Source organism: Streptosporangium sp. NPDC049644, from assembly GCF_040675205.1.
GTDB lineage: Bacteria > Actinomycetota > Actinomycetes > Streptosporangiales > Streptosporangiaceae > Streptosporangium > Streptosporangium fukuiense.
This window is the reverse complement of the sequence record NZ_JBFAOJ010000087.1, coordinates 1-40,623: the sequence shown is the minus strand read 5'-3', so window position 1 is coordinate 40,623 and position 40,623 is coordinate 1. Positions and strand designations below refer to the sequence as shown.

Genomic DNA, 40,623 nt, shown 5'->3' with positions numbered 1-40,623 from the left:
GGGAATGCCCGGTCTGTGAAGCGTCAACCCCCGCGCGCCGCCTGACCGCGACGCGACGGGAGAGTCTCCGGCCCTCAGGCCGGGGAGGAGTTCAACCATTTCGCCGCAGTGTGACGGGGACCAGTCTCATCGGAGCGCTCCACAGCCACTCCTCGGTGATGTAGGTGGAGGTCAGCAGCGTCATCAGGCCCAGGGTGCGCTCGGTCGCGGTGGAGGGGTGGGCGCCGCAGTCGCCGAAACGGCACATCCACAGTTCGACCATGCTGCTGTCGGAGAGCTGCTCGTGCACCGAGGGCCGTCCGGCGGGGAGGCCGTCCCGCCAGATGTCGACGGACGCGCTGGCGAACGGGAAGGCCCCGGCCAGCACCCCGCCACCCGAGGTGACGGCACGGCCGACCCCGTCGCGCACCGGCAGGATGCCGTCGGACTGGAAGAGCACCACCCCGCCTCCCGGCGGGCTGGCCACCCGCAGGACCTCCATGGGGGAGGCGTGCTCGGCGCTCCACAGCTCGCCGGTCGAAAGCGGCGGGCACGACTCCGGTACGGCGCCCAGGCGGCGGATGACCTCGTCCTCGGTCACCTCGCCGACGAAGGCGACGCACAGCCCCTCGTTGTAGTCCTCGTACGAGAACATCATCGCGTCGACGGTGTCCTGGAGCTCGCGGAGCCTGGGGCTGACGGTGGGGGCTCCGGGCAGTTGGTCGAACAGGTCGGCCAGCTCGGTGAAGAGCGCCTGGGAACCGGGGGAGCGGCCCGCGATGCACGGCCGCCAGGGGTCCGCGCCCGCGGCGAGCAGGACCCGCACGGCGTCGTCCCAGCCGTGGCGCACGGCCTCCCAGAGCGGGGTGGCACCGTCGGCGTCGACGGGGTCGACCTCCGCGCCCGAGGCCAGCAGCAGCTCCATCACCTGGACGGCCCCCTCCTGGGCGGCCCGGTGCAGGGGCGTCGTGCGCAGCCACGGTAGCCACTGCCCGGGATCGAACCCGCTCGCCAGCCGCCGGCGGATCCGTGCCAGGTTGGTGTCGCGCCACGCGTCGACATCCTCGGCCCACTCGTTGTCGCTCACTTCATCCCATTTCGTCGTACTGAGCGGATCCAACCAGGTCCGGACGACAGTTTTCGATCAGCGCCTCGCGGGAGAGCCGGTCGGCGGCGCGGGTCGTCTCGGGAAGGCGGTAGCGGGGTGTCAGGTTCAGCACGTTGTGGCAGGCCGTGGCGAGGTCGACACGGTGTCCCACGGAGACGAAGACGGGCTTGACGCCGTGCCGGGTGCGCAGCACGCGGCCGACGACGTCGCCGTCCAGCGTCAGGTCGGTCCACGAGCCCCGCTCGGGCGCGGGCGTGGGATAGGTGCCGACGAAGGCGGTCTTGCCGACTCCGATCGTGGGCAGTCCCGTGAGCACGCCGAGATGGCAGGCCAGGCCGAAGCGGCGCGGGTGCGCCAGGCCGTATCCGTCGCAGACGATCAGGTCGGGGGTTGCGGAGAGCCGCTCAAGGGCGTCCAGCAGGGCGGGAACCTCCCGGAAGGCGAGCAGCCCGGGGACGTAGTCGAAGGCCACCCTCCCGCTGACGGCGACCTTTTCCACGATCTCCAGCGTCGTCCCGTCCAGCACGGTCACCGCCGCCGCCAGCCGGTCCCTGTCGTAGGCGACGTCCACCCCGGCGACCCTGGCCGGACTGCGGGGGCCGGGACCGGTCAGGTCGAGCAGCGTTCTGAGCTCGTCCTGGATGGCTTCGGCCTCCATGACAGTGCGCGGCATTTGTACCTTCATAACTCCATGATCGCTACTTTTACATTATGACGTTATATTTTGGGGCTGTTCGTCTTCTTTGGTGACCGGTGAAGCCGCCGCGCGGGTCTGCCCGTGGTGGGACGGGAGGGGCGGCGAAGCCGGGCCCTCCGGCCTCTGTTCATCGCGACGCCGGGCGCGGCGGAGCCGAGGTCGGTTCTCGCGACGCCGGGCGGGTGCTGCCCGAGGCATGCCGGGAACAGCCGCGAAGCCGAGATCGTTCTGCAGGCACTGGCGACTTCAGGAGCGTGGGCCGCATGGCGGGCAGCAGATCGATCGGGCGTCTCCTCGTGGGCGGGCTGGCACTGGCCGCCGCCGGGTGGGCGTTGAAGGACATCCCCGCGGAACTCGGGGGCAGGGCCAGGGGGGAGCGGCTGGAGCGGATGCGCCGCTCGCCGCAGTTCCACGACGGCCTCTTTCGCAACTCCACGCCCGGCGTCTTCGTACCCTCGCCGCAGAGCGCGCGGGAGATCGCCTGGAACATGCTGCACAACCGCGAGGAGCGCCGCCCGGCCACGCCGGTCCCGGTGGTGACCGCGCCGGCGGGCGGGCCGTCCCCGACCGGGCTGAGTGTCATCTGGTACGGTCACGCCACCGCGCTGCTGGAGATCGAGGGTCGCCGCGTGCTCGTCGACCCGGTGTGGAGCAGGCGCGCCTCGCCCTCCCAGCTGGTCGGCCCGCGGCGCCTGCACCCGATGCCGGGGCCGCTGGCAGGTCTTCCGCCGCTCGACGCGATCGTGATCTCGCACGATCACTACGACCACCTCGACCGCGCGACGGTACGCGGCCTGCTCGCGCTGCAGACCGCGCCGTTCCTGGTGCCGCTGGGAATCGGCGCCCATCTGGAGCGCTGGGGCGTGCCCGCCTCGCGGATCGTCGAACTCGACTGGGACGAGGAGGCGAGCGTCGCGGGCCTGCGGTTCGTCGCGACCGCCGCCCGTCACTTCTCCGGTCGCACCCTCAACCGCAACGTCACCCTGTGGGGCTCCTGGGTCATCGCCGGCCGGGAGAGGAAGGTCTTCTACGCCGGCGACTCCGGATACTTCGACGGCTACGCCGGGATCGGCGCCGCGCACGGCCCGTTCGACCTCACGCTCATGCCGATCGGCGCCTACAACGTCGCCTGGCCCGACATCCACATGAACCCGGAGGAGGCGGTAAACGCCCACCTCGACCTGGGCGGCAGGCTGCTCCTCCCGGTCCACTGGGCGACCTTCACCCTGGCCACGCACCCCTGGGCCGAACCGGTCGACCGCCTCTGGCGCGAGGCCAAGGCCCGGGACGTCCGCCTCGCCGTCCCCCGCCCGGGCGAGCGCGTCGACACCGCCGACGCCCCGCTTCTGGAGAGCTGGTGGGAACTGCTGCGCGGCGGCGAGACGGGCCGCCGGCCGCGGCAGCCGCCGCTCCCGCCCTCCCCGAGACTCTGAGCGACGCGCGCGTGACGACCCCGGCGGGATTGCAGGCCCTCGCGGCTCTCATCGACAGACGGGCGCGAACGACGCCGGTAAGGGTTTTCCCGGACCCTCGTCCACCGCGCGTGGAGTGCCCTCCGAGCGGAACCGGCGCTCGGTGCGCGCCGTCAGTACAGGTTCTCGCGGGCGTCGATGCTCAGGTCGTCGTCGATGAGCTTGGCCGACCATTCCAGGTCCAGCTGCTCCTTGAAGATCCGGCCGAGCGTGGGCCGCGCCCCGCGGTCCGGCCACCGCTCCGGCTGCCAGAGCGCCGACCGCCGGAAGGCCTTGGCGCAGTGGAAGAAGCACTCCCGCACCTCGACGCTGACCGCCAGCGTGGGAACCTTCCCCCTCACGCGCAGGCGTTCCAGGTACGGGGCCTGGCTGACCACCCGAGCCCGCCCGTTGACGCGCAGGGTCTCCTCGGTGCCCGGCACCACGAACAGCAGGCCGACCTGCGGGTTGGCGACGATGTTGCGCAGGCTGTCGAGCCGGCGGTTGCCGGGCCGCTCGGGGATCACCAGCGTGTGGTCGTCGAGGACCAGCACGCCGCCGGGTTCCTCGCCGCGTGGGGAGACGTCGCAGGTGCCGTCGGATCCCGAGGTGGCCAGCAGCAGGAAGGGCGAGGTGGCGATGAAGTCCCGGGCGTGCCCGTCGAGACGGCCGATGTCCTTGCGCAGGACGACCTCGCCGACCTCGCCGACGATCCGGCGGAGTTCTTCTTCCGAGTTGACCGTGACGATCGAGCCGGTTTCACCGGTATCGAGGGAAGGCATGAAGTAAGGCTAGCCTTCCTTGAATCCCGCCTCAACGGCACCCTTCCCGCCCGGTGGGCGCATGGGGGCCGGTGAGCGGCGGGAGGAGCGGAACGGGGCTTCGCGCCCGCCGTCCGACGGGCACAGGTGTCCCGTGAGCGGCGGAACGGGGCTACACCCCGGAACTCTCGCTTAACGCGAGATAGTCGCCCATTCGTTATATCTTTGATCTTGCAGGTCAAGATTGCTTCGCAGGAGATTGACCGGAGTTGTCAGGTTTTATGCGACCCTCTGGGAGTTCTTCTCCGATGAACAGATGGAAGACGATCATCGTCGCGCTGGCGGTCATCCTGCCGGCCGGTGTGCCGCCGGCCGCCGCGTCACCCGTGCCGGCCGCCCGATCCGCGGCCCCCCTGATAGAGAACGGCGAGACCCAGCCGGTCTACTCGCGCGCCGACGCGCTGACCGAGACCGTGTTCGTCGAGGTCGCCGGGGTCGACAGCGACGCCGACGGGCTCCCCGACCGGGTCGCCGTCGACATCATGCGCCCCAAGGAGACCGACTCCGGGACGAAGGTCCCGGTCATCATGGAGGCCAGCCCCTACTACGCGGGCGGCAACGACGTGCCCAACCACGTCGTCGACCTCGACGGCTCCGACCCCGCGGGCATGGAGTACCGGCGCAACAAGTTCAACGACCTGCACGACGAGATGTTCGGCGACGGCTCCGACGTGGCCCGCGCGGTCGCTCCGCCCTTCCGCGGCTACTACGACAACTACTTCGTGCCGCGCGGCTACGCGATCGCGCTGGTGGAGAACCTCGGCTCGGGCCGGGCGACCGGCTGTCCCACCACCGGCCTGGACAACGAGACCGCGGGCCCCAAGGCCGCGATCGACTGGCTCAACGGCCGCGCCCGCGGATTCGACGCGGCCGGCAACGAGGTCAAGGCCGGCTGGTCCACCGGGAACGTCGGCATGATCGGAGTCTCCTACAACGGCACACTGCCCAACGCCGTCGCCGCGACCGGGGTCAAGGGCCTCAAGGCGATCGTGCCGATCGCGGCCATTTCCTCCTGGTACGACTACTACCGGGCCAACGGCGGCGTGCTGGCCCCCGGCGGCTACCAGGGTGAGGACGCCGACGTGCTCGCCCGCTACGTGCTGACCCGTCAGAACGCCCAGCAGGCCTGCGGCGCGCTGATGGACCGGATAGAGAAGGACCAGGACCGGGTCACCGGCGACTACTCCGGCTTCTGGGACCGGCGCAACTACCTCAACGACGTGCGCAAGGTCCGCGCGGCGGTCTTCCTGGTGCACGGCCTCAACGACTGGAACGTCAAGACCAAGCAGGCCGTCCAGTGGTGGGACGCCCTCGCGAAGCGGAACGTGCCCCGCAAGATCTGGCTCCACCAGGGCGCGCACTTCAACCCGTTCTCCTTCGCCGGGCGCAACGCCGAGTGGCTGCGCCAGCTCCACCGCTGGTTCGACTTCCACCTGTACGGCCTGCGCAACGGCATCATGGACGAGCCGCAGGCGGACGTGGAGTCGGGTCCGGGGCAGTGGGCGCAGCACGCCTCGTGGCCGCTGCCGGGCACCCGCGACGTACGGCTCCAGCTGGCCGCCGGGCAGGACGGCCGCAACGGCACCCTGGGCGCCGACCGCCCCCGAGGCCGCGCCGTCGTCGAGTCCTTCGTCGACCAGAGCGCCCGAGGTGCCGACCAGCTCGTCGAGAACACCGAGAGCACCGATCCCAACCGCCTGGCCTACCTGTCGAGCCCGCTGGCCCGCGACGCGCGTCTGTCCGGCACCCCGGAGGTCTCGGTGCGGGCCGCGTTCAAGGGCGGGCGCTCGCCGTACCTGACGGCGCTGCTCGTCGACTACGGCACCGACGCCCGCGCCTACGGTGACGTCGCCTACGGTGCCACCCAGGTCTGCTACGGACAGGGCGTGCCCGGCGACACCGGATGCGCCCGGCTGGCCGAGCACGTCACGGTGACCGCCCCCTACAAGATCATCACAAGGGGCTGGCTGGACGTCCGCAACCGCGACTCCGCGGCCAGGACCGAACTGCTGCGCGAGGACCGCTTCTACGACTTCCGCTTCGACCTCCAGCCCGGCGACTACGTCGTCAAGGCCGGTCACCGGATCGGCGTCGTGCTCATCTCCACGGACCGCGACTTCACACTGCGCCTGCCCCCGGGCACCGCCGTCTCGGTCGACCCCCGCGCCAGCTCGGTCACCCTCCCTCTCGTCGGCGGCCGCTCCGCCCTCTAGGATCACGACCCTCGATCCGGGGGAGCGGGCGCGTTCCCGGCGTGCCCGCTTCCCCGATCGGGGAAGCCGTCGAGTACCCCGAGTGGGGGACGGGGCCGGGGTCCTTCTGGGGGATGACCCTGGCCTGTCCCTGACATCGGCCCGCGGGTCTGCCGCCGGGCCCGGCCAGGGCCTAGCGTTGAGGACATGGGACGAATTCTTCTGATCGTGGCGGCCGTGGTGATCGCCTTCATCTTGCTGGGCTCGGTTCTGGGCTTCCTGTTCACGCTCCTCAAGTGGGCTCTGATCATCGGTCTGGTGGGCGTGGTGGTCATGTTCGCGAGCAGGCTCTTCCGCTCCTCGAACGTACGCGACTGACCCGATGCCCGGTGAGCCCGGCCGCCGTCGGCGGAGTACGGGTGGCCCGATGCCGAGGTTCCGCCGCCGGCACCCCCGTGTCGGCGGCGGACGGGCAGAGGTTCCCGGTCAGTCCCGGGACACCTGCTTCAGCTGGAGCTCGTTGAGCAGGGTCCGGGTCGCGGCGGTCACCGCGTCCACGGCCCTCTCGAAGGCCTCGGCGTTGCGCGCCGAGGGGGAGCGGAAACCCGACACCTTGCGGACGTACTGGAGCGCGGCGGCTCTTACGTCGTCGTCGGTCACGTCGCTGGCGTAGGGCTCACGAAGAGTCTTGATGCTGCGGCACATGACAGGACGGTACTCCGTCCCGTGGCTCTCCCGGCCCCGGCCGAGTAGATCATCGCCGCCGGGCGGCTCCGCGACCCGTGCCGGTCGAACCGGGACGCCCGCGAGCCAGGTTCCGCCGGCAGGGATACGCGTGGGTGGGGTGGTCAGGGGGATTTGACGGACCGGCCCGCCAGGGGGCGCACCCCCGGGGGTCGAGCGGGCCGGTCCGGGATCATGGGATGGCGCGGCGCAGGGCCAGTGCGTCCTGACGAACCTTCGCGGGGGTCTGGCCGTCGATGAGCAGGCGGCGCATCAGGGCCGCGACCTCGCCCATGGTGTCCGGGCCGAAGCCGCGGCGGGTCACCTCCTGGGTGCCGATCCGCAGGCCCCGCCTGGGCTCCCCGGCCGGCCGGCCGGGCAGGCCGACGCCGCTGAGGTAGACGCCCCCCTCGGCCAGCAGCCGGGCGGCCTCGTCCCCGCCGCCGAACGCGCCCGCGTCCACCGCCACATGATGCGAGACGGTCCAGCCCCGATGGGCGGCGACCACGGTGAAGCCCTCGCGGTCCAGCGCAGCGGCCAGCGCCCCGGCGTTGGCGATGCAGCGGTCGGCGTACCCGGAACCTCCCGCGGCGTGCTCCGCGGCGACGACGGCCAGCGGGGCCAGGCGGGAGGCGTCGTAGTTGGCGGTCAGGCCGGGATAGGCCGCCGCCGCCACCTGTCGGGCGAGATCCGCGTCGCGGGTCACGACGGCCCCGCCGGGTGGCCCGCCGAAGGACTTGTAGGTGGACATGGTCATCAAGTGCGCGCCCTCGTCCAGTGGCCGCTGGAACCGGCCGCCCGCGATCAGTCCCGCCACGTGCGAGGCGTCATAGAGCAGCAGGGCGCCCACCTCGTCGCAGGCCGCCCGCACCCGCGCCACGTCGTGGGGGAACAGCATCAGGCTCGCTCCGAGCACCACCAGCGCGGGCCGCCGCTCGCGCAGGAACGCCGGGAGGGCCGCGTGGTCGACATCGAGCCGTCCGGCGTCGTAGGGCAGGTCGGCGACCCGCAGGCCGCGGATCCCGGCGGCGCCCTGGGCGTGGTGGCTGGTGTGGCCGCCGGCGGCCTGGGGCAGCACCGCGATCGTGTCGCCGGGGCCGGCGAACGCGCTGTAGCAGGCGAGGTTGGCCAGTGTGGCGCTCTGCAGCCGCACCTCGGCGAACTCACCGCCCATCAGCGCCGCGATCTGGAGTGGGACCAGCACCTCCAGCACGTCCAGCTCCTCCAGGCCGGTCTGGCGTTTGTCGCCCGGCCAGCCCATCGAAGGCCGGCAGCCCAGGGAGATCTCATGGGCGGCCCTGGCACGCTCGCTCATCGTGTTGGTGCCGGCGTACAGGACCACGCCGTCCTCGTCGAGGCGGCCGCGGTGCTCGGCCAGCACCGCGTCGACCAGCCTGGTCACCGCGTCCAGGCTCAGCCCCGACACCTCGGCCTCGAGCTCGGCCAGGCGCGGCTGCGCCTGGGGCGGTGCCCACGGGGCGACGCGGCTGCGCTCCTGCACGAAGCTCCTTTCACGGGGCTGTCAGGCGGCTCTCACGAGGTGGACCCCTCCGGAACGAATACTGTGACGCTACGGCCAGTGCCGGGGGGAGTCATCGTTCCGCCAGCGGAGATCCTTCCTACATCTGTAGGATTGGAACGTGATCGCGGATGATGTTCAGGACCTGTTGGAGGCGCTGGCCGCGAGCGTGGGCAGGGGCATGTCCGTCGACGACCTGGAGGGTCGGGTCGTCGCGCACAGCGCCCATCACGGGGAGGTCGACCAGGTCAGGGCCCACGCCATTCTGTCACGGTCGGTTCCTGCGGCGGTGGGGGCCTGGCAGGAGAAGCACGGTGTGGCCTCGACCCGGGAGCCGGTCAGGGTTCCGGAGAATCCCTCGCTGGGCATGGCGGCCCGGCTCTGCGTTCCCCTGCTCCACCAGGGCCGCCGGGTCGGCTACCTGTGGATCATCGAGGGCCCGGGGCCGTTGAACCCGCAGGAGCAGGGCAGGGCCGTGCGCGACGCCGCCGCGATCGCGGCCCTGCTCGACGACGGCGGCAGCTCCCACACCCTGAGCCTCCTGCTCACCGGTGAGATCGGTGTGCGGCGTGCGGCCGGAGTGCTCGGGGAGGGGCCGCTGCGCGTCCTGGCGCTGCGGGGCGACCCGGCCTTCCTGCGTGAGGCGGTCGGCGCGGAGCTGGCCAGGACGCGCCGGCCACCGGCCTTCACGATCCTGGACCGGCACGCCGTGCTGCTGCTCAACCGTGGTGAGGACGTGACGGCGCTGGGGGAGCGGCTGGCCGCGCGGACCCGCACGGGCGCCGGGGTCAGCGCACCGCACCCGGGGCTCGAGTCGGCCGTACGGGCGCATGAGGAGGCGCTCACCGCGGCCAGGGCGGCGGCGGCGGAACCGGCGCTGCGGCCGGTCGCCCACTGGCCGGATCTGGGCGTCTACCGGCTGCTCGCCGAGCCGGTCGCCGGTACTCCCGGTACTCCCGGCACGTTCGGCGGTCCGCTTGACGCGCTGCGGGAGCATCCGGCGCTCCTGGTCACCCTGGAGACCTACCTGGACAGCGGGGGAGACGCCCAGGAGACCGCCCGGCTGCTCCACCTGCACCGCACCAGCCTCTATTACCGCCTCACCAGAATCGAGCAGCTGGCCGACCGCAACCTCAAGAACGGAACCCACAGGTTAGAACTTCATCTCGCGCTGAAGCTCGGTCGCTGGAATGCGGTGTAACGGCCGGGCAATCCGGGCACAGCTCTGCGATGTCGCAGTTGATCAGCGAGATCATGACCGTCGTCATCGTGCTCATGCTCATCCCGCTGTCGTTGGTCATCGTGTCGGTCTTCGTCCTCGTCGCACTCGCGACGTTGGCTCTGGTGACACCACGGGAGCAGGATGGAAGAACGACTTCCCGGAGGTAGACGATGCGACAGCTCAGCGCGGTGGACACGCAGTTCCTGAATTTCGAGACCTCGACGAACGTCGCGAACGTCGGGGGGCTCGCCATCCTGTCGGGCAGGCTGTCGCGGAGCGACCTGGTGTCGCTGCTGGCCCGGCGGCTCCACCTGGCCGCGCCCTTCCGCATGCGACTCGTCTCCGTCCCGTTCGGCCTGGACCATCCGTACTGGACCGAGGATTCCAGGATCGACCTCGACTACCACGTGCGCGAGATCGCGCTGCCCGGCCCGGGCAGCGACGAGCAGCTGGGTGAGCAGGTGGCCAGGCTGCACGCCCGCTGCCTCGACCGGCGGCGGCCGCTCTGGGAGATGTATCTGATCCACGGTCTGGCCGGAGACCGTACGGCCCTCTACACGAAGGTCCACCACGCCGCGGTCGACGGCGTCACCGGCGCCGACGTGCTGGCCAGCCTGCTGGACACCTCCCCCGAGCCCGCCGAGGTCGAGATGGCGCCCGCGGCCGAGCCCGAGGAGCGGATCGACACGCGCGAGATGGTCGCCAGGGGAATCGTCAAGGCGGTGGTCAACCCGGCCAACACGGTACGGTTCCTGATCAACGCCGTCCCGCACCTGGACGAGATCCCCCTGATCTCCCAGGTACCCGGGGCCGGGCTGGTCTCGCGGCTCACCCGGCAACTGGCCAACCGCCTGTCGGGTACCGCGGAGGTGCCCGACATGCCGCGGATGACGGTCCCCCGTACCCCCTTCAGCGGCAGGATCAGCGCGCACCGCAGGTTCGCCTACGCGGCCCTGCCGCTGGAGGACGTCAAGCTGGTCAAGAACGCCCTCGGCGTCACGGTGAACGACGTGGTGATGGCCCTGTGCGCCGGGGCGTTGCGCCAGTGGCTGATCAAGCACGACGCGCTGCCCGAGCAGCCTCTCGTCGCGGGGGTGCCGTTCTCGCTCCGTGTCCCCGGTGACCGGCGCGCGGGCAACCAGGTCACCATCATGATCACGACGCTGGCGACGCAGGTGGCCGACCCGATGGAACGGCTGCTGGCGGTACGTGACGCGATGCGGCTGATCAAGGATCGCTCGTCGCTGGCCCCGGCCAGCTGGATTCAGGAGCTCAGCGACATCATGCCCTCCGCGCTGACCGGCCTGGCCTCCCGGGCGGCCTTCGACCTCTTCGCTGACAGCGCGGGTCCGATCAACGTGATGATCTCCAACGTGCCCGGCCCGCAACTCCCCCTCTACGTGAGCGGTGCCCGGCTGCTGTCGTACTACCCGGTCTCGGTGGTGACCGACGCCAGTGGCGGCCTCAACATCACGGTCTTCTCCTACGACGGCTCACTTGACGTCGGCGTGATCGCCTGCCGGGAGATGGTTCCCGACGTCTGGGCCGTCACGGACTATCTCAGGGACGCCCTGCTGGAGCTGAAGCTCCTCGCTGAGCAGCAGTGACAGGCCGGGCGCGCCCTTGACGAAGCGCAGGGTCTTCTCCAGGCAGACGATCGAGCCCTTTTCCTTCCTGCTGACGAAACGGATGTCGTCGGCCAGGGCGCGCATGATCAGCAGGCCCCGGCCGTGTTCGGAGGTGGGGGGCGGGGAGGCGGGGCCCGAGAAGTCGAAGCCGTCGCCCGCGTCCACCACCTTGATCACGCAACGGTCCCTGGAGAGCTCGGTGCTGACCATGTAGTCGTCGCTGGGTGTGGCATGCTGGATGACGTTGGAACACGCCTCCGAGAGCATGAGCTGGATGTCCTCGCGGATCTGGGACACCACGCCAAGGGCGCGGAGCGAGGCGTCGAGAAGTTGCCTGATCACGGGAACGCTGGCGGCGTCACGCGGCAGCCGCAACGCGATCGTGGCCTCCACGGTGTCCTCCTTTCGCAGCCGGTTCTCCTGAGAACTTGCCCGGCACGCTCCGTCCTAACCTGAGATGGGTGATCGTGACTTTGGATATCGGAAAGGTGCGGCAAAGTTCGGTGAATGGAAGAAACGCGGCACAGCGGCAGAGAACAGCCGGCCCCCTCGGGGGACCGGCTGTTCTCGTGACTCCTCGCCTCAGCCGGAGAACGCGTCGATCGCGGCCTGGCAGAAGGCCTTGAGGTCGTCGGGCTTGCGGCTGGTGATCAGCGTGTTCGGGCCCGAGGTGCAGATCACGACCTCGTGGTCCTCCCAGTTCGCGCCGGCGTTGCGCAGGTCGGTCGCGAGGCTCGGCCAGGACGTGACCATGCGCCCGCGCACCACGTCCGCCTCGATCAGCGTCCAGGGCGCGTGACAGATGGCCGCGACGGGCTTGCCCGCGTCGAAGAAGCCCTTCGCGAAGCCGACCGCCTCGGGCACGGTACGCAGCAGGTCGGGATTGGCGACGCCGCCCGGCAGCACCAGCCCGTCGAAGTCGGCGGCGGAGACCTCCTCGACCGTCGCGTCCACGGGGAACCGGTCGGCCTTGTCGAGGTGGTTGAACGCCTGGACCTGACCCCGCTCGGTGGAGACGAGTCTGGGGGTGGCCCCGGCCCGCTTGACGGCGTTCCACGGCTCGGTGAGCTCGACCTGCTCGATGCCCTCGGGGGCCACGAGGAAAGCGATCGTTTTGGCGTTCAGCATGTCATCCCCTTTGTGACGTGCGGTGATGTCTTCAGGGGGGCGTCATGCCCGGGGTTTTGGAATCTATGCGAGAGCCACTGATTCCAGGACGAACCTTGCGGCGGCGGAGGCCGGAACCGATGAGCCGGGTGATGAGCTCGCGCGAGGAGACGGCCTCCGCGCCCAGCGCGACGGCCCGCTCGTAGAAGGTCTCGGGAACGTCGTAGTGGTCGCGGTCGAAGGCGCGGGGCGGTACGCCCAGTGCCTCCGCGAAGGCGTGCAGCTCCTCGGTCGAGCTGTCGCTGACCAGGTGCGACCAGAACAGACCGTGCGGACCCGGCCAGTTGGGCGGGTCGATGAGCACGCTCACCGCCGGACGAGGTCGAGCGCGACCTCCAGGGCGGCGGCCCGCCGCTCCTCGTCGGAGATCGTCTCGTCCCCGAGGACGATCCACGCGGCGTGCAGCGCGAACAGGGCCATCGAGTTCCTCAGCCGGGTGGCGGTGGGGTCGTCCGGTTCGACGAGGAAGGTGAGCAGGTCCAGCATCCGGTGCCGGGTCTTCTCCATCGTCGGATGGTTCTTGAGCGAGGTCTGGTTGCGCTCGAAGAACCGCATGATCTCGTGGTGCCGGTCCCGGTGCAGGTCGTCGGAGTAACGGCGGAGCAGTTCGCGGCGCGTCTCCTCGGTGCGCGGCTGGGACGAGGCCCAGGCGATCAGCTTCTCGACCGCGCGTACCCGGTCCTCGGCCAGGCTGGCGACGATGTCGTCCTTGGTCTTGAAGTGGTAGTAGAGGGCCGCCTTGGTCACGCCGAGGGCCTCGGCTATCTCGCGGAGCGAGGTGGCCTCATAGCCCTGCTCGACGAAAAGAGTCAGGGCGACGTCCTGAATGCGTGTCCGGGTGTCGACGTGTTCCCTCATGGTTCCCTTTACCGAGAAATCAACTTGACGGCCGGCAAGTAAGCGGCCTACATTCCCAGCATATCCGACACTAGCCGGTCGGCAAGTAAGCAAGATCTCTTTAGGGGGAAAAGTGAACGAGGTCGCGGCCGCACCGGGGCGGCGCCGCGAGGTCATGGTAGTGCTACCGGGCCTGATGCTCGCGATGGTCTTGGCCATGCTCGACAACATGATCGTCGGCACCGCGATGCCCCGCATCGTCGGCGAACTCGGCGGGCTCACCCACCTGTCCTGGGTGGTGACCGCCTACGTGCTCGGCACCACCGTCTCGACCCCCATCTGGGGCAAGATCGGTGACCTGTACGGCAGGAAGAACATCTTCCTCGCCTCCATCGGCATCTTCATGATCGGCTCGGTGCTCTGCGGCATGGCGGGCTCGGAGATGCTCGGCGGCCCGTCCGACGGGATGATGCAGCTCATCGCGTTCCGGGCGTTCCAGGGCCTCGGCGCGGGCGGCCTGCTGGTCAACGCCATGGCGATCATCGGTGACCTCGTCCCGCCCCGCGAGCGCGGCCAGTACCAGGGCATCATGGCCGCCGTGATGTCGCTGGCCATGATCGCCGGTCCGCTCGTCGGCGGGTTCATCACCGACCACCTCGACTGGCGCTGGGCCTTCTACGTGAACCTGCCCATCGGGTTCATCGCGCTGGCCCTGCTGGCGATCAAGCTGAAGCTGCCCAGGCATCGCACCGAGCACCGCATCGACTGGCTCGGCGCGGCCCTGCTCTCGGTCGGCATCACCGCGCTGGTCCTCATCACCACCTGGGGCGGCAACGACTACGCGTGGAACTCGCCGCAGATCCTCGGCCTGGCGGCACTCGCCGTCGTCACGCTGGCGCTGTTCGTCCCGGTGGAGCAGCGCGCCGCCGAGCCCATCATGCCGCTCAACGTCTTCCGTGACCGCAACTTCAGCCTGATCTCGGGTGTGGGTTTCCTGCTCGGCTTCGCCATGTTCGGTGTCATCAACTTCCTGCCGCTGTTCCAGCAGACGGTCCAGGGGGCCACGGCCACCAACTCCGGCCTGCTGCTGCTCCCGATGATGGGCGCCTCTATGGTGGTCTCGCTCTTCGTCGGCCGCGCCATCACCCGGACGGGCAAATACAAGATCTACCCGGTCCTCGGTGGCGTGATCATGGCGATCGGCATGTGGCTGCTCTCCCTGATGGACGTGCACACACCCGCCTGGCAGACCGGCGTGTTCATCGCGGTGCTCGGCCTCGGCATGGGGTTCCTGATGCAGACCACCATGCTGATCGCCCAGAACAGCGTCGAGCAGAAGGACCTCGGCGTCGCCAGCAGCGCCTCGACCTTCTTCCGCTCCATCGGCGGCTCGTTCGGCGTCTCGCTGTTCGGTGCGATCTTCAACAACCGCCTCAGCTCCAACCTGGAGAGCAAGCTGGGCGCCGCGGGCGAGCAGCTCGCCTCCGGCGGTGCCCAGTTCAACCCGGCGGCCCTGCACGAGCTGCCCTCGGGAGTACGGATCGGCTTCCTGGAGTCGCTGGCCGACTCCATCTCCGGCGTCTTCTGGTGGGCGATCCTGTTCGCCGTCCTGGTTCCGCTGCTGGCGGCCTTCATCAAGGAGATCCCGTTGCGCGGCGGCCCCGAGAGCGCCCAGGAGGCCGAGGCCCAGGTGCCGGTGCTCGACTGATCAACCGATCCCAAGTTCCGACCCAGCGATTCCCAACCGGCCCCCGCCACGATGGGGGGCATGAAGACGACCATCCCCGCCGCCGGGTACCTCACCCGGCGGCCTTCCGCCGCCGACGCCCCCGAGATCCACGAGCTGATCTCGCTCTGCGACACCCAGGTGATCGGCAAGGCCGACATGACCCTCGACGACGTCGCCGACCAGCTGAACGACTCGTCCTTCGACAACGAGTCCGACGGCTGGCTCGTCCACGACGAGAGCGGGCGCCTGGTGGCCTGGGCCTGGGCCTGCCGCAAGGGCGTCAGTGACAACGTCGACGTCGACGTGGTCGTGCACCCCGGCGCGCCGGAGCTGACCGGCCCGCTCTGGGACACCGTGACCGAGCGGGCCGGGCAGATCGCCGCCGAACTGGGCCACGACCGGGCCGTGGTGGACATCGGTCTCTACCGCGAGGACAGCGGCAAGCGCGCCGTCGCCGCCGCCCGTGGTTTCAGCGCCGCCACCAGTTTCATCCGGCTCCGCGCCGACCACACCGGGCCGGTCGGCCGCCCCGGCCCGCCGGCCGGGGTGACCGTGCACGACGGGCTCACCGAGGAGGTGCGCCGCCAGGGCCACGCCGTGGAGCAGGCCGGCTTCGCCGACCACTTCGGGTTCGCCCCGAAGGACTACGACGAGTGGCACGACGAGCTGAACTCCTCGGTCAACACCGACTGGTCGCAACTGGCGGTCGCCCGCCTCGACGGTGAGCCCGTGGCGATGCTGCTGGGGACCAACGCCTTTCTCGGGGACGAGAACTGCGGCTATGTGCGCAGGCTGGCGGTGCTCCCCGCCTTCAGGGGCCGTGGCCTGGGCCGCTTCATGCTGCGCGGGGCTTTCGCCGACGACGCCCGTCGCGGACGGGTCGGCACCTACCTGCACGTCGACGCCAACAACAGCACACCCGCCCTCGACCTCTACCTCTCGGTGGGCATGCGCCAGGTGCTGGCCATCGACGTCTGGCGGCGCACGATCTGACCCGCGCCGTACGGCGCCGTCGAGCGGGAAATGGTCGCCCTCGCTGACGGCGCCCCGGCCAGTGGGGATCCAGGCCGGTTTGCGATCCGCCCTACCGGTAGGTAGGTTGACCGTCATGCTCAAGAACACCTCGGTTGGCGTGACCGACCTCGTGAAGTCCTACGAGGAGCGAACGGTTCTCAACGGTGTCTCGCTCCATGTCCGGCGCGGTGGCCGCACGGTCGTTCTAGGTCCGAACGGTGCGGGAAAATCCACGTTGCTGGAGATCATCTCGACGCTGCGTTCGCCGACATCGGGAACGGTCGTGGTGGAAGGGCACGATGTCGTGACAGATACCCGGGCCGTGCGGCGCCTGATCGGGTTGGCACCCCAGTCCAACGCGCTCGATCCGCTGGCGACTCCACTGGAGGTGCTCGGCTTTCAGGGGTCGGCTCTGGGCCTCGACACCCGGACCGCGCGTCGCCGCTCGCGCGACTTGGTGGAACTGTTCAGACTCGGAGACCACCAGAACACGCGCATCGCGAAGCTGTCGGGCGGGACACGCCGAAAGGTCGATCTCGCTGTCGCACTGGTGGGCTCGCCGTCACTTATCGTGCTCGACGAGCCCACAACCGGTCTCGACCCTCTCGCCCGGATGGACTTCTGGGATGAATTGAAACGACTGAGCTCCGATGCCGGGCCGCGTACGCTCCTGATCTCCACGCAGGACCTCCACGAGGCAGAGGTGCTGGCGACCGACATCGTCGTTCTCCGAGACGGCAAGGTCATCGCGCACGACTCGCCTGACGCACTCAAGAGCCTCGTCGGCGACCGCACCCTGACACTGACCTTGGACACCCTCGAATCGACTGACAAGCTGATCGAGGCCACCCTCGCCGGGTTCCGGCCGGAACCCGGCGAACCGACCACGGTCCGCCTCGCGCTTCCCCGCGACCCCGCCGTGCTCCGTGCGGCGCTCGATGACATCGGCACCGTCGCGGCGTCGGTCGAACAGATGCGGCTGGCCGGCCCATCCCTCGACGACGTTTTCGCCGTCCTCGCCACGGGCTGACCAACGACACGTACTCTCCCCGGAAGGACCCGGCATGACCGCAACCGCCATCCCTGTCATGAGTACCCACCGCGCCGGCACGATTCGAGTGACCGCGGCGGCCACCCGCCGCTCCTTGCGCGCCGTACTCCGTTCGCCCGCGCTGCTGATCAGCCCGCTCGCCCAATCACTGTTCTTCCTCCTGATCTACTCAGGGCAACTCAGCAACGTCGGGGCCGGCTATCTCGGCGACCAGACCTTCATCGCGTTCCTCCTACCGCTGATCCTGCTCACCGGCGTCGCAACCGGCGCCGGTATCGCCGGGACGCTGATCTTGGGCGACATCACGAGCGGATACCTCGACCGGCTCCGCGTCGCTCACGGAACGGTGACCCCGTTCCTCGCCGGCACGCTCATCGCCACTCTCGTCGCCGTCACGGTGCAGGCCCTCCTCACGACCGGCGGAGCGATGATCGCTGGATATCGCCCCACGGAGTGGACCGGGACTTTCGGGATGCTCGCGCTCATGCTGATCCTCGGTGCCGCGGTTTCCCTGTTGAGTGTCGCCGTCGCGGTCCGCACCGCCTCGTCGTCGACCACCAACCTCGTCACACTGGTCTTCTTCGGGTCGTCGTTCTTCACGGGCGTGTTCGCCCCCGTCGACGAGCTCTCCGGCTGGATGCGGGCGATCGCCACGGTGAACCCCCTCACGTACATCATCGACACCGCCCGGCAACTCGAGAGCGAAAGCGACCTCACCGTTGTTCCGCTCACCTCGGTCATCATGATTACGCTTGTCGTCATGGGGTTCATCGCCTGCGGCCTCGCGCTCAACCACGCACGGAGGAACCGATGACCACCGCGACCGACACCCGCGCGCAGATCATGGACGCCTTCGGCGACCAACTCTCCGTCACCGGCTATCCGGGGATCTCTCTCGTCGGCGTCGCGCGCACGGTCGGCATCCGGAAACCTTCGATCTATCACCACTTCCCGGGCGGCAAGGAAGAGCTCTACACCGCTGTGGCGATCCGGTTCATCGACACCTCACACACCCGGATCGCCAACGCGCTTGCCTGCGGGGCTACATTCGAAGAACAGCTGACGGCACTCGTACGCGTCACCGCCGAACACGCCGGAACGACAATCTCGTTCGAACAGCGCATCTACGACGCACTCGAACTCGTGAGCCCCACCACCAAAGATCAAGTCTCCGCGCTCTACGTCGAAGCCGTCCTCGCTCCCGTCGTCACGCTCTTCACCGAGGCAGTGCAGGAGGGCCGAATCAGCGGAGACCCGCAGTTCCTCACGAACGCCTTCCTCCACCTCGCACGCGCTTCGAGCCTCGGGGCCGGCAACGACGCGCCACAAATCGTCGAACTCTTTCTCAACGGCGCCCGCCCTCGGCGCGACGGCACAACACGCACGCGCTGACGGTCCGTCGCGGGCACACCCCCATCGCCCTCGCGTTTCCGGTCCTCAAGGGGCACAAGGTGATCTTCGCCAACCCCGCTGCGCGGACGATGGCGGGAATGCCCGCCCGCACCTACCCCCAGACGTGCGGAGCGGAATCCGAACGCCTTCTTCCCCTCTGCTCTTCAGTCATCAGGAGTCACCCGGTGCTTGGAGAGGTGGGCCAGCACCGCCTGGTTGGCCTCCCAGCCGTCGGGGAACTTCACCGGCACGCCGAGCTGGACCGGCTCGGCCGACGGGTGGGCGTCCAGCAGTTCGGGGATGCCCGCCCTGGCCACCACGACGCAGGCGTGGCGGTGCCGGGAGGCGAGCACGCACAGCCGCCCCGACTCCAGGTGGAACGCGGTGGCGTCGCGGCGCCCGGAGAGGGGATGGAGCACGATCGTCACGTCGTACTCCCGGCCCTGCAGGCGGTTGGCGGTGTCCACGGTGATCTCCGGCGGCACCCCGGCGGCCCTGATCGCGGCCACCTGGTCGCGGTGCGCGGCGCCGATGGCGATCCGGTCGGCCGTGACGGGATGGCTGCCGCGCTCGGAGTGCGCGACCGGACTCCGCTGGAGCAGCCGCGTCGCCAGGCTCGCGGTCGCCAGCACGGCCTCAGCGTCGGTGCGCACCGTGTGGCGGCTGGGCAGCTCGTACAGTGCCCAGCCAGACCCGGCCGCCTCCTCCAGCGCCAGGTCGAAGGGGGTGCGCATGCCGTTCACCGTGAACTCCAGCGACCGGTCGGCGGGGCCCGTCCCCGCGCGGAACCCGGTAAAGGGATAGAACGCCTCGGAGACCACGGGCGCGGCCGAGGCGGGCAGTCGCCAGGAGACCGGCAGCCGGTGCACCGGCAGGTCGGGGTTGTGTCGCAGCAGTACCGAGACCGCGCTCTGCACCGGGTCCCACGACAGGCCCGCCCAGCGGTCGCCGTCCACGATCGAGAACGGGTCGAGCTGGCCGGGGTCGCCCACGAACAACGACCGTTCGAACAGCGAGGCGATGCGCAGCAGCTTGTCCGAACGCATCTGGTAGGCCTCGTCGACGATGGCCCAGGGCCAGGTACGGTCGCCGATCCATGCCCATTTGTCCGCGGTGGCGATCACCACTGCCGGGTCCCCCAGGTCGGGCAGCTTGCCCGCGACCGAGACGTTGGGCAGGGCGAGGATGCGGCCGGGCGTGATGTAGCCGCTCGCCGAGAGTCGGCCGACCCCCAGGTCGGGATGCTCGGCCGCGAGCCGTTCCACCAGGTCGTCCACCTGCTCGTTGGTCTGCGCGACGATCATCAGCGGCTCGCCGGTCTCGGCGATGTGCCCCGCGGCCTTGACCACCAGCGTGGACTTGCCCGCGCCCGGAGGCGAGTCCACGACCACGCCGCGGTGACGGGGCAGGTCGGCCAGGACGGCGTCCACCACGGCCGCCGCCTCCTGATGCGGCGTCATGCCACGCCTCCGCCACTGCCCGCCAGGTCCGTGCCGAGGCCGGTCACCCGGGCGCCGCGGCCCGCCGCTCCGGCACCGGCGGCCCGGTCTTCCGGTGCCGCCGCCGAGCGGGGAGCACGCACGGCCGAAAGGGACATCGGCCGGCCGTGCGGGGTCCGGTGAACGCTCAAAGCCATTCCTCCTGCGCGTCGTCGTCGCCGGGCTCGTACTCCTCCGGCGGCCCGCCGTGGGTCCACGGCGTCTGCTCGGGGTCCGGCAGCGCCGCCGACGACTGGAAGTCATCCATCAGTGAGGTGTACGAGACCCGCTCGCCCGGTTCGGGCACCGAACCCGGAGCCGGGGTCCTGCCCCGCCCCATCCCCTTGGTGATCTTAAGGGTGATCTCCCCGTCGACGGCCTCGACGATCTCGGCCGCGTGGCCGCGCCGGTCGGGGCTGCCGACGGTGGTGCCGGGCGTGAGCCGCACCGGGTCGCCGGTCCTCACCGTGATCAGGGGCCGAAGCTTGCGCGAGCGGCCCTCGCCCTCGCTGTGCTCGGGATCGGCGGTGATCACCGTCCCGGCGAAGGCCTCGCCGGTCAGCCGGTACTCGGCCATGAGCAGCGGGTCGTCGTGGGCCCGTTGCACGTCGTAGCTCGCCCGTGCCCGCTCCAGTCCCGCCAGCCTCGCGGCGGCGCTCACCGCCCCGTCCCTGCGGGCCTGCGGTGGGCCTCCCTCGGCGATCCGCTCGACGAACCGGGTGAACGACCCGCGGTCGATCTCCCAGCGGTCCTTCACCCGGGAGCCCTCCGGCAGCGACCGCAGCAGGTCGACGGCCCGCCACATCAGCCGCCAGGTGGGGTCGAGCTGGGTGCGCAGCGCCTGGCTGACCCGGTCGACGGCACGGTCGGTCGGCGCCTCCTCGTAGGCGCGGATCGCGGGAGCGAGCACCTCGTTGTCGAAGCCCGGGTCGGTGGTGGGGCCCGCCGGCGGCCAGAGCAGCGGGTCCTCGGCCTCCTCGGCCGCCCGGTGACCGGACATTCCCGGCGGCGGATCGATCCATCCCAGCAGCGCCGCCAGATTCGCGTCCTCCAGGCTGCTCTGCCCGGTCGCCCAGTGCAGGCTCAGTGCCTCGGTCGCCGCGAGCAGCACCGAGGAGCCCGGCTGCTGGGACCGGTCGGCGAAGTAGGTCAGCCACCGGCCGAGCAGCGGTACCGACGGGTGCACCGGATAGGGTCCCTCGGCCCTGCGGAACCGGGTGGAACGGCCGAGCAACCCGGTGAACGCGGCGGCGGACCGGTTCGGCACGAGGATCTGAGGCGCGTCCAGGCACCGCTCGTACGGCTCGCCGCCCCTGCGCTCGACCGTCTCGGTGCTTTTCTCGAACCCCTCGATATAGGGCAGCAGCACCTCGGCCAGCCCGGCGGCGAAGGCGAACCGCAGGTCCCGGTTACGTGGCTGGGGCACGACGAGCAGCCGGGGGTGGCCCGGGTCGGTGCCCACCATGGCGGCCAGCGGCGCGGCGGCCTCGCCCGCGAGCTTGAGCGGGATGAGCACCAGCGGCTGGTCGGAGATGTGGCAGTGCCGGACCGTGGTGATCCGCTGTGCGACGCCGTCCCTGACGGCTCGCAGCCGCGCCAGCGCCGTCAGCGCGCTCACCTGTCGGCCGCCCTCGCCGCGGCGGCCCCCGGCGCGGCCGGCCCGGCGGCCTCGACGACCCTCACCGCAGCGACTCCTCGCGCAGCCGGTCCGCCAGCCGGAGCAGGCGGGCGATCTCCTCCTGGCCCTCGGCCACCTCGCGGGTGCCCTCGGCCAGGCCGAGCGCCTCGTGCATGCCGGAGACGCCGCCCAGCTGGTCGCGGATCTGACGCCCGAGCAGGTCGGTGGATCCGCAGGCGCGGGCCTCGCGACGGCAGAACATGCACATGTCGCAGGTGGACAGGCAGTCGGGCGCGTAGCGGGCGGGCACCTGGAGCAGCGCCTGGGTCAGCTCGTCCGCCGAGCGGGTCGGCACCCCGTCCTGGCCGGGGGCCAGGTCGAAGGTGAGGTCGTCCGGCAGGCCCTCCAGCAGGTACTCGACCCTGGTCATCCTGGTGAGCTGGCGGCCCAGCACCGACAGTTGCTTGCGCACGTCGACCAGTGCCGCGGTCGGGCGGTTGGCGAAGTTCTCCGGGCAGACGAGCACCACGTCGTGGGAGACGCGCTCCGGGTCGTGTCCGAGCTCGGCCATGAGCGTGCGCAACGCCAGGACGTAGACCGCCGCCTGCCGTGCCGCCGCCGCGACCTTGTCAGGCTCGGCCTGGCCGTCGATCATGCCGAACGACTTGATCTCCACGATGTGGAAGCGCCCGCCGATCTGGAAGGCCACCACGTCCGGTTCGAGGTAGGAGGTGTGCCCGGCGATCTCCAGGCTGAACAGCGGGTGGTCGTAGAACACCGCGGTCCCGTCGTCCTCGCGCGCCGCGCGGTCGATCAGCGCCCGGGTGTGCGAGTGGCGCAGGTGCGAGCCGACGCTCTCCACGTCCCGGTAGCCGACCTGGGCGACGGACAGGCCGAGCAGCTCGCGCAGCAGCCGCAGCAGTTCGGCGCAGCCGTTCTCCTTGACCAGCGACTCGAAGACGTTGCCGCGGGTGATCGCGAACTGGGACTGGCCGAACGGGGCGGGGAAACCGACGTGCCGGGCCGTGCGGTCCTTGTCCACGCCCGCGGCGTCCATCACCGCCCGGCGCGCGCAGCCGGGGTTGGCGGCCAGCGCCGCGATGGCCCGCGCGTCGTGCGGGCGGGCGGGCATCGTCCCGCGCAGCTCGTCAAGCCTGTTCAGGAAGGCTCTCTCCCGAAGGCTGCTCATACGGGGGTTCCCCCGTCCAGCCGGGTCTTCAACAGGCCCCCCTCAAGGTGTTCATCGCGGTGACGCCGAACAGGCGCTCGGCGTCCGGTAGTTGCCTCGTCGCCCGCGCCGCCACCTCGGCCCGTTGCGCGGTGTCGGCGGCCCGGTGCACCTCCAGCTCGGCCCGTGCCGCGCGGATCGCGGTCGCGGGATCGGCCGGGGCGAAGCCCTCGACGGCGCCCGGGATGTTCTGCGCCATCCGCGACAGCAGCCGCACCGCCCCCGCCGGCGGCTCGGCCAGCCGCGCCAGGTGCTCGGCGATGCGCATGGTCGAGGTGAGGAAGTCGACGCGCGGGCTCAGCGGTCCCAGCACCCGCGACTCGGCCGGCCAGGTGCTGTCGGCGAGCAGCCCCCGGGCAGGGGAGAGGCGGTCGGTCAGCGCGGCGCACAGGTAGTACGGCCTGGCGTAGGGGTCGCCGCGGAACGAGCGCTCCTCGTCCCGGCGCAGGCTGGTCAGCTGTGAGCCGCGGAGCTCGCGGGAGAAGAACGCGTCGTTCACCGCCACGATGAGCTTGGCCGAGGTCGGTACGCCCAGCATGGCCAGCGCCTGGTGCACCTGCTCCCTGATGGGCAGCAGCGAGGTCTCGGGCTCGCACGCGGGCGCCGGCGCCTCGGAGCTTATCGCCGCGTCCCATGCCTGTTCGGCTCTGCGCAACTCCCCGCGCAGCGACCGGGCGAGCGAGTTCTCCTTCGCCTTGACCGCCCGTCGCACCTCGGCGCGGAGGCCGGCTATTCGCCGTTCCAACGCGTCCAGTGAATCACTCACGGCCCGGAGCGTAACAGGAGTTCCACTGGTCTCCCTTCAATTCCAGGGAATTCCAGTATTAAAGAGCGATCATCGCATCGCGATAATGGGATGAAAAGGGCATTTAATGCGTAACTTACTGCCGGACCCGGAGAACCTGACAGATGTCGAGCGCCCCGTTACCCGAGACATCCGGACCGTGACGGGCCACCGGCACGAGACCGGCGGCGGCCGTTACGCCGCCGTGGTATCCGCGCGGGGAGGTTTCGGGGTCGCCCGGACCGGTGAGCCGCGAACCGGCGGACCTGACCGGCAGGCCGGTGCCGGAATTCCCCGCTTCCAGGCTTTGGGAGGACATCGATCCGGAAGCCCTTTCCAAGGCCGCATCCCCGAGCCGGGAGTCGCAGGAGAAGAAAGACGACCACCCGCAGGCGTCCCGGCCGGGGAAGCCTCCGCTCAGTCCGGCGGCGGGGCGTCTTCGAGGGCGGCCGTGAACCAGCGGGTGATGCTGGTCGGATGCGTGATGGCGGTGCCGACCACGACCGCGTGCGCCCCCAGGCGGAGGGCCTCGGCGGCCTGTCCGGTGGTGTGGACGCGGCCCTCCGCGATCACCGGTACCGGCAGGTCATGGGAGAGCAGGGCGACCAGGTCGAGGTCCGGGCCGGGGCCGCGACGCGAGTACGGCGTGTAGCCGGAGAGCGTCGTCCCCACCACGTCGGCGCCCGCCTCGGCGGCGGCGACGCCCTCGTCGTACGTCGAGACGTCGGCCATGACCAGTCGTCCGGTGCGTTCCCGAACCGTCCGGACGGTCTCCGCGAGCGTGCGTCCGTCGGGCCGGGGACGGGCGGTGCCGTCGAGGGCCACGATGTCGGCGCCGGCCGCGGCGACCTCAAGGGCGTGCTCAAGGGTCGGCGTGATGAAGACGTCGCCGCCGCCGTCCTTCCACAGACCGATGAGCGGCAGGTCGAGCGCGGCCCGGATCCGGCGCAGATCCTCCAGTCCCTGGGCGCGGATGCCCGCGGCCCCTCCGGCCGCGACCGCCTCGGCCACCCGGCGCATCGTGTCGGGGTCACGCATCGGCTCGCCGGGATAGGCCTGGCAGGACACCACAAGCCGGCCGCGGAGCGTGGCGAGGAGCGGGTTCACGCCGCAACCTCCAGGGCCATCCGGGCGGCGCCGAGCAGGGCGGCGTCACCACCGAGCGAGGCCGGCTCGACCGGGACGCCACGCAGCACGGGCAGCGTCTCGGCGTGCACCGCCTCCCGCAGCGCCTCCCACCACGGCGCCCCGCACCCGGTGACGCCCCCTGTGATCACGACGACCTCCGGGTCGATGACGTTGATGAGACCTCCGACGGCCGAGCCGAGTGCGGTCGCCCCCTCGGTCAGGACCGCCGCGGCGACCTGCTGTCCACCGAGGCAGAGCTGTGCGCCGCCGTGGGGGCCAGTCGCTCCAGTGCGCGGGAGGCGATCAAAACCTTCAGCGCGCTCGACATCGTCGAGGTGCGGCACGGGCACGGCACCTACGTCGGGCGGCTGTCCCTCGCCGCACTCGTCGAGAGTCTGACCTTCCGGGGCTGCTCAGCCGGTCTGACGACTTCCGGGTGCTCTCCGAGCTGGGCGAGGTCCGCCAGACGATAGAGCAGGGGCTGGCCGGCTCGATCGTCGCCGCCTTCGACGATCCCCTCCACGCCGAACTGCTCGGCCTCGCCACCCAGATGGGCGAACGCGTGGCCTGCGGCGAGGCCTTCATCAGATGCCCCCAGCGTAAAGAGCCCCACCTTCAGGCGTGGGGAGGAAACGCGGCCTGGGGCCACAGGTTGGGGAGTCGAACACCTGCGCGAGCTCTAACCGGGCGGGCAGGATGTGAGGCATGGCGCAGACCGTGAAACGGGCCTACAAATTCCGCTTCTACCCGACCCCCGAGCAGGCCGAAGAGCTGGCCCGGACGTTCGGCTGCGCCCGCCTGGTGTACAACAAAGCACTCGAAGAGCGAAGCCGCGCCTACACCCTCGAAGGGCGCAGCCTCTCCTACGTGGAGTCCTCGGCGGCGCTGACGGCGTGGAAGCGCACCGATGAGCTGGCGTTCCTGAACGAGGTGTCGTCGGTGCCGCTCCAGCAGGCGCTGCGCCACCTTCAGGCGGCGTTTGCGAACTTCTTCGCCAAGCGCGCCGGGTACCCGGCGTTCAAGTCCCGCAAGAGGTCCCGGGCCTCGGCCGAGTACACCCGCTCGGCGTTCACCTACCGGGGCGGCCGACTCACCCTGGCGAAGATGGACGGCCCGTTGAACATCGTGTGGTCGTGCCCCCTTCCCGAGGGCGCGGAGCCGTCCACGGTGACGGTGAGCAAGGACGCGGCCGGGCGCTGGTTCGTCTCCATCCTGTGCCAGGACACGATCCGCCCGCTGAACCCGACCGGCGAGGCGGTCGGCATCGACGCCGGGATCACCGCGCTGGTCACGCTTTCCCGTCCGATCCGGGGGGTGAGTGACGCGGACGGCAAGGTCGTCAACCCGCGTCATGAGCGCGCCGACCGGCGCAAACTGGCCCGCGCTCAGCGGGCGCTGGCCCGCAAGGAGAAGGGTTCGGCCAACCGGCGCAAGGCGAAACTCACGGTCGCCCGGGTGTACGCCCGCATCAGTGATCGGCGCCGGGACTTCCTGCACAAGCTCACCACCTCGATCGTCCGCGAGAACCAAACGGTCGCGATCGAGGACCTCACCGTGCGCAACCTGGTGAAAAACCGGAGCCTGGCCCGCGCCATCTCTGATGCCTCCTGGCGGGAGATGCGCACCATGCTGGAGTACAAAGCGCAGTGGTACGGGCGGGAACTGGTCGTCGTGGACCGGTGGTTCCCCTCCTCGAAGCTCTGCTCGGCGTGCGGCGCCATCGCTCAGTCCATGCCGTTGAACGTCCGGGAGTGGGAGTGCGCCTGCGGCGCGACCCACGACCGGGACGTCAACGCCGCGAAGAACATCCTCGCCGCCGGGCTGGCGGAGAGGTGAAACGCCTGTGGAGGGCCGGTGAGACCCGACCCGCGAAAGCGGCGATGGCACGGCTCGACGAAGCAGGAAACCCGACCCGTGAGGGTTGGAGTCCCCCGGCTTCAGCCGTGGGGAGGAGGTCAAGGAACCGCTGGGCAACGAGCTGGTCACCCAGCTCACCGCTGCGTTCTGGGACGTCCACGCCATCGTGGCGCACGCCCTGGACGCGACTCCCGAGTCGGTGCGGGAGACCGTCGAGGCGCACCACGCGATCGTCACGGCCGCCGCCGCCGGTGACGTCGCCGCGTTCACGCGGGCCATCGCGGCCCATTACGCCCCGATCCAGCGGAGGCTTCAGGAGGAACCGGGGCGCCAGGAACCCGCGGCTGACGTCTGAGGGTTCCTGGCGCTTCCGATCATCCCTGAACGCCGGCCGCGGGCCGCCCACCGCGTGGTGCCCTGCGCCAGGTCGCCGAGCACGGTGATCGAGCCGTGCTCGCTCCTGCGGGCGACGGCCCGGCACTGCGTCGGCGAGAGGTCCTGTGCCTCGTCGACGATGACGTGACCGTATCCGCGAGGGCGCTCCAGCAGGCCCGAGACCTCGTCGAGAAGTACGGCGTCGGCCGCCGACCACGCGTTCGCCCCGCTCCCGAAACTGGGCTGAACGCCGCTCCGGTCGTACGGCGCACGCGGCCTCTCCGCCGCGCACCCGAGCCCGCGCCGCGGTGGACCAGCGCCGCGGCCCGTCCGTGTGGACCCCTGCCGCGCCGGGGTCCGGGCGGGCCGCGGCCCGGTTCCGTCATTGACAGGCGTCTCCACGTGTTCCTACTTTGGAAACAGTGTTTCCTCTAGGGAATCGGATGGCAATGCCGTGGAATACCCCCTCTCTTTGGCGCTTGTGGACTTCTTGCCGGTTCTCGCTATGGCGACCGGTATCACCCTGCTCGTTCCCGGGGTCGGTGCCGTCGCCGGACCGAAGGTGATGCGTGTCGCGCTGGCCGGAGGGCTGTCCATCGTGACCGGCGGCGCCCTCAAGGCCACTTGGAAGACCATCGTGGCCCTGGGCGGCCCTGACATCGTCTGGATGGCCAAGGCGCAGTTCTTCCTGCTCGGGCCGGGCTTCACCCTCCTCGCCTGGGCGCTGCTGAGCGTCCGTCCCGGTGATGCGGGCAGGAGGATCGCTCCGCTGTGGGCGTTCGTGGCCTTCGCTCTGATCGGAGTCGTCGCCGCGGCCGGAGTCGGAGCGAGTTGGCCGCTGCTCGTCGTGACCACGGCATCGTCGACGCTTCTCGCCGTGCGGCTGATCCTGCTGGCCCAGAAGTCGGGTGACACCGTGGCGATGGCCCTGCTGGGGTTCAACATCCTCGGCAGCTACAGCATGGGAATGCTCGCCGGGCAGCCGGAGCAGACCATCGCCCTGCAGTGGTTCGAGGAGTCGCTCAACACCTGCGTCTGGACGGCCTTCGCGGTGGCGGTGTGGTGGCTGACCCGGGCCGGGCGAGCACTCGCTCATGTCCGGACGGCTCCCGTGTCATAGCTGGAGCGCGCCTGCAGCACGACCAGGCCACTGATCGTCGCGGGCACCAGCAGGGCGGTGAAGGCGTAGAGCAGTGAGCCGAACAGGTCGGACACCGCGCCCACCAGGAGAGGCCCGAGCGCTCCGCTGAGGGCTAGGGTGAACTGGAGGAGGGCGAAGCCGACGCCGCGCCGCTCCGCCGGCAGCAGATCGGCCAGGCCCGCGGTCAGGTTGGCGATCGCCACGCAGAAGAAGGCATTGGTGATCAGGAACATCACGATGCGTACCCCGAGGACCGGCACGCCCACCGCGGCCCCGAGGAACAGCGCGCCGGCGAGCAGGCTGCCACCGCTCAGCGTGACACGCCAGGCCCGTCGGCGGTCCTGCCACCTGTCGCCGTATCGGCTGCCGAGCAGGGTGCCCGCGATGATGCCCACCAGGCCGGCGCCTCCGGCGATGCCCGCCGCCGGTCCGGCCTCCAGGCCGTTGAAGCGCTGCAGGAAGGTGGGCAGCCACCACATGATTCCGCCGATGCCGAAGAAGAGCAGCCCGAGACCGGTGAAGACGAGGCGTACCGCCCGGATCGCGATCACCTCTCGCATCTGCGGGATCACCTCGCGAAGACGCGGCTTCTCCGCGGCCGTCGCCGCCGCGTCGCCCGCTGTCGTCCCGTCCGCCGTCGTCCCGTCCGCTGTCGTCCCGTCCGTCGCCGCGGCGGCAACCGGCCCCGGAACGCCGGCGGCTTTCTGGGCCTCGCCGATACGGTCGCCGATCCCGCGGATCGGCTCGCGTAGCGTCAGGCAGAGGAGGGCCACCAGCAGGCCGGGAACGAACACGAAGAAGAACGCGCTACGCCAGCCGTACGCCTGCCCGACGGCACCGCCCACGGCCACGCCGATGGGGGTGCCGGCGAAGTAGGCCATGCGCTCGAATCCGAAGGCCCGGGCACGCGAGCCCGGCGGATAGTAGTCGGCCAGCAGGCTGGCCGCCGGTGGGCTGTAGAGCTGGCTGGCGCCGCCGAGCAGGACGCGCATGCCGAAGAAGAGGGCGAACGTCGGGGCGAGCCCGGAGCCCAGGGTGAGCAGGGCCCACGACCCCACGATGGCCGCCATGAGGCCGGTGCGCCGTCCGGTGTCCGCGAGATAGCCGGCCGGCAGGAGCAGGATGGCACTGGCCACCAGTGAGGCTGTCGAGATCGCGCCTCCCCAGGTGTCACTGAATCCGAACTCCGCCTGGATCAGTGGCAGCGCGCCCGCGACCAGGTAGAACTCGACCTTGTCGACGAGCGAGACCAGCGCGATGACGGCGGCCGCCCACCAGCCGAAGGGGGCCGCGCGGTCCAACCGGACCTGGGTCGGCGGGCGGCCCGCATAGACGGCCATCTCGATTTCGGGGGGCCGGGAAACCGTGTGGTCCATGCGTGACCTCCATACTTGCTCAAACCTATTGACTGAGCATCTGTTCAGATGACTTGATAGTGAAACATCGTCCCCATGAGGGAAACGAGATTCGGGGGCCCGCAGCCGCCCGGGCCTGTTGGCCGGGCGTCTGTTCGGGTGACTTCATAGTGAAACATCGTTCCCTTAGGGGAAACAAGAGTCGGAGGGTGCATAGATGGATGCGCTGTCGGCGGAGCAGGGCGCCTCGCCCGCGCCGCCGAAACCGGAGTCGCTGATGGGCGCGATCCGGGGTCGTGTGCTGTGGTCCGTACTGGGCACCTGGTCGCAGGCGCTCGCCACCACGGCGCTTCTCCTGCTCGTGGGCGCGGCGATCGGAGAGATCGCGGCAGGACGAACGCCGAGTAGCGGGCTGATCATCGGTCTGGTGGCGGCCGCCGCGCTGCGGGCCCTGTTCGCGGCACTGATCCCGGCCGTCACCATCCGAGCCGGCGGTTTCCTGGAGGTGAGTCTGCGAGCGCGGATCTACCACCACCTGCTCCGGCTGGGCGCGCCCCTGCGCTCACGCGAGCAGACCGGTCAGCTGGTCTCCACCGCCACCGAGGCGGTCGAGCTGGTCGCCACCTACTACGCGACCTTCCTCGGCCCGATCCTGGCCTCGATGACGGTTCCGGTCCTGGTCCTCGCCGCGATCGCGCTGTTCGTCGACCCGTGGGCGGCGCTCGTCATCGCCATCGCGGTACCGGCGATCCCGCTCACCGTCGGGATCTTCGAACGGAGCTTCGCCAAGGTCAGCGCGGGCTACCGGGACACCGCCAACCGGCTGGCAGCCCGCTTCCTGGACGCGCTGCAGGGGTTGTCGACGCTCAAGCTCTTCAACCAGGGCACCGCGCACGGCAGGACCCTGGCAAGCGCGTCGGAGGATCTCCGCCGGGCGATCATGCGGCTGCTGGCCGGGAACCAGGTCATCCTGTTCGTGGTCGACACGGTGTTCTCCCTGGGGATGATCACCGCGGCCACGGTTCTGGCGATGGTGCGGCTGGACGAGGGCGCGATCGGCATCGGCGAGGCGGTCGCCCTGGTCCTGCTCGCCACCCAGCTCGTCGAGCCGCTGGACAAGGTCGGCCAGTTCTTCTACGTCGGGATGGGCGGCAGCGCCGCGGCCAAGGAGATCAAACGACTCCTGGCCGAGCGGCCGTCGATACCCGATCCCGCGACGCCGGCGCCCGCCGGCGCTTCCGCGGAGGTCGAGTTCCACGGCGTGAGCTTCGCCTACGACCCGGGGTCCCCGGTGCTCCGCGACGTGAGCTTCAGGATCGCGCCGGGAGAGAAACTCGCCCTGGTCGGTCCGTCCGGGTCAGGAAAGTCCACCGCCGCGGCTCTGCTCCAGCGCAACATCGCCGCGGGCGAGGGCGTCGTCAGCATCGGCGGCCACAACGTCACCGAGGTACCCGGCGACTGGGTGCGCGAGCAGATCACCGTCGTCGCCCAGACCACCTACCTGTTCACCGGCACGCTGCGGGACAACCTCAGGGTCGCCGCCCCCGGCGCCGACGACGACCGGCTGTGGCAGGCGTTGCGCACCGCCAACCTCGACGAGTTCGTCCGCGGCCTGCCGGAGGGCCTGGACACCCCGACCGGCGAGCGCGGCCTGATGCTGTCGGGCGGGCAGGCACAGCGGGTCGCGATCGCGCGGGCCGTACTCAAGGACGCGCCCATCCTGATCCTGGACGAGCCCACCTCGAACGTCGACCTGGAGTCCGAGGCGGCGATCCTCTCCGCACTGGACCGGCTCGCCGTCGGACGCACGGTTCTGGTGATCGCGCACCGCCTGGCCACCGTACGAGACGCCGACCACATCGTGGTCCTGGAAGACGGCCGCGTCACCGAGCACGGCACCCACGACGAACTGCTGTCGGGCACCGGGCACTACGCCCGCGCCATGCGACGCACAGAGGCGGAGACCGGATCATGACCACCGAGGAGATGACCCGCGCCCGGATCAGCCGGCGCCTGCTCGACTTCGGCCGCCCGCTCTGGCCCCCGCTCGCCACCTCGGTGACCTTCCGGGTGCTTCAGATGTGCCTCAACATCGCCCTGTACGGCATCGGAGCCTGGGGCGTCACCCGCGTCGCCTCCGGAGACACCGGGGTGATCACATCCGTGGCCGTCACGATGGTCGTCATCGCGTTCGCCAAGGGCCTGTTCCGCTACATCGAGCAGTACTTCGGGCACTTCGTCGCGTTCAAGCTGCTGGCCATGCTGCGCGACGACTTCTACACGCGGATCGAGCCGCAGGCCCCCGCGGGAATCGAGGGGCGCCGCACCGGTGACCTGCTCGCCCGCGTCATGAAGGACATCGACCGTATCGAGGTGTTCTACGCCCACACCATCGCTCCGTCACTGGCCGCGGCGATCGTCCCGCTCGTCTCGCTGTCGGTGCTGGGCGCGGGCTTCAGTCCCGTCGTCGCCCTGGTACTGGCGCCGTTCCTGGTCGCCGTGGGTGTCGTCGTTCCCTGGATGAGTCACCGGGCGGCCGCCACCGCGGCCACCGACCTGCGGCAGGCCCGCGGCGATGTCTCCCAGCACATGACCGACGGTGTGCAGGGCGTTCGCGAGGTGCTGGCCTTCGGATACGGCGCCCGCCGCCTCGACGAGCTCGGCGAGCTCGGTTCGGCGGGGGCGGGCGCCGTCGGACGGCTGGGGGCGATGATCTCGGTACGGCGCGGGCTGAACGAGCTGCTGGTGGCCGCCGGCGTCATCGCGGTCCTGTTCGCCGGAGCAGCACAGGGGCTCTCCTGGCAGGACGTCGCGATCGTGGTCGCGATCAGCCTGGCGACCTTCGGGCCGGTTCTCGGCGTCGAGGAGTTCATCGCCGACCTGGAGCAGGCGTTCGCCAGCGCCCGGCGCATCTGGGAGGTCACCGACCGGCCCCCGGTGGTCGCCGACCCGCCCGCCCCTGTCGCCGCGCCGGCCGAGCCGTCGATCGGCTTCGAGGGCGTCACGTTCGGCTACCCGGCCGCCGTGCCCGGCCTGACCCCTCCCGCGGTCAACGACGTCTCGTTCACCGTCCCGGCCGGCAAACGGTACGCGGTCGTGGGCACCTCGGGTTCCGGCAAGTCCACGCTGATCTCGCTGCTGCTGCGGTTCTGGGATCCGGCCTCGGGATCGATCCGCGTCGGGGACGTCCCGATCGACCGCGTGAGCCTGGAGGAGCTGCGCGACCTCGTCGCCGTCGTCGGCCAGCGCACGTATCTGTTCAACGACACGGTCGCCGCGAACCTGCGCATCGCCCGCCCCGAGGCCACCCAGCAGGAGCTGGAGGCGGCCTGCCGCAGGGCGGCGCTGCACGACACGATCCTGGCGATGCCCGAGGGCTACGAGAGCGTCGTCGGAGAGATGGGCGAACGCCTGTCCGGTGGCCAGCGGCAGCGGTTGTCGATCGCCCGGGCGCTGCTGAAGGACGCCCCGATCCTCGTCCTGGACGAGGCGACCTCCGAACTCGACGTGCACACCGAGGCCGAGATCCAGCGGCAGATCGACGACCTCGCCGAGGGACGGACCCTCCTGGTCGTCGCGCACCGCCTCTCCACGGTGATCGACGCCGACCGGATCCTCGTCATGGACCGCGGCAGGCTCGTGGAGCAGGGGACCCACCGAGAGCTGCTCGCGGAAGGAGGCGCCTACGCGCGCCTGTACGCCCGTCAGGTCGACGACCTCGACCAGCCGACGAGCCCCCACACCGCGGGCCGGGCCTCCACCTGAAGCGTGGCCGCGGGGAAGCTGCATTCTTCCCCGCGGCCCAAACCCCCCAGAGAAAGGGTTTCACCCATGCTACGTCGGAATCCCCGCCGATTACGGCGGCTGTTCACCGTCGTCGCGACCACATTGCTGGCGATGATCATCGCCACACCGGCCTGGGCTCATCACACGGTGATCCTGACCAAGGCCAACACTCCGGGCAACGCTCCGCGGGTCGTCGACGGCGGGGTCTCGTTCGCCTTCTACGGCTGGATCAACAGGCCGCTGGACGTGCGTTCGTTCAAGCTCACCTTCACCGCCGGGCAGCGCGTGTACTTCGAGGGCATCATGCCCGACCTCGCCCCCGAGAACACGATCCCCAACCACCACCTGCCCCAGATCCTGATCACGACTCCGAGCGGTGTCCTGATCAACGTGGCCCCGACCCTGCGCGAGTCCTTCCACGAGGAGCACAGCCACACCCAGCTCATCCGCTTCTCCAGGTTCGACGAACCCGCGGAGGCGGGCACCTACCAGTTCGTGATCGTCGGTGCGAGGCAGCAGCGCTTCGCGCTGGCGACCGGGCTGAAGGAGGCCCCCGGACAGCTGGAGAACGGCACCATCGGCACGTTCTACAACGTCATCCACTGGTACCAGACCCCGGCGCCGTACGACCCCACCGGTCTCTGACGACCGTCACCGGGCCGGTCGTCAGAGCGGTCCGGTGAGTCAGTACGGCTCATATCCCATCGATCTAGGAGGAAATCATCACTCAGGCGGTCAACAGGCTCCCCATCACGGTGATGTTCGATATATGAATATCTATTCAGGAGCTTTGTCGATGAGGGTGCTCTTCGGCCCGGACCCCCGATGGTCCCTCGAACCGGACGAGAGGTGTGTCGCGGCCGGCCGAGAGCGGCTCTTCCGGAAGGTGGGCCGTGCCCACCAAACATGATCACCACGGGCATGGCCACGGGCACGGGCACGCGGTCGGCCCCGAATCCGATCGGCGCTACCTGCTGGGGGCGCTCGGTCTCATCGTCACGTTCATGGCGGGCGAGGTGGTCGTCGGCCTGGTCGCGAACTCGCTGGCGTTGATCTCCGACGCGGCCCACATGCTGACCGACGCCAGTGCGATCGTGCTGGCCCTGACCGCGATGCGCATCGCCGCCCGCCCGGCGAGGGGTGCCTACACCTTCGGCTGGAAGCGCGCCGAGATCATCTCCGCGCAGATCAACGGCGCCACACTGCTGCTGCTGGTGGCCTACTTCGCCTACGAGGGCGTGCACCGCCTGCTCGAACCGTCCGAGGTCATCGGACCCCTGGTGTTCGTCACGGCCCTGATCGGCGTGCTGGTCAACGCGGTGGCGACCTGGCTGCTGTCCAGGGCCAACCGGGAAAGTCTCAACGTCGAGGGCGCCTACCAGCACATCCTCAACGACATGTACGCCTTCATCGCCACCGCGATCGCCGGCCTGGTGGTGTGGCTGACCGGTTTCCAGCAGGCCGACGCGATCGCCGCCCTGGTGGTCGCCGCGCTCATGGCCAAGGCGGCCTACGACCTGCTGCGCGAGTCCGGGCGGGTCCTTCTCCAGGCGTCGCCCGGCCATCTGGACCCGGACGAGATCGGTTCGCTCCTCGCCCGGCAGCCGGCCGTGGTGGAGGTTCACGATCTGCACGTCTGGGCGGTGACCAGTGGTTATCCCACGCTCTCCGCCCATGTGCTCGTCGAGCCCGGCTCCGACTGCCACCGCGTGCGCCTCGCACTGGCGGAACTGCTCAAGGAGCGCTTCGACATCGACCACACCACCCTCCAGGTGGACCCCGGTGGCCCGGAGGCCGACCCGGCGCAGGCCGTACCGCGTCAGCACTGCCCGGACCCGCACGGTCCCCGGCACCGCGGCGGCCACAGCTGAGCGGTCGGCCGGGGGAGGGGCGGCGGAGTCTTCCGCCGCCCGTCGAGGATGTCAGCTCCCGATCTCCGTGCGGTCGCCCGACCACAGGGTGTGGAAGGAACCCTCGCGGTCCACCCGCTGGTAGGTGTGCGCACCGAAGAAGTCACGCTGGCCCTGGATCAGGGCCGCGGGCAGGCGCTCGGCCCGCAGCCCGTCGTAGTAGGCCAGCGCGGTGGAGAAGCCCGGTGCCGGGATGCCCAGTTCGGCGGCCTTCGCCACCACCCGCCGCCACGAGTCCTGCGCCAGGGTCAGCGCCTCGGCGAAATAGGGGGCGGCGAGCAGGGTGACCGGCTTGTCCGGCGCCGCGTACGCCTCGCGGATGCGGTCCAGGAAGACGGCGCGGATGATGCAGCCGCCCCGCCAGATCGTGGCCAGCACGCCGGGGTCGACGTTCCAGCCGTACTCGGCGCTACCCGCCCTGATCATGTCGAATCCCTGGGAGTAGGCGACGATCTTCGACGCGTACAGCGCCCGCCGCACGTCCTCGGCGAAGTCCTCGCCGACGGCGCCGGCCGGTACGCCCGAAGGACCCGGCAGGCCGCGCGCGGCCGCGCGCAGGTCGGCGTGGCCGGACAGGGAGCGGGCGAACACCGCCTCGGCGATGCCGCTCACCGGAACCCCCAGGTCCAGGGCGATCTGCACGGTCCACCGGCCGGTGCCCTTCTGCTCCGCCCGGTCGGCGATCACGTCGACGAGCGGCCTGCCGGTGGCCGCGTCGACCTGGCGGAGCACCTCGGCGGTGATCTCGATCAGGTACGAGGACAGCTCGCCCGAGTTCCACTCCGCGAAGATGTCCGCGAGCTCCGCCGGGGTCCGGCCGAGCCCCTGCCTGAGCAGGTCGTACGCCTCGGCGATGAGCTGCATGTCGGCGTACTCGATGCCGTTGTGCACCATCTTCACGAAGTGTCCGGCACCGTCGGGACCGATGTGCGCGCAGCAGGGCACGCCGCCGACCTTCGCCGCGATGTCCTCCAGCAGCGGGCCCAGCGCCTCGTACGACTCCTTCGAACCGCCGGGCATGATGCTCGGCCCGAGCAGCGCGCCCTCCTCCCCGCCGGAGACCCCCGCGCCGACGAAGTGCAGGCCGCGCTCGCGCAGCGCGGCCTCGCGCCTGCGCGTGTCGAGGAAGTGCGCGTTCCCGCCGTCCACCAGCATGTCGCCCGGCTCCAGCAGGGGAGCGAACTCCTCGATCACCGCGTCGGTCGCCGCCCCGGCCTTGACCATGATCAGGATGCGCCGGGGGCGCTCCAGCGCCGCGACGAACTCCTCGGGAGTCTCGCAGGGGACGAAGGTCCCCTCGTCCCCGTGCTCCTCGACCAGTGCCTTGGTCCTGTGATGTGACCTGTTGTGCACCGCTACCACATGCCCGTGCCTCGCCAGGTTACGGGCGAGGTTGGCCCCCATGACGGCCAGCCCTGTCACACCGATCTGTGCCTGAGTCATCACATACCTCCAACTGGGAGACCCCGGTCCGATGACCGGGAAGGGAACGCGGCAGGATGCCACATAGCAGGTTTCTCGAAAGCTTGAGTGAACCCGGTCCGTGCGTCATTACCGTTCATGACGTACGCAGATCGTGAAGCGAGCGTTCGCATCTCGCCTCCAGCCAATTCTTCACCAAAGGGGCACGGAGGGTGTCGGTGCCGTGCCGATCGGCGGACCTTCTGCTTCCGGGCGGTTCCGGCTCCCGCGCGCTGTCCTAGCGCGCCTGCCGGCCCGATTGCTGCTGCGTGGCCGGGGTCTGGTCACGGTTCTCGATGTACATGAGCCCGACTCCGGCCAGCAGCAGGATCGCGAAGGCCACGGCCACCGCGACGAAGATCCGGGTGTTCGACGAGGCGGGAGGCTCGGGCGGCCGGGTGGCGGAAAGTCCTTTCACCCCCGGCGACGTCAGATGTGACCGCACCGGCTCCCTGCCCGGCCCGCCCTGGACCGGCGGCGCGTCGTACGGCGGTGGCGTTGTGACGTACGGCGGAGACGGAGACGGAGACGGGGGAGGAGGGACGGGCCGTGGGGCACGAGACGGGAAGGCCGGAACCTCCCCCGTCGAACGCAGTCCCGCGAGGGCGTCGCGCAGCGCGGCCACCGAGGGGGTGCGCCGCGCGGGGTCGGTGGCCATGGCATCCCTGAGCACGGCGGTCAGTTCCGGCGGCACCCCCGGGATCTCGGGGACGGGCAGGCGGTGCAGGGCCATGATGACCGCGATGTTGACCACGCCGCTCTCCGGGAAGCGCGGAGGGCGCCCGGAGAGCAGCGCGTACAGCGTGGCGGCGAGGGAGTAGACGTCACCCGCGGGGGCGGGTTCGGTCAGCTCGAACGCCTCGGGCGGGGCATAGGCAGGGGTGAGGGACTCCCTGGTCACCGACGCCTCGCCGCCCGACGAGGACATGGTGGCCAGGCCGAAGTCGGAGAGCACCGCATTGCCGTACCGGTTGATCAGGATGTTGGCGGGTTTGATGTCGCGGTGCAGCACTCCGGCGGCGTGCGCCGCGGACAGCGCGTCGGCGATCTTGATACCGATATCGGTGACCTCGGCCGGCGGCAGCCGCCCCTCCACACGCATCCGATCCAGCAGCGACCCGCCAGGGCACAGCTCCAGGACCATGTACGGCCGCCCGTCGGGCAGGACCCCGGCGTCGTAGACATGGGCGACGTGCGGATGGCCGGAGAGGGCACCCGCCGAGGTCACCTCGCGCATGAAACGGCGCCGGTCCCGTTCCGAGACCAGCACCCGGTTGTCCACCTTGAGCGCGACCTCACGCTCCACCGCCAGCTGCCTGGCCCGGTAGACGATTCCGAAACCACCCTGGCCGAGCACCCCGGACACCTCGTAGCCCGGTACGGCGACGGCACCCGCTCCGGCCACCTGCCACCTCCTGAAGACGAGCGGCAGATTACCGGAGTTTCACCCGCGAACCATGCGTTATACCGGCCCGCGCCGCTTCCGGTCGCCGGGATGTCCGTCACCGAGTTCCGCCAGAAGCGCGTCCCAGCGGGCCCCGACGGCGTCGAGGCTGTAGCCGGCTGCCGTCAGCACCGCGTTGTCGCCGAGCCTGCCACGCAGCTCCCGGTCCTCGATCAGCCGGCAGAGCGCCTCGGCGAGCGCCGCTGGTCTCCTCGGCGGCACGAGCAGCCCGTTGTGCTCGTGCACGATGACCTCCCCGGGGCCGTGCGGGCAGTCGAAGCTCACCACCGGCACGCCCTTGCTCATCGCCTCCAGGATCGTCATGCTGAATCCCTCGTGGCGTGAGCTGACGGCGTAGATCGATGACTTGGCCAGCTCCATGCCGATCTCCGACGAGCTGCCCATGAGCAGCATCGTGTCCGACAGCCCGGCCTCCTCGATCCTGGCGCGGAGCTTCCGCTCGGCCTCGGGCCTGCCACGCCCGTAAAGGCGCAACACCCAGTCGGGGTGCGCCGCGGCGACGGGCTGCCATGCCTTCACCAGCAGGTCGAAGCCCTTGGCGTGCACCATCCTGCCGATGGCGACCACGACTTTCTCGTCCAGCTTCGCGATGTCACCGGACAGCGCGGTCACAGCGTTCGGGATGCGCAGCAGCCGTCCGGGCGGTGTCCTCAGAACCCTGCGGTAGTGCTCCAGGTCCACCTGCGTCAACGTGACGAAGGCGTCCAGCCTGCCGTAGCGCCGCTTGATGAGCCGGACGACCTCGGGGGAGTGCACGTCGAGTGCCACGTGCTCCTGGCCGATGGTGATGACGCCCGGGGGTGCGAACAGGGCGGTGATCAGGTTGAATCCCGGCCGGGTGGAGATCAGCACGCCGGTGCGCATGGATCGCAGATAGCGGACCATGAGCAGGTCCGTCAGCAGCGAGACCGCCCGGTAGACGTTCTCCTGCCTCGGGATCAGCATGCTCGGCAGGCGTGACAGCAGCCATCCCACCGGGCCTCGCCGCCGGGTCCTGTCGTCCAGGAACGACACCCGTACGCCCGGCGGGATGGGAAAGAACGGTTCCCTGGCCGTCCGGACCACGCTGACGATCTCCACATCGCGCTCACGGGCCAGATGACCCGCCAGGTTGAGCACGGTCCTGATGGTGCCGCCCATTCCGTACGCGTGCTGCAGCAGGATCCGGACGGTTCTCGTGTCGGGCGCCGGAGCGCGCCTCGCCCGCCTCGCGTTGAGCGCCCGCAGCACCCAGAACGCCACCCGCCTGACAGCCACCCGTGCTCGCCGCGTCCTCGACATGCTGAGAGCCCCCCGCCCGTCCCGCATTCCCTGTCATTCCCCTTTCCCGGAGCTACTTCCGCTAAAGCGCACACGCCGGACATCTCGCTCACTGCCTGACAGATCGTCGTACGGGCCGCAGCGGTCCTGGACCGTCGGCGAATCGGTCCCGCCCGTCCTTTGCGACGTGAGCTCACGTCCCCTGCTCCACCGGAGCCGCTGTTCGCGTTCACGGCGCTTCCGGCTGGGGCTCCCGGCCTATGCTGTTCCTCTCCGTGTGAGGGGAGCATCGGTGGGCGGACGGGATCCGGATCGGCGTCGAGCGTTGCTCGACGCCGCGGACCGGGTGATCCGGCGTGAGGGACCCGAGGCGTCCATGGCGTCGATCGCCGCCGAGGCGGGGGTCACCAAGCCCATCCTCTACCGGCACTTCGGCGACAAGAGCGGGCTCTACCAGGCCCTGGCGAACCGGCATGTCCGCACCGTGGTCGGCCTGCTGCGCCCGGAGTTCGACCGGGCCAAGGCCGACCTGCGCAGTCGCGCCCGAGCGACGATCGACGCCTATCTGGAGATGATCGCGGCCAACCTGAATCTCTACCGGTTCCTCTTCTACCGGGCCGGTGCGGAGGACAGCCGGACCCACTCCCAGATGACCGCGATCGTGCGCAGCCTCGGTGAGGAACTCGGCACGGTGATCGCCGCCGAGACGGCGATGCCCGATCCGGTTCGCGCCCAGGTACTGGGTCACGCCTTCGTCGGTATGGTTCAGGCCACCGGTGACTGGTGGCTGGAGCATCCCGAGGTGGACCGCGCCGAAGTCGTCGAGGGGCTGGTCAGCGTCATCGTGGCGACGATGTCGGCCACACTCTCTCGCTGACGTCGCCTGTCACCGAACCTCTTCGCCGGCGCCACGGCCTCAAGAGTCATCACCGCGTAAGCGTGCGATCCATCGGTCTTCCGGGCGGTCGGGTCTCTCTGGGGACGTGGTCGATTTGACGATGCGGGACGAGGTTCGTACAGTTCACCAGACCCGAGGGAGACGGCGGTGGCGCCGGGGCCTCGGGAACCTCTCTAACGATCTCCACCCCAGGGGGATATCCATCTCCAAAGGGGTCTGGTTCGACATGAATCAGATGGTCGAGTACGTTAGAAGGGTTGCTCTGGAAACGGAGCCGCCGAATTCCAGCAAGACCTGCAAGATCAAGTCAATCGATTCAAAACGAGCCGGTTTGACACGAAAAAGCGGG

The 40,623-nt window shown here is 70.2% G+C and carries 40 protein-coding genes; 20 read left to right on the top strand and 20 right to left on the bottom strand.

Annotated features, from left to right (window positions below):
* Positions 1-91: 91 nt before the first annotated feature.
* Both AB0J58_RS34385 and AB0J58_RS34380 read right to left on the bottom strand, forming a co-directional pair.
* Positions 92-1,066, bottom strand: a complete 975-nt coding sequence (locus tag AB0J58_RS34385; protein ID WP_364223784.1) for an ankyrin repeat domain-containing protein — start codon at positions 1,064-1,066, stop codon at positions 92-94.
* Position 1,067: 1 nt separating this feature from the next.
* Complete coding sequence (locus AB0J58_RS34380) at positions 1,068-1,772, bottom strand: endonuclease V (RefSeq protein ID WP_364223782.1); 705 nt, start codon at positions 1,770-1,772, stop codon at positions 1,068-1,070.
* Positions 1,773-2,047: 275 nt separating this feature from the next.
* Here AB0J58_RS34380 and AB0J58_RS34375 point away from each other — a divergent pair, with 275 nt between their 5' ends.
* Entirely contained in the window at positions 2,048-3,217 is a 1,170-nt protein-coding gene (locus tag AB0J58_RS34375) for an MBL fold metallo-hydrolase (RefSeq protein WP_364223780.1), read from the top strand.
* A 152-nt stretch (positions 3,218-3,369) separates the two neighbouring features.
* On the opposite strand, the gene AB0J58_RS34370 is transcribed toward AB0J58_RS34375, so the two are convergent.
* Positions 3,370-4,017: a pyridoxamine 5'-phosphate oxidase family protein gene (locus AB0J58_RS34370; protein ID WP_364223778.1), complete on the bottom strand. Its 648-nt coding sequence runs from the start codon at positions 4,015-4,017 to the stop codon at positions 3,370-3,372.
* Between the two features lie 287 nt (positions 4,018-4,304).
* On the opposite strand from AB0J58_RS34370, the gene AB0J58_RS34365 reads away from it, so the two are divergent.
* On the top strand, positions 4,305-6,269 hold the full coding sequence (locus AB0J58_RS34365; RefSeq protein WP_364223776.1) for a Xaa-Pro dipeptidyl-peptidase: 1,965 nt from the start codon (positions 4,305-4,307) through the stop codon (positions 6,267-6,269).
* Between the two features lie 186 nt (positions 6,270-6,455).
* Positions 6,456-6,626, top strand: a complete 171-nt coding sequence (locus tag AB0J58_RS34360) for a hypothetical protein (RefSeq protein WP_169750237.1) — start codon at positions 6,456-6,458, stop codon at positions 6,624-6,626.
* A gap of 108 nt (positions 6,627-6,734) precedes the next feature.
* Here the strand turns inward: AB0J58_RS34360 and AB0J58_RS34355 are convergent, their stop codons facing one another.
* Together AB0J58_RS34355 and AB0J58_RS34350 are read right to left on the bottom strand one after the other, a co-directional pair.
* Positions 6,735-6,953 (bottom strand): DUF2277 domain-containing protein, encoded by a 219-nt coding sequence (locus tag AB0J58_RS34355; protein ID WP_364223774.1) that lies wholly within the window; start codon positions 6,951-6,953, stop codon positions 6,735-6,737.
* A 211-nt stretch (positions 6,954-7,164) separates the two neighbouring features.
* Positions 7,165-8,472 (bottom strand): glycine hydroxymethyltransferase, encoded by a 1,308-nt coding sequence (locus AB0J58_RS34350; protein ID WP_364223772.1) that lies wholly within the window; start codon positions 8,470-8,472, stop codon positions 7,165-7,167.
* Between the two features lie 139 nt (positions 8,473-8,611).
* On the opposite strand from AB0J58_RS34350, the gene AB0J58_RS34345 reads away from it, so the two are divergent.
* From AB0J58_RS34345 to AB0J58_RS34335, 3 genes are read left to right on the top strand one after another with little or no spacing between them, the layout of a single operon-like run.
* Complete coding sequence (locus tag AB0J58_RS34345; RefSeq protein ID WP_364223770.1) at positions 8,612-9,691, top strand: helix-turn-helix domain-containing protein; 1,080 nt, start codon at positions 8,612-8,614, stop codon at positions 9,689-9,691.
* 29 nt (positions 9,692-9,720) lie between these two features.
* Positions 9,721-9,879 carry a hypothetical protein gene (locus AB0J58_RS34340; RefSeq protein ID WP_343967876.1) on the top strand — a complete coding sequence of 53 codons (159 nt, stop codon included), beginning with the start codon at positions 9,721-9,723 and terminating at the stop codon, positions 9,877-9,879.
* A gap of 3 nt (positions 9,880-9,882) precedes the next feature.
* Positions 9,883-11,319: a wax ester/triacylglycerol synthase family O-acyltransferase gene (locus tag AB0J58_RS34335; RefSeq protein ID WP_364223768.1), complete on the top strand. Its 1,437-nt coding sequence runs from the start codon at positions 9,883-9,885 to the stop codon at positions 11,317-11,319.
* On the opposite strand, the gene AB0J58_RS34330 is transcribed toward AB0J58_RS34335, so the two are convergent.
* The 4 genes from AB0J58_RS34330 to AB0J58_RS34315 all read right to left on the bottom strand — a co-directional run bounded on the left by AB0J58_RS34330 (position 11,206) and on the right by AB0J58_RS34315 (position 13,365).
* Positions 11,206-11,733, bottom strand: a complete 528-nt coding sequence (locus AB0J58_RS34330) for an ATP-binding protein (RefSeq protein WP_343967881.1) — start codon at positions 11,731-11,733, stop codon at positions 11,206-11,208. The two genes, AB0J58_RS34335 and AB0J58_RS34330, sit on opposite strands and share 114 nt — an antisense overlap.
* Positions 11,734-11,922: 189 nt before the next feature.
* Positions 11,923-12,468, bottom strand: a complete 546-nt coding sequence (locus AB0J58_RS34325; RefSeq protein WP_364223766.1) for a type 1 glutamine amidotransferase domain-containing protein — start codon at positions 12,466-12,468, stop codon at positions 11,923-11,925.
* A 31-nt stretch (positions 12,469-12,499) separates the two neighbouring features.
* Complete coding sequence (locus tag AB0J58_RS34320) at positions 12,500-12,817, bottom strand: DUF4031 domain-containing protein (RefSeq protein ID WP_364223764.1); 318 nt, start codon at positions 12,815-12,817, stop codon at positions 12,500-12,502.
* Positions 12,814-13,365 (bottom strand): helix-turn-helix domain-containing protein, encoded by a 552-nt coding sequence (locus AB0J58_RS34315; RefSeq protein WP_364223762.1) that lies wholly within the window; start codon positions 13,363-13,365, stop codon positions 12,814-12,816. Before AB0J58_RS34315 ends, AB0J58_RS34320 begins: the two co-directional genes overlap by 4 nt.
* 112 nt (positions 13,366-13,477) lie before the next feature.
* On the opposite strand from AB0J58_RS34315, the gene AB0J58_RS34310 reads away from it, so the two are divergent.
* The 5 genes from AB0J58_RS34310 to AB0J58_RS34290 all read left to right on the top strand — a co-directional run bounded on the left by AB0J58_RS34310 (position 13,478) and on the right by AB0J58_RS34290 (position 18,530).
* The gene (locus tag AB0J58_RS34310; protein WP_364223760.1) at positions 13,478-15,052 is read left to right on the top strand and encodes an MDR family MFS transporter; all 1,575 of its coding nucleotides are present in this window, start codon (positions 13,478-13,480) and stop codon (positions 15,050-15,052) included.
* Between the two features lie 60 nt (positions 15,053-15,112).
* The gene (locus AB0J58_RS34305) at positions 15,113-16,066 is read left to right on the top strand and encodes a GNAT family N-acetyltransferase (RefSeq protein ID WP_364223758.1); all 954 of its coding nucleotides are present in this window, start codon (positions 15,113-15,115) and stop codon (positions 16,064-16,066) included.
* 115 nt (positions 16,067-16,181) lie between these two features.
* Complete coding sequence (locus AB0J58_RS34300) at positions 16,182-17,117, top strand: ABC transporter ATP-binding protein (RefSeq protein WP_364223756.1); 936 nt, start codon at positions 16,182-16,184, stop codon at positions 17,115-17,117.
* 34 nt (positions 17,118-17,151) lie between these two features.
* Positions 17,152-17,952 (top strand): ABC transporter permease, encoded by an 801-nt coding sequence (locus AB0J58_RS34295; protein WP_364223754.1) that lies wholly within the window; start codon positions 17,152-17,154, stop codon positions 17,950-17,952.
* Positions 17,949-18,530 (top strand): TetR/AcrR family transcriptional regulator, encoded by a 582-nt coding sequence (locus AB0J58_RS34290; RefSeq protein ID WP_364223752.1) that lies wholly within the window; start codon positions 17,949-17,951, stop codon positions 18,528-18,530. The genes AB0J58_RS34295 and AB0J58_RS34290 overlap by 4 nt, the downstream gene beginning before the upstream one ends.
* Positions 18,531-18,694: 164 nt before the next feature.
* On the opposite strand, the gene AB0J58_RS34285 is transcribed toward AB0J58_RS34290, so the two are convergent.
* The 7 genes from AB0J58_RS34285 to AB0J58_RS34255 all read right to left on the bottom strand — a co-directional run bounded on the left by AB0J58_RS34285 (position 18,695) and on the right by AB0J58_RS34255 (position 25,110).
* Complete coding sequence (locus tag AB0J58_RS34285) at positions 18,695-19,990, bottom strand: AAA family ATPase (RefSeq protein ID WP_364223750.1); 1,296 nt, start codon at positions 19,988-19,990, stop codon at positions 18,695-18,697.
* Complete coding sequence (locus tag AB0J58_RS34280) at positions 19,987-20,160, bottom strand: hypothetical protein (protein WP_364223748.1); 174 nt, start codon at positions 20,158-20,160, stop codon at positions 19,987-19,989. Before AB0J58_RS34280 ends, AB0J58_RS34285 begins: the two co-directional genes overlap by 4 nt.
* Positions 20,157-21,626: a hypothetical protein gene (locus AB0J58_RS34275; RefSeq protein WP_364223746.1), complete on the bottom strand. Its 1,470-nt coding sequence runs from the start codon at positions 21,624-21,626 to the stop codon at positions 20,157-20,159. The genes AB0J58_RS34280 and AB0J58_RS34275 overlap by 4 nt, the downstream gene beginning before the upstream one ends.
* 61 nt (positions 21,627-21,687) lie before the next feature.
* Complete coding sequence (locus AB0J58_RS34270) at positions 21,688-22,815, bottom strand: hypothetical protein (RefSeq protein ID WP_364223744.1); 1,128 nt, start codon at positions 22,813-22,815, stop codon at positions 21,688-21,690.
* Positions 22,816-22,843: 28 nt separating this feature from the next.
* Complete coding sequence (locus AB0J58_RS34265) at positions 22,844-23,620, bottom strand: hypothetical protein (protein ID WP_364223742.1); 777 nt, start codon at positions 23,618-23,620, stop codon at positions 22,844-22,846.
* 435 nt (positions 23,621-24,055) lie between these two features.
* A complete protein-coding gene (locus AB0J58_RS34260; RefSeq protein ID WP_364223740.1) occupies positions 24,056-24,745 on the bottom strand; it encodes an N-acetylmannosamine-6-phosphate 2-epimerase in 690 nt (229 codons plus the stop codon).
* Entirely contained in the window at positions 24,742-25,110 is a 369-nt protein-coding gene (locus AB0J58_RS34255) for an ROK family protein (RefSeq protein ID WP_364223738.1), read from the bottom strand. The genes AB0J58_RS34260 and AB0J58_RS34255 overlap by 4 nt, the downstream gene beginning before the upstream one ends.
* On the opposite strand from AB0J58_RS34255, the gene AB0J58_RS34250 reads away from it, so the two are divergent.
* The 4 genes from AB0J58_RS34250 (at position 25,036) to AB0J58_RS34235 (ending at position 28,118) form a co-directional block, all read left to right on the top strand.
* Positions 25,036-25,239 (top strand): hypothetical protein, encoded by a 204-nt coding sequence (locus AB0J58_RS34250; protein ID WP_364223736.1) that lies wholly within the window; start codon positions 25,036-25,038, stop codon positions 25,237-25,239. The genes AB0J58_RS34255 and AB0J58_RS34250 overlap by 75 nt on opposite strands.
* A gap of 232 nt (positions 25,240-25,471) precedes the next feature.
* Complete coding sequence (locus AB0J58_RS34245) at positions 25,472-26,602, top strand: RNA-guided endonuclease TnpB family protein (RefSeq protein WP_364223734.1); 1,131 nt, start codon at positions 25,472-25,474, stop codon at positions 26,600-26,602.
* 85 nt (positions 26,603-26,687) lie between these two features.
* Positions 26,688-26,978 (top strand): FCD domain-containing protein, encoded by a 291-nt coding sequence (locus tag AB0J58_RS34240; RefSeq protein ID WP_364223732.1) that lies wholly within the window; start codon positions 26,688-26,690, stop codon positions 26,976-26,978.
* A 525-nt stretch (positions 26,979-27,503) separates the two neighbouring features.
* Entirely contained in the window at positions 27,504-28,118 is a 615-nt protein-coding gene (locus AB0J58_RS34235) for a hypothetical protein (RefSeq protein ID WP_364223730.1), read from the top strand.
* Here AB0J58_RS34235 and AB0J58_RS34230 read toward each other — a convergent pair.
* The gene (locus AB0J58_RS34230) at positions 28,091-29,515 is read right to left on the bottom strand and encodes an MFS transporter (protein WP_364223728.1); all 1,425 of its coding nucleotides are present in this window, start codon (positions 29,513-29,515) and stop codon (positions 28,091-28,093) included. The two genes, AB0J58_RS34235 and AB0J58_RS34230, sit on opposite strands and share 28 nt — an antisense overlap.
* Before the next feature lie 196 nt (positions 29,516-29,711).
* On the opposite strand from AB0J58_RS34230, the gene AB0J58_RS34225 reads away from it, so the two are divergent.
* The 4 genes from AB0J58_RS34225 (at position 29,712) to AB0J58_RS34210 (ending at position 35,151) form a co-directional block, all read left to right on the top strand.
* Positions 29,712-31,469, top strand: a complete 1,758-nt coding sequence (locus AB0J58_RS34225; RefSeq protein ID WP_364223726.1) for an ABC transporter ATP-binding protein — start codon at positions 29,712-29,714, stop codon at positions 31,467-31,469.
* Positions 31,466-33,259: a thiol reductant ABC exporter subunit CydC gene (cydC, locus tag AB0J58_RS34220; protein ID WP_364223724.1), complete on the top strand. Its 1,794-nt coding sequence runs from the start codon at positions 31,466-31,468 to the stop codon at positions 33,257-33,259. Before AB0J58_RS34225 ends, cydC begins: the two co-directional genes overlap by 4 nt.
* 66 nt (positions 33,260-33,325) lie before the next feature.
* On the top strand, positions 33,326-33,925 hold the full coding sequence (locus AB0J58_RS34215) for a hypothetical protein (protein ID WP_364223722.1): 600 nt from the start codon (positions 33,326-33,328) through the stop codon (positions 33,923-33,925).
* A 248-nt stretch (positions 33,926-34,173) separates the two neighbouring features.
* On the top strand, positions 34,174-35,151 hold the full coding sequence (locus AB0J58_RS34210) for a cation diffusion facilitator family transporter (RefSeq protein WP_364223720.1): 978 nt from the start codon (positions 34,174-34,176) through the stop codon (positions 35,149-35,151).
* Between the two features lie 51 nt (positions 35,152-35,202).
* Here the strand turns inward: AB0J58_RS34210 and gndA are convergent, their stop codons facing one another.
* The 3 genes from gndA to AB0J58_RS34195 all read right to left on the bottom strand — a co-directional run bounded on the left by gndA (position 35,203) and on the right by AB0J58_RS34195 (position 39,373).
* Positions 35,203-36,633, bottom strand: coding sequence for an NADP-dependent phosphogluconate dehydrogenase (gndA, locus tag AB0J58_RS34205; RefSeq protein ID WP_364223718.1), 1,431 nt, complete (start codon positions 36,631-36,633; stop codon positions 35,203-35,205).
* Between the two features lie 256 nt (positions 36,634-36,889).
* On the bottom strand, positions 36,890-38,056 hold the full coding sequence (locus AB0J58_RS34200) for a serine/threonine-protein kinase (RefSeq protein ID WP_364223716.1): 1,167 nt from the start codon (positions 38,054-38,056) through the stop codon (positions 36,890-36,892).
* A 57-nt stretch (positions 38,057-38,113) separates the two neighbouring features.
* Positions 38,114-39,373: a glycosyltransferase family 4 protein gene (locus AB0J58_RS34195; protein WP_364223714.1), complete on the bottom strand. Its 1,260-nt coding sequence runs from the start codon at positions 39,371-39,373 to the stop codon at positions 38,114-38,116.
* A gap of 295 nt (positions 39,374-39,668) precedes the next feature.
* Here AB0J58_RS34195 and AB0J58_RS34190 point away from each other — a divergent pair, with 295 nt between their 5' ends.
* Positions 39,669-40,253 carry a TetR/AcrR family transcriptional regulator gene (locus AB0J58_RS34190; RefSeq protein ID WP_364223712.1) on the top strand — a complete coding sequence of 195 codons (585 nt, stop codon included), beginning with the start codon at positions 39,669-39,671 and terminating at the stop codon, positions 40,251-40,253.
* Positions 40,254-40,623: the final 370 nt, after the last annotated feature.

What these genes read in the sequence shown, in the direction of transcription:
- AB0J58_RS34380 (WP_364223782.1), bottom strand. Translation starts at nt 1,772, where the DNA reads ATGAAGGTACAAATGCCGCGCACTGTCATGGAGGCCGAAGCCATCCAG.
- AB0J58_RS34375 (WP_364223780.1), top strand. Translation starts at nt 2,048, where the DNA reads ATGGCGGGCAGCAGATCGATCGGGCGTCTCCTCGTGGGCGGGCTGGCA.
- AB0J58_RS34370 (WP_364223778.1), bottom strand. Translation starts at nt 4,017, where the DNA reads ATGCCTTCCCTCGATACCGGTGAAACCGGCTCGATCGTCACGGTCAAC.
- AB0J58_RS34365 (WP_364223776.1), top strand. Translation starts at nt 4,305, where the DNA reads ATGAACAGATGGAAGACGATCATCGTCGCGCTGGCGGTCATCCTGCCG.
- AB0J58_RS34360 (WP_169750237.1), top strand. Translation starts at nt 6,456, where the DNA reads ATGGGACGAATTCTTCTGATCGTGGCGGCCGTGGTGATCGCCTTCATC.
- AB0J58_RS34355 (WP_364223774.1), bottom strand. Translation starts at nt 6,953, where the DNA reads ATGTGCCGCAGCATCAAGACTCTTCGTGAGCCCTACGCCAGCGACGTG.
- AB0J58_RS34340 (WP_343967876.1), top strand. Translation starts at nt 9,721, where the DNA reads ATGTCGCAGTTGATCAGCGAGATCATGACCGTCGTCATCGTGCTCATG.
- AB0J58_RS34335 (WP_364223768.1), top strand. Translation starts at nt 9,883, where the DNA reads ATGCGACAGCTCAGCGCGGTGGACACGCAGTTCCTGAATTTCGAGACC.
- AB0J58_RS34325 (WP_364223766.1), bottom strand. Translation starts at nt 12,468, where the DNA reads ATGCTGAACGCCAAAACGATCGCTTTCCTCGTGGCCCCCGAGGGCATC.
- AB0J58_RS34315 (WP_364223762.1), bottom strand. Translation starts at nt 13,365, where the DNA reads ATGAGGGAACACGTCGACACCCGGACACGCATTCAGGACGTCGCCCTG.
- AB0J58_RS34305 (WP_364223758.1), top strand. Translation starts at nt 15,113, where the DNA reads ATGAAGACGACCATCCCCGCCGCCGGGTACCTCACCCGGCGGCCTTCC.
- AB0J58_RS34300 (WP_364223756.1), top strand. Translation starts at nt 16,182, where the DNA reads ATGCTCAAGAACACCTCGGTTGGCGTGACCGACCTCGTGAAGTCCTAC.
- AB0J58_RS34295 (WP_364223754.1), top strand. Translation starts at nt 17,152, where the DNA reads ATGACCGCAACCGCCATCCCTGTCATGAGTACCCACCGCGCCGGCACG.
- AB0J58_RS34290 (WP_364223752.1), top strand. Translation starts at nt 17,949, where the DNA reads ATGACCACCGCGACCGACACCCGCGCGCAGATCATGGACGCCTTCGGC.
- AB0J58_RS34285 (WP_364223750.1), bottom strand. Translation starts at nt 19,990, where the DNA reads ATGACGCCGCATCAGGAGGCGGCGGCCGTGGTGGACGCCGTCCTGGCC.
- AB0J58_RS34270 (WP_364223744.1), bottom strand. Translation starts at nt 22,815, where the DNA reads ATGAGCAGCCTTCGGGAGAGAGCCTTCCTGAACAGGCTTGACGAGCTG.
- AB0J58_RS34245 (WP_364223734.1), top strand. Translation starts at nt 25,472, where the DNA reads ATGGCGCAGACCGTGAAACGGGCCTACAAATTCCGCTTCTACCCGACC.
- AB0J58_RS34235 (WP_364223730.1), top strand. Translation starts at nt 27,504, where the DNA reads ATGGCGACCGGTATCACCCTGCTCGTTCCCGGGGTCGGTGCCGTCGCC.
- AB0J58_RS34230 (WP_364223728.1), bottom strand. Translation starts at nt 29,515, where the DNA reads ATGGACCACACGGTTTCCCGGCCCCCCGAAATCGAGATGGCCGTCTAT.
- AB0J58_RS34225 (WP_364223726.1), top strand. Translation starts at nt 29,712, where the DNA reads ATGGATGCGCTGTCGGCGGAGCAGGGCGCCTCGCCCGCGCCGCCGAAA.
- cydC (WP_364223724.1), top strand. Translation starts at nt 31,466, where the DNA reads ATGACCACCGAGGAGATGACCCGCGCCCGGATCAGCCGGCGCCTGCTC.
- AB0J58_RS34215 (WP_364223722.1), top strand. Translation starts at nt 33,326, where the DNA reads ATGCTACGTCGGAATCCCCGCCGATTACGGCGGCTGTTCACCGTCGTC.
- gndA (WP_364223718.1), bottom strand. Translation starts at nt 36,633, where the DNA reads ATGACTCAGGCACAGATCGGTGTGACAGGGCTGGCCGTCATGGGGGCC.